The sequence below is a fragment of the Stappia sp. 28M-7 genome (assembly GCF_014252955.1).
Classification (GTDB): domain Bacteria; phylum Pseudomonadota; class Alphaproteobacteria; order Rhizobiales; family Stappiaceae; genus Stappia.
In genome coordinates, this window is sequence record NZ_JACMIA010000001.1 from 3,452,686 (window position 1) to 3,510,356 (window position 57,671).

A 57,671-nucleotide genomic window follows, 5' to 3' on the forward strand; every position below is an offset into this window, starting at 1 on the left:
GGTCGACCTTGTAGACCATGCCGTCGATGTCGTAGCCGAGCAGCGCCCGCTCCTCCTCGATACCGTGATAGGCGGCGAGGATCTCTTCTACGGTCTCGCAGCGGACCATGCGGGCGTTGATCGAAAAACCCCATTCGCCGAGCAGCTGCACCATCTCGTACTGGGTGGCGCGCGGCACCTCGCTCATCTCGCCCCAGGCATAGGCGAAGAAGCGCAGCGGCCGCGACTTCGTCACCTCCGGGTTGAGCTGTCGCAGGGAGCCTGCCGCCGCGTTGCGCGGATTGGCGAAGACCTTGCCGCCCTGCGTCTCCATCCGTGCGTTCAGCGCACGGAAGTCCTCGTGGCGCATGTAGACCTCGCCGCGCACCTCGACAATGTCGGGCGCACCGTCCGGCAGGCGCTGGGGAATGTCCTCGATGGTCAGCGCGTTCTGCGTCACATTCTCGCCGACCGTGCCATCGCCGCGCGTTGCGGCCGTCACGAGGCGCCCCTTCTCGTAGCGCAGCGACAGCGACAAGCCGTCGATCTTCGGCTCCGCCGTCACCGCAATCGCCCCCATCAGCGGATCGAGCTTCAGGAAGCGGCGGATGCGGCCGAAGAAGTCGCGCACGTCCTCGTCAGCGAACGCATTGTCCAGCGACAGCATCGGGATCGCATGGGTGACCTTGCCGAAGCCGTCCGCCGGCGCACTGCCGACGCGCAACGACGGGCTGTCGGAGCGCACGAGATCGGGAAACCGCGCCTCGATCGCATCGTTGCGCCGCTTCAGCGCATCGTAGTCCGCATCGGAAATGACCGGCGCGTCCTCGCCATGATAGCGCCGGTCGTGGCCCGCGATCTCCTCGGCCAGCCGCTCCAGCTCCAGCGCGGCCTCTTCCAGGGTCAGGTCTTCGACGGCGCGGGACGAAAGGTCAGTGTCGGACATGGGATCGCATCTTCTGGCATCGGATATCGCGGAGCGGGAACGGGTGTTCGGCTCCCGCCTGGCGAGGGAGTATGGCGCTGCGGACGAGCAAGGCAAAGGGCGGCGAGATGCTTTTCCAGCCCTGGTTCAGCTGCTCACGCGCGCGGGGCGTCGGAGAGCAGCCGGTCGGCCGCCGCGCGGGCCTCGTCGGTGATCGTGGCGCCGGCCAGCATCCGCGCGATCTCCTCGCGCCGATGGTCGACATCGATCCGCTTCACCCGCGTCGCAACACGGTCCGCGCCGGCATCTTCCTTCATAATGAGGAAATGCCCGCCCGCCTTTGCCGCAACCTGCGGCGCATGGGTGACGGTCAGCACCTGCACCTTGCCGGCAAGGCGCGCCAGACGGCTGCCGATGGCCTCGGCCACCGCCCCGCCTACGCCCGTGTCGATCTCGTCGAAGACCAGCGTCGGCGCCGAGCCCTTGTCGGCCAGCGACACTTTCAGTGCCAGCAGGAAGCGAGAAAGCTCGCCGCCCGAGGCGACCTTCATCATCGGACCCGGCTTGGTGCCCGGATTGGTCTGCACCCAGAATTCGATCGTGTCGATGCCCTCGCGGGACCGTACCTGCGGGTCGCTCTCCAGGTTCACGATGAAGCGCGCGCGCTCCAGCTTCAGGTCCGGCAGCTCGCGGGAGACCGCGTCTTCCAACGCCTTGGCCGCCGCCTGCCGGCGCTTGCTCAGGGCCGCCGCCTTGGCGTCATAGGCGCTGCGTGCCGCCTCGGCCGCCGAGGCCAGGCCGGCAAGCGCCTCCTCGCCGGCATCCAGCGCGGCAAGATCGGCCTCGAACCGTTCGCGCAGCGCCGGAAGGTCGTCCACCTGCACCTGGAACTTGCGCGCCGCCCCGCGTAAGGCAAACAACCGTTCCTCGGTCGCCTCCAGCGCGCGCGGGTCGAATTCCGTCTCGCGCACTGCCGCTTCCAGGCCCGCACGCGCGTCCTCCAGCCGGTCCAGCGCCTCGGCGAGGAAGCCGACGGGACCCGACAGCAGCTCCGGGGCCTGCTCGGCCTTGCGCTCCAGCCGCCGCCACAGCGAGGCGATCTCGGTAATGGGAGAGGCCGTGCCGTTGAGCAGGTCGAAGGATTCGCCGAGATCGCCGGCGATCTTCTCCACCTGCATCATCGACTGGCGCCGGTCGGCAAGCTCGGTTTCCTCGCCGATAACCGGCGCAAGTTTCGACAGTTCCTCGGCGGAGGCGCGCAGGTAATCGGCCTCGCGCCGAGCCGCCTCGATCCGCTCTTCCTGTTCGGCGAGCGCGCGCACCGCCTTGCGCATCGCCGCATGGGCGCTGGCAACCGCCGCGCAATCGGCCTCGCAGCCGCCGAAGGAATCGAGCAGCCGCCGGTGTTCGGCCGGATCGGTATAGGCCCGCGCCTCGTTCTGTCCGTGGATCTCGACCAGGAGCCCGCCGGCCTGCCGCAACAGGGAGACGCTCACCGGCGCATCGTTGATGAAGGCGCGGCTGCGGCCGTCCTCGGCCTGCACACGGCGCAGGATCACGTCGCCGTCGGCCTCCAGATCGTTCTCGCGCAGCAAGGCGCGCACGGGATGGGCCATCGGCACGTCGAAGGCGGCCGTCACCTGGCCTTGCGCCTGGCCGTGGCGCACGAGCCCGGCATCGCCGCGCCCGCCAAGGGCAAGGCTCAGGGCATCAAGCAGGATGGATTTGCCCGCGCCCGTCTCGCCGGTCAGCACCGACATGCCGGCGCCGAAGGCAAGATCGAGCCGGTCGATCAAGACGATATCTCGAATGGCAAGCGCAGCGAGCATGCGAGCGGATGACCGGGCCGGACTGGACATGTGCGGCGAAGCGCACGGGAAACCGCATCAGGTGTAGCTGGTGGCACCCGGTGGCCGCAACGCCAAACTGCTGGCGCAGCGATACGGGCAGGCCGTCAGGACGGTCGTTCCGTCGGCCTTCTGCGGGACGGCAGGCGTGCTGCCGTCGGCGGGATGCTAAAGCGAAACGCTGTTGAAAGCGCGGCTGATCCAGCTGCCCGAATCCTCGCTCGGGCTGTAACCGCCGGTCTTCAGCAGGCTGAAGGCATCCTTGTACCACTGGCTGTCCGGGAAGTTGTGGCCGAGCACGGCGGCCGCGGTCTGGGCCTCGTTGACCACGCCGAGCGCATAGTAGCTCTCGGTCAGGCGGAACAGCGCTTCCTCGATGTGGCGGGTGGTCTGGTAGTTGGTGACGACCACCTTGAAACGGTTGATCGCCGCGATCTGGTGGTTCCGCTTCAGGTAGTAGCGGCCCACTTCCATTTCCTTGCCGGCGAGCTGGTCCTGCGCGGCACGGACCTTGGTCGCCGCATCGGTGGCATATTCGGAATCGGGGAAGCGCTGGAGCAGTTCGCCATAGGCGGCGAGCGCCCGCTGCGTCATCTCCTGGTCGCGCGTCACGTCCGGGATCTGCTTGTGATAGGACTGGCCGATGATGTAAAGCGCGTAGGCGCTGTCCTCGCTGCCCGGATACAGCGTCGTGAAACGCTTGGCGGCGGTGATCGCCTCCGGGAACTTGCCCAGCGAATAGTTCAGATAGGCAAGGTTGATCAGCGACTTGCGCGAATACTCGGAATACGGATGAAGCTTGTCGACTTCCTGGAACTTCAGCCGGGCGTCGGACAGCCGTCCCTCGTTGCGCAACGACAGGCCCTCGTTGAAGAGCACTTCTGCCGGCGTGTCGTTGGTGGCGAAGTCGTCGTCGTCCTTGGTCGAGGAACAGGCAGCTAGCGTAACCGCAAGCAGGGCGAAGGACGCGATCCTGGCCTTGCGCAGACCGCCGGTGACGGTTTCCCTCGCCTTGGAACTGGACAATGCCACCATCACGTCAACTCACTCCTCGAACTCGGCGCCGGTTCGGCCCCGTCCGGACAATCCGGAGCGACCGGAAGGGGCGCCGCAAGGGCGTCCGTCATCCCGATCAGCGCGTGTTCTAACGGAAAACACCCGGCCACGTCACGCCATGTGAGGGACATTTGTCGCTTTTTTGTGGCCTGTCGTTTTGGGCAAGGCGGTTTTCCGCCATCCTCGGCCCGACCGGCGGCACGCCCTGCTCAGGACGCGCCCTGCGCCACGGCCAGCATCGGCATGTCCATCAGGGCCGGAGCCGGCCGCTCGAACGCGCCTTCGACGATCTCGAAGGCATCCTTGCCGGCGTTCTCGAACAGCTCGACCAGGATCGCGTGGTTCATGCGATGACCGCCCTTGTAGGAGCGGTAGAGGCCCAGGAACGGCAGGCCGGCAAGCGCCAGGTCGCCGACCGCATCCAGCATCTTGTGACGCACGAACTCGTCGCGCCAGCGGGTGCCTTCCGGGTTCATCACCTTGCCGTCGGAGATCGCGACGGAGTTCTCCAGCGAAGAGCCGAGGGCAAAGCCCATCGACCACAGCTTCTTCACGTCCTGCACGGAACCAAAGGTGCGGGCACGCGACAGCTCGCTGCGGAAGGTCTCCGGAGACAGGTCGAGCACCATCGACTGGCGGCCGATGGCCTCGGCGTCGAAGTCGATGGTCACATCGAAGCGGCAGCCCTCATGCGGGCGCAGCTCGCACCAGGCGCTGCCCTGGTCGACGCGGACGGTCTTCTTGACGCGGATATAGCGGCGCACGGCCTGCTGGCGGCGCAGGCCGACGGAATCGATGGCGGCGACGAAGGCATCCGAACTGCCGTCCATGATCGGCATTTCCGGGCCGTCCATCTCGATGATGGCGTTGTCGACGCCAAGACCCCGCAGCGCGGCCATCAGATGTTCGACGGTGGAGACGCCGCCGGCCTTCGGATCGCCGAGGACGGTGCAAAGGGCGGTGGCGGACACGGCGCGCCAATGCGCCGGAAACTCGACTTCGGAGCCGGTCTGCGGATTACGGTTGGTGAAGACGATGCCCGTGCCGGGATCGGCCGGCTGCAGCGTCACGTCCGCCCGATTGCCGGAATGCACGCCGATACCCTGCAGGGAGACGGCGCCGGCCAATGTCGTCTGCCGGTCGGAGGAGAGTTTCATCACCAGATCGTCCTGTCTGCGAGACCCTGAAAACGGATGCGATGGCGAGACCGAAAGGTCTTGAGGCTTGCGGGAAAATGCGCGCGAGTCGCGCCCCCGTTGAATCGCAGGGTGAACATACAGGGTCGGGGGGACGGATCAGAAATAAAGCTTTGTTACGATATGTAACGCTTCATTAAAAATGAGAGCTTTGAAAAATATAGCAAAATCCGCCCGCTCCCTCGAGGGCGGGCGATCCGGTGAGGAGCCGGATCGCCCGTTGAGGGAGTGTCGCGGATTATCCCGTCGTCAGTTCGCCTGACGACGCAGGAAGGCCGGAATTTCCAGCTGGTCTTCCTCGGACAGCGTGCGGGCCTGCGGGGCCTGACGACCGGTCAGGTCGAGCTGGCCGGCAGCCCCCTGCGCGGCCGGGCGGGCCGGTGCCGGAGCCGGACGCATCGCCGGCTGGGCCTGCTGCTGCACCGGGCGCGGCTGCGGAGCAGCGGCACGCGGCTGGGCGGCGGGCGCCGGACGCGGGGCCGGCTGCTGCGGACGCGGAGCGGGAGCCATCTCGGCTGCCGGCATCTCGTCCTCTTCCTCGCGGCGGCTCAGGCCGTTGGCGAGGCGACGCAGCAGGCTCATCGGACGGCGGTCTTCGCCGTGATGATGCTCCTCTTCCGCCGCACGGGCGTGGACATGAGCGCGCATCTCGCGCTGCGCCACGGGCGGGAAGTCCTCGATCGAGGGCATGCGCGCGGGCTGCGAGACGGTTTCTGCGACCGGCGGGATATAAGGCTCGACGACCGGCGCATCTGCGACGGGTTCGGCAAGATCCGCCTCGTCCAGATCCGCCAACGGGCTGTTGTTACCGATCATGCCCGGAGCCGGAGAAAAAGGGGCGATTTCCACCTCCGGATCGGTCGAGGCCTGGACCGGCTCGGGGATCTCGAGCTCCTGCTCGATCTTCTCCACCGTGGCCGGGCGCGCGGGCGCGGCCGGACGCGAAACCGGAGCGGCAGCGGCAGGGCGGGGACGCGCCACCGGGGCCGGCTCGGAGATCGTCTTCAAACGCTCGGTCAGCTCGGCCATGCGGGTTTCCGCCGGAGAGGCTTCCTCACGCAGCTCCTTGTCGATGCCCGTCGCCACGACCGACACGCGGATGATGCCGTCGAGGCTCTCATCGAAGGTAGCGCCCAGTATAATGTTGGCGTCGGCATCGACCTCCTCGCGAATGCGGGTGGCTGCCTCGTCCAGCTCGAACAGGGTCAGGTCGTTGCCGCCGGTGATCGAGATCAGCAGGCCGCGAGCGCCCTTCATCGAGGTCTCGTCGAGCAGCGGATTGGCGATCGCCGCCTCGGCAGCCTGCATCGCGCGCTTCTCGCCGGACGCCTCGCCCGTGCCCATCATCGCCTTGCCCATGCCGCGCATGATCGAGCGCACATCGGCGAAGTCGAGGTTGATGAGGCCTTCCTTGACCATGAGGTCGGTGATGCAGGCCACGCCCGAATAGAGCACCTGGTCGGCCATCGCGAAGGCGTCGGCGAAGGTGGTCTGTGCATTGGCGATGCGGAACAGGTTCTGGTTGGGGATGACGATCAGTGTATCGACCGCCTTCTGCAACTCGGTGATCCCAGCTTCGGCGATGCGCATGCGGCGCACGCCCTCGAACTGGAACGGTTTGGTGACCACACCGACGGTCAGTATACCCATCTCGCGCGCGGCCCGCGCGATCACCGGTGCAGCGCCCGTGCCGGTGCCACCGCCCATGCCGGCGGTGATGAACACCATGTGCGAGCCGGACAGGTGGTCGTTGATCTCGTCGATCACTTCCTCGGCGGCCGCCGCGCCCACGTCGGGCTGCGAACCGGCGCCCAGACCTTCGGTCACGGCGACGCCCATCTGGACGACACGCTCGGCGTGATTGCTGGCCAGCGCCTGGGCATCGGTATTGGCGACAACGAAGTCGCAGCCCTGCAGGCCGGCCTGGATCATGTTGTTCACGGCATTGCCACCGGCGCCACCGACGCCGAACACCGTGATTCTGGGCTTCAATTCCTGAAGATCAGGCATTTTCAAGTTGATGGTCATGGCTTCCTCGCGACCCTCGAGAGACCGTTGCCGGCGCTCTCACTCAAACCCTCAGTTCCCTCGTCATGCGCCGGGGGTTGTGCGACCCGACGCTTCCCGAGGCAGTTTCCCGCCTCAGAAACTATCCCGGATCCAGTTGCCGACCCTGGCCAGCGCACTCGATCCGAATGTCCATCTTGCGTTCGCGCCGCGCGGCTCGAACTGCTCGACCTGCGCCACCTGCGGATAGATCAGCAGTCCGACGGCGGCGGCGAAGGCCGGTCCCTTGGCGGCTTCCGGCAGGCCGGCGACGCCCAGCGGACGTCCGAGCCGGACCTGGCGGCCGAGAACCCGGCGTGCCACCTCGCTCAAGCCGGTGAGCTGGCTCGCTCCGCCGGTGAGCACGATGCGCTTGCCCACCCGCCCGGCAAAGCCGGAGGCGGTGAGCCTGTCGCGCACCAGTTCCATGATTTCCTCGACCCGCGGCACGATCACGCGCGTCAGCATCGAACGCGGGATCTGGTGCGGCAGGTCGCTGTCGGCATCGACCGGGGGAATGGAGATCAGGTCCCGTTCGTCCGCCTGGCTCGGCAGGGCCGAGCCCTGCAGCGTCTTGATCCGCTCCGCATCGGCAAGGCGCGTCGACAGCGCCCTGGCGATATCCATCGTCACGTGATGGCCGCCGACGGCAATCGCGTCGGTATGCACCATCTGGCCCTCGACGAAGACCGACAGCGTCGTGGTGCCGCCGCCCATGTCGACGCAGGCGACGCCGAGCTCCGCCTCGTCCTCCACCAGCGTGGACAGGCCGCTGGCATAGGGCGTTGCGACCATGGTCTCGACGGTCAGGTGACCGCGGTTGATGCAAAGCTCGAGATTGCGCACCGGCGCCACCTCGGCCGTCACCACCTGCATGTCGACGCCCAGACGGCGGCCGATCATGCCGCGCGGGTCTCGCATGCCGCGATTGCCGTCCAGCGTGTAGGCGATCGGCAGCGCATGCATCACCGCGCGCCCGTCGGCGACCGTGTGGGCGCTGCCGGCGGACAGCACGCGCTGGATATCGGCCTCGGTCACGGAATCTGACGCAAGCCCGACGCTGGCCGTGATGATCTCCGAGTTCAGCCGGCCGCAGGTGACGTTGGTAATCAGCGACTCCACCGTCAGCCCGGCCATGCGCTCGGCCGCGTCCACCGCCAGGCGGATCGCCTGCTCGGCCGCGTCCATGTCGACGACGACGCCGGACTTGAGGCCGCGCGAGCGCTGGTAGCCGTAGCCCAGCACCTCGATGGAGTGGGTGCGGCCGGGCAGCACGCAATCGTCGTTGCGCGGGCTCAGCTTGGCGATCAGGCAGCAGACCTTGGTCGAGCCGATGTCGAGCACCGAGACGACGACGGCCCGGCGGCCGGGCAGCGGCCGCATGCGCGGCAGATAGATCGGGGCGGACCGGCGGCTCATGCATTGCCTCCCGAGCGCTTGGCGCCCCGCGACTTGGTTTCGGCGTTGCGGCGCTCGATCGCCTCGTCGCTCATACGCACCACGACGCGGTCGGGCAGGCGGATGTCGACGACGGTGATATCGCGGGTCAGCAGCCCGTTGTCTGCGTCCATGCGGACCAGGTCGGAGAGCGCGCGGCCCACATCCGTTTCCGGCAGGCGCACGGTCAGACCGTTTTCCAGCAGCAGGTCCCAGCGCCGGTCGGAGACGAGGCGCGCGGCACGCACCCGTGCCCGCAGCTCCGGCACCTTCTCCAGCGCCGCCAGGATCTCGGCGCCGCGATACTGCGCGCCGTGACCGACCAGCATCAAGAGGTTGGCATAGCGCCCGTCGACATCGTCGCTGATCACCTGCCCCTTGGCATCGATCACCGACAGGCTGTTGCCGCGCTGCCAGAGCGCGAAGGCCTCGCGCTCGTCGATGCGCACCTGCAGCGTGCCCGGATACAGCTTCTGCACCGAAACCGTCTCGATCCACGGGATGCGGGCCAGCCGCTCGCGCGCCGCCGAGGCGTCGAACAGGGCGAGCGAGGTGCCCTGCTCGATCTCCAGCGCTTCCAGGATCTCGAACTCGGTCGTCTCGCGCTGGCCGGAGAGCTTAACGGCCGCGATCTCGAAACCGGCGGCCGAGGTAAGTGATTCGCTCACCGTGCGGGCATAACCGCCGACGGCCAGGGCATAGAAAATGGTCGCGGACAGGAAGACCAGCGCGCCGGCCGTGCCCGTCCACTCGGGAAGATCCTGCAGGATGCCGGCCGCGCGCCACAGGGGGCGGCGGTGCAAACGGGGCACGCCGCGACCGCGCGGCGCCAGCGCCGCTTCGATCGGCAGGACCATGTCCTCACCCCGTTTTGCCTTCATCGTCCGCAACTTGCGTCCTCCACCAACCAGCTGGTCAGCTCTTCGTAAGAGTGTCCCGCATGTGCCGCGATCTCGGGCACGAGCGAGGTTTCCGTCATTCCGGGCTGAGTGTTCACTTCAAGACAGATCAGTTCGCCGCCGCCGCCGGGCTGTTCGTCGAAGCGGAAGTCAGCCCGCGTCACGCCCTTGCAACCGAGTGCCTGATGCGCCCGTAGGCTAAGTTTCTGTACTTCTTGGTAAACAAATGGTGAAATTTCGGCCGGCAGGATGTGTTGTGATCCGCCAGGGGCATATTTCGCGTCAAAATCGTAGAAACCGTGTCCCAGCGGCATCACCTCGGTGACCCCCAGCGCCACGTTTCCCATGACCGCGCAGGTCAGCTCGCGCCCCGGCACATACCGTTCGATCATCACCATGTCGCCGTAGGGCCAGTCGTCGCGGAAGAGCTCCTGCGGCGGATGCGGAGCGTTTTCCTTGACGATCAGGACCCCGTAGGACGAGCCCTCGCGCACCGGTTTGGCGACGTAGGGCGGGCTCATCACATGTTCGCGAGCCGCCGTCATCCTGTGGACGACCTTGTGCTCGGCAACAGGAATGCCGACCGCCTTCATCACCGCCTTGGCCTTCTGCTTGTCCATGGCCAGCGCCGAGGCCGCGACACCCGAATGGGTGTAGGGAATGCCGAGGATCTCCAGCACGCCCTGGATGCAGCCGTCCTCGCCGAACGGCCCGTGCAGCGCGTTGAAGGCAACGTCCGGGCGCAGCTCGGCAAGCACCGCGGCGATGTCGCGCTGCACGTCGATCCGCGTCACCCGGTAGCCGGCGCGCTCCAGCGCGGCCGCGCAGCCCTCGCCCGACTTCAGGCTCACCGAGCGCTCGGCCGACCAGCCGCCCATCAGAACCGCGACATGCTTGCGTTCAGCCATCGCTCGCCGCCTCCGTGATCCGCTTTCCAAGGAAAGGCTCGACGCTCTCGCCGCCAGCCCACACGCCGAGCCGCTTGATCTCCCATTCCAGGGCGATACCGCTGGTCTCCAGCACCCGCGCACGCACCGTCTCGCCCAAAAGCTCCAGATCGTGACCGGTGGCCTCGCCGGTGTTGATCATGAAGTTGCAATGCACATCCGACATCCGCGCGCCGCCGATCTGGAACCCGCGGCAGCCGGCCGCGTCGACCAGCTTCCAGGCCGAGTGGCCCGGAGGGTTCTTGAAGGTCGAGCCGCCGGTCTTCTCGCGGATCGGCTGCGCCGCTTCCCGGTGGGCGCTGACCTCGGCCATTTCCTGGCGGATCGCCTCGCGCTCGCGCGGTTCGCCGCGAAACAGCGCCTGCGTAAAGATCGTGTCGCCGGGCTGCTCGCTGTGCCGATAGCGATAGGCCATGTCGTCGCGGCTCAGTCGCACGATCTCGCCCGCCCGCGTCACGCCGGTCAGCTCCACCATCACCTCGGCGGTCTCGCTGCCATGCGCGCCGGCATTCATCCTGAGCGCGCCGCCCACGGCGCCGGGAATGCCGGCGTAGAACGCAAAGCCGCCCTGGCCGGCGTCTGCCGCCGCCTCGGCAAGCCGCTTGTCCGGCACCGCGGCGCCCGCGCGGATCGCCCCGTCTTCCTCGACCTCGACCGCGCCGAAGCCCTTGGCCGCAAGCCGCACGACGACACCCTCGATGCCGCCATCGCGCACCAGAAGATTGGAACCGAGGCCCACCGGCAGCACCGGGATTTCCGGCGGCAGGGCTTTCAGGAACAGCGCCAGATCGTCCGTGTCGGCCGGCTGGAACATCAGCTGCGCCGGTCCGCCGACGCGGAACCAGGTCACGGCCGACAGCGGCTGGTTCGGCGTCAGCCGTCCGCGCAGCCCGATCCGGTCGAGACCGTGACGGGCAACGAGGTCGGGCCAGCTCATGCCCCGCCCCCTGACTTGCGGGCGGCAATCAGCTTCTCGGGAAGGGCCTGCGCCCATTGCGAGATGTTGCCGGCGCCAAGGCACACCACGTAGTCGCCGGGCTCGGCGATGCGCGCCACGGTCGCCGCCAGCTCTTCCTCGCCGCCGATCGCATGCACGCTGCGGTGGCCGCTGGCGCGGATGCCGTCGGCAAGGGCCGTATGGGTGATGCCCTCGCGCGGGGCCTCGCCGGCCGCATAAACCGGCGCGCAGACCACGTGGTCGGCATCGTTGAAGCAGGTGGAGAAATCGTCGAACAGGCTCTCCAGCCGGCTGTAGCGGTGCGGCTGCACCACCGCGACCACCTTGCCCGGGGCCACGGCCCGGGCCGCGGCCAGCACGGCCCGGATCTCCACCGGATGATGGCCGTAATCGTCGAACACCTCGATCCCGTCAGCGCTGCCGGTATGGGTGAAGCGCCGCTTCACGCCGCGGAATGCCGCCAACCCCTTGCGGATCTGGTCGCCGTCGAGACCAAGCTTCCAGGCGACCGCGATGGCCGCCGTCGCGTTGGAGACGTTATGCAGGCCAGGCATCGGCAGGGTGATGTTCTCGATCACCTGGGTGGTGCCGGCGATGCGGTCGCGGATCTCCACCTTGAAGACCGAATTCGCGCCCTCGGTCGTCAGGTCGAAGAAGCGCACGTCCGCCTGGCGGTTCTGGCCGTAGGTGATGACCTGGCGGTCCTCGATGCGTCCGACCATCGCCTGCACTTCCGGATGGTCCAAGCACATCACGGCAAAGCCGTAGAACGGCACGTTCTCGACGAATTGCAGGAAGGCGTCGCGCACCCCGTCGAAATTGCCGTAGTGGTCGAGGTGCTCGGGATCGATATTCGTCACGACAGCGATATCGGCCGGCAGCTTGACGAAGGTGCCGTCGGACTCGTCCGCCTCCACCACCATCCAGTCGCCCTGCCCCATGCGGGCATTGGTCCCGTAGGCATTGATGATGCCGCCGTTGATCACCGTCGGGTCCAGCCCGCCGGCATCCAGCACCGCCGCGATGATCGAGGTCGTCGTCGTCTTGCCATGCGTGCCGCCGACGGCGATCGCCTGCTTGAAGCGCATCAGCTCGGCCAGCATCTCGGCGCGCCGCACCACCGGCAGGAAGCGCTCGCGCGCGGCCACCAGTTCCGGGTTGTCGCGCTTGATTGCCGAGGAAACGACGACGACGCGCGCCTCGCCGAGATTGCCGGCATCGTGGCCGACCTTCACCTCGATGCCCTTGTCGCGCAGCCGCTTGACGTTGGCGCTGTCGGAGACGTCGGAGCCCTGCACGGTATAGCCGAGCGTGTGCAGCACTTCGGCGATGCCGCTCATGCCGATACCGCCGATGCCGATGAAATGAACCGGACCGAGGTCCTGGGGCATCTTCATGATGCGCTTCCCCCTTGATCGAGATGGGCCGCAAGGGCACTGAGCGGCGCTCTGCTTGCGACGTGTTCGACGAGATCGGCGAGACGGCCGACCGCGTCCGGATGTCCTGCGGCACGTGCCGCCTTTGCCGCTGCCGCCAGACGCTCGGGCGCGGCCATCAGCTCGCCCAGCAGCGACGCCAGCCGGTCGGCATCGAGATCCGCCTGCCGCACCGGCCAGGCACCGCCGGCCTTCGCCAGCACTTCCGCGTTGCGTCCCTGGTCGTTGTCCAGCGCATGCGGCAGCGGCACCAGCACCGAGGGCCGGCCGATCACCGACAGCTCGCTGACGCTCGAGGCGCCCGAGCGGCACAGCACCAGATGCGCACCGGCGATCCGCTCCGGCATGTCGGCGAAGAAGCTCGCAAGTTCTGCCCTGACGCCCAGCCGGCCGCAGGCCTCGCGCATGCGCTCCATGTCCTCCGGCCGGCACTGCTGGACCAGGTCCAGCCGCACCCGCTCCTCGTCCGTCATGCGCTCCAGCGCGCCGGGCATCGCATCGCTGAAGAAGCGCGCGCCCTGCGAGCCGCCGAACACCAGCAGGCGAAAGGCATCGCCCGGGCCTGCGGCCACATAGTCGCGCCCGCTCGCCGCGATCACCGCATCGCGCACCGGGTTGCCCGTGCGCACGGACTTTGCCGCGAACTGGCTGTCGTCGCCGTCGACCAGCGGAAAGCTCGTCGCAACCGCCGTTACCCGTCCGGCCAGCATCCGGTTGGCCCGGCCCATCACCGCATTGGCCTCGTGCAGCACGCTCGGCACCCGGCCGAGAAAGGCCGCGAACATCGGCGGAAAGGTCGGATAGCCGCCGAAGCCGACCACCGCGTCCGGGCGTAGGCGGGCGATGAGCCGCCGCGACTGCATCAGGCCCTTGCCCAGCTTCAAGGCGGTGCGTGCGAGCGCCACCGGCGACTTGCCGGACAGGGTCGCCGAGGAGATCACATGCACGGCGCGCGCCGGAAAATCCTTGCCGAAGTCGCTGACGCGCGCATCGGTCGCCAGCTCCACCACATGGCCGCGGCGGCCGAGCTCGGCCGCCAGCGCCTGTGCGGGAAACAGGTGGCCGCCGGTGCCCCCGGCGGTGAGCAGGATGGTGCGTGCCATGGACCTGCCGCTCACGACAGATGCGCGGGCGACAGGCGCGAGACCACCACGCTGTCGGAGCGCGAGGCCTGCGGCCGCCGGCGGGTCAGCGCCAGCACGAAGCCCATGGAGATCGCCATCGCCAGCAGCGACGAGCCGCCATAGGAGATGAACGGCAGCGTCATGCCCTTGGCCGGCATCAGGTTGAGGTTCACCGCCATGTTGATCGCCGCCTGGATGCCGAACAGCACGATCAGGCCGGCCGTCGCCAGACGCCCGAACGGGTCGCTGTCCTGCGCGGCATGGCGCAGGCCCCGCAGCACCACGAAGGCGAAGACCAGCAGCAGCAGCAGGCAGACGATGATGCCGAATTCCTCCGCCGCCACCGCGAAGATGAAGTCCGTATGGCTTTCCGGCAGGATCCGCTTGATCGTGCCCTCGCCCGGTCCCCGGCCGAACCAGGAGCCCGACACGAAGGCCTCGATGGCGCGGTCGATGTTGTAGGTGTCGCCCGCGCCCGGATCGAGGAAGCGGTCGACGCGGCTCTGCACGTGCGGCAGCATCATGTAGGCGGAGACGAGGCCGCCGAAGCCCAGCACGCCGAGCGGCACGATGGCGAGCCACGACAGGCCGTTTAGGAAGATCAGCGCTGCGAACACCAGCGCGATCAGCATGGTCTGGCCGAAGTCCGGCTGCGCCACCAGGAGCGCAGCCGACATCACGAAGAGCAGCGTCGACAGCAGCGTGCCCGGCACTTCCGGCCGCCGCCCGCCTTCCGCCATCAGGAAGGAGGCGAGCACGATCAGCGCCGGCTTGAGGAATTCGGACGGCTGGATAGAGAAGCCGGCCATGTTGATCCAGCGCCGCGCGCCCTTGGCCTCCATGCCCACGAACAGCGTCGCGACCATCATCACCATGGAGACGATGAACAGCGCCAGCGCCGCCCGGCGCACATAGCGCGGGCTCAGCGCCGAGATCGCCAGCATCAGGCCCAGAGCCGGCACCAGGAAGAAGGCCTGCCGCTTGATGAAGTGGTAGCTGTCGATGTTGAGCCGCTCGGCCACCGCCGGGCTTGCCGCGAAGGACAGCACGATGCCGCCGATCATCAGCACGATGAAGCCGGCCACCAGAAAGCGGTCGACGGTCCACAGCCACTCTGCGAAGGGGCTACGATCGGCACGACTGACCATTACGCGACCTCCTGTCCGCCCTGCTGCGGGACGATCCCGCGCACGGCCTCGGCAAATGCCCGTCCCCGGGCCTCGAAATTGGGAAACTGGTCGAAAGAGGCGCAGGCCGGCGACAGCAGCACCACCGGCTCGTCCGCCCGGTCCTGCGCCGCATCGCGCGCCGCCGCGGCGACGGCAGCCTCCAGCGTGCCGGACATCTGCGTCTCGACATGACCGGTCAGCGTCGCCGCGAAGTCGTCCGCCGCCTCGCCGATCAGATAGGCCTTGGCGATCCGGTCGAACCACGGACGCAGGCTCTCGATGCCGCCTGCCTTTGCGCGGCCGCCGGCGATCCAGTAGATGCGCGAATAGCTCGCCAGCGCCCGCTCGGCCGCATCGGCATTGGTCGCCTTGCTGTCGTTGACGAAGAGTACCCGCCCCGCGCGGCCGACCATCTCCATGCGATGGGCAAGGCCGGGAAAGCTGGCGAGGCCCGCGCGGATCTCATCGGCGGACAGCCCGAGGGCGAGGCACGCAGCCACCGCTGCGCAGGCGTTCTGCGCATTGTGCGAGCCGCGCAGCGACAGGATCGGCGCAAGGTCGGCGAACACGCTCTGCGCGCCGCCCTCGTCGAGCCAAAGCACGCTGCCTTCCGCGTGGATGCCGTCGGCAACCGGATGCCGGGCGCTGATCCGCCGCACGGACGTGCCGGCGCGCTCCGCCCTGTCGGCGACTGCCGCGCTGATCGCATCGTCGACGCCGACCACCGCAAGGCGGCTGCCGGCGATCAGCCGTTCCTTGACGGCGGCGTAATGCTCCAGCGTGCCGTGCCGGTCGAGATGGTCCGGCGTGATGTTGAGCAGGATTCCGACCGACGGGTCGATCGAGGGCGCAAGGTCGATCTGGTAGGACGAGCACTCGATCACGTGGATGCGCGAGAGTGCCGGTTCGGCCAGCTCCAGGATCGGCACGCCGATATTGCCGCCCATCTGGGCATCGCGGCCGGCGGATTTCAGGACATGGGAGATCAGCGCGGTCGTCGTCGACTTGCCGTTGGTGCCGGTGATCGCGACCAGCGGTGCGTCCGGGGCGATCCGCCGGCGCTCGCGCAGGAACAGCTCGACATCGCCGATCACCTCGACGCCGTGCTCACGGGCGAGCTCGACGCTCCAGTGCGGCTGCGGATGGGTCAGGGGTACGCCCGGCGCCAGCACCAGCGCGGCGAACTGCGACCAGTCCTCCTGGCGCAGGTCCGCCACCTGAAGCCCCGCCTTGCGCGCCGCCTTGCGCCCTGCCTCGCCGTCGTCGAAGCACACGGCCACGGCGCCGCCGCTGGCAAGCGCGCGCGCCGTCGCCAGCCCCGATCCGCCCAGACCGAAGACCGCAACGCGTTTGCCCGTGAATCCGCTGACCGCGATCATGACCTCACCTCAGCTTCAGCGTCGCGAGACCGACCAGGGCGAGAACCACGGCGATGATCCAGAAGCGGATCACCACCTGGCTTTCGGTCCAGCCCAGATGCTCGAAGTGATGGTGGATCGGCGCCATCTTGAAGACGCGCTTGCCGGTGAGCTTGAACGAGGCGACCTGCACGATCACCGAGATCGCCTCCAGCACGAACAGGCCGCCGATGATCGCCAGCACGATCTCGTGCTTGGTCGCGACCGCGATGGAGCCGATCATGCCTCCGAGCGCCAGCGAGCCGGTATCACCCATGAAGATCGCCGCCGGCGGGGCGTTGAACCACAGGAAGCCGAGGCCCGCGCCGATCACCGCGCCGCACAGCACGGCCAGCTCGCCGGTACCCGGCACGTGGTGGATCTGCAGGTAGTCGGCAAAGACCGCGTTGCCCGACAGATAGGCGATCAGGCCGAAGGAGGCCGAGGCGATCATCACCGGCACGATGGCGAGGCCGTCGAGGCCGTCGGTCAGGTTGACCGCATTGCCCGCACCCACCACCACGAAGGCGGCGAAGGGAATGAAGAAGATGCCGAGGTTGAACGCCAGGTCCTTGAAGAACGGAAAGCCGATCGAGGTGCCGTGCACGCCCCCCTCGAGCAGCGTCACGCACCAGGCGGCAAGACCGGCGATGAGGAATTCCAGGCCCAGCCGGCTGCGGCCGCTGAATCCCTTGTGCGAGGCCTTGGTGACCTTGAGATAGTCGTCGTAGAAGCCGATGGCGCCGAAGCCCACCGTCACGCCGAGCACGATCCAGGTGTAGGGATTGGCAAGGTTCGCCCAGAGCAGCGTGGCGACGATCATGCCCGACAGGATCATCAGGCCGCCCATCGTCGGCGTGCCCTTCTTCGTCAGCAGGTGGCTCTGCGGGCCGTCCGCGCGGATCGGCTGGCCGTGGCCCTGCCGCAGGCGCAGCGAGGAGATGATCATCGGGCCGAACAGGAAGATGAACAGCAGCGCGGTCATGATGGCGCCGCCGGTCCGGAACGTGATGTAGCGGAACACGTTCAGTGCCGAGAACTGGTCGGCAAACTCGACGAGGAAGTAAAGCATCGGCGTTCCTATTCGGCCCCGTCGTCTTCGACGGGGAAATCGCGTTTGAGGGCCTCGACCAGCGGCCCCATCCGGGTGCCGAGCGAGCCCTTGACCATGATGACGTCGCCCGGACGGATATCCTCGATGAGCAGCGGCTTCAGACCGGCCGCTTCCTCGGAATAGGCGCCGCGCTGGTGTTTCGGCAGCAGCTCCCACAGCGCGTGCATGCGCGGTCCTGCGCAGTAGACGAGATCCGCACCGGATTCGGCAACAGGCCGGTTGAGGGCCGCATGCAGCTGCAACTCGGCCTCGCCCAGCTCCAGCATGTCGCCGATCACCGCGATGCGGCGGCCGTTGCGCTCGATCGGGGTTTCCCGCAGGAGGTTGAGCGCGGCACGCATCGAGGCCGGGTTGGCGTTGTAGCTCTCGTCGATCAGCGTAGCGCGGCCGTTCGGTAGCTGCAGCACCGCCTGTTCGCCGCGTCCCTTCGGCGCGCGGAAGGCGGCCAGCGCCATGCCGGCACGGGCCAGGTCGCCGCCCAGTTCCGCCACCGCGCCCAGCACGGCAAGGCTGTTGGCGACCAGGTGCACGCCCGGCGCGCCGACCTTGTAGGTGATCTGCTGGTCGAAGACATGGCCGGAGATCGAGCTGCAGCCCGTCTGCGCGGACACCCGCTCGGCCTGCACGTCCGCCTGCCCCTGCCGCCCGAACGTGGCGATGCGGCGCACGCCAGCGGCCTTCGCCAGATAGGTCAGCAAGTCGAACTGGTTGTTGTCGCGGTTGAGCAGCGCCAGACCGCCCGGCTCCAGCCCCATGAAGATTTCCGCCTTCGCCTGGGCGATGCGCTCCACCGAGCCGAAGAACTCCAGATGCACGGCCTCGACCGTGGTGATCGCCACCACGTGCGGGCGCACCATCTGCACCAGCGGGGTGATCTCGCCGGCATGGTTCATGCCGATTTCGAAGACGCCGTATTCGGTGTCCGCCGGCATCCGCGCCAGCGTAAGCGGCACGCCCCAGTGATTGTTGAAGGAGGCGACCGGCGCATGGGTGCGCCCGGACGGCGACAGCGCCAGCTTCAGCATGTCCTTGGTGCTGGTCTTGCCGACCGAGCCGGTCACCGCAACGATGCGGGCCCGGCTGCGGGCCCGCGACGCGCGGCCCAGATCGCGCAGCGCCTCCAGCGGGTCCTCGACGACCAGATAGCGCCCCTTCGGCGGCAGCGAGCCGACGCGTTCGCGCGCGACGATGGCAAGCGCGGCTCCCGCCTCGCAGGCCTTGGCCGCAAAATCATGCCCGTCGAACCGCTCGCCCGCGATCGCCACGAAGGCCTCGCCGGCGGCAATGCTGCGGCTGTCGATGGAAACGCCGGTGATGTGGGGAATGTCCGCGCCGCGCAGTTCGCCGCCCGTCGCCTCGACCATCTCGTCCAGATACCACAGCGGCCGGTCGGGCTCGGCCTCGATCGGCTCTCCGGCGACCGGCGCCGGCTTCACCGCAGGCGCTGCCGGGGCGGTAAAGGAGGGCACCGCCGGCACGACGAAGGCCGGGTGCACGCCCGCTGCAACGGGCGCAGGCTCTGCCGTTTCCTGACGCTCGGAGACGGGTTCGACAGCTTCTTCCTGCGCATCGACGATTTCGGCTTCAGCGTCCGTGTCCGCCTCGTCCTCTTCGTCAGCGACGGCAAGCCACTCATTCTCCGCCGGCGGCTCGTCCGCCAGCGCATCCTCATCGCTCTGCGTCTCGAGAGCTTCGGCCTCTTCCGTCAGCGCGTCGGGACCGCCGAAAATATCGTCGTCACCCTCCAGGACCGTCTCGGCGGGCTCGTTCTCCTCGTCGGAATCATCATCGCCGACAAGGTCCTCGGCCAAGCTCTCTTCAAGCTCGCTCTCGTCGGCCTCGTCCTCGGCCGTCTCAGGGTCGTCCACCGGATCCGTTTGACCCAGAAGATCCTCCTCGGTGAGGACGATTCCCGGAAACGTTCCCCTGCCCGCCTCGTCATCGGCCAGCAGATCATCCTCGTCCGCAGCGACAAGGTCCGCCTGCGGCTCATCGGCCGCCAGGTCGTCTTCAGGCAGCTCGCCCTCAAGCAGTTCGTCCTCGGGCTGATCGTCTTCCGAGAGAAGCTCGTCGGCCAGATCCTCGTCGGCCAGATCCTCTTCGGCGAGGTCTTCGGCCAGCTCTTCCTCTGCAGCCTCCTCGTCGCCGGCGTCCGGTTCGTCGCCCTCCTCTTCGGCAACGTCCCCTTCGGCGGCACCCTCCTCCGCAACGTCTTCTTCGGCGCCAAGCTCCACATGCAGCTCGTCCGCCTCGTCGTGCAGTTCGGGCTCCTCCGCCTGGTCGGCGCCGCGGTCTTCTTCGTCGAACAACTCGTCCAGCAGGTCGTCCTCGGACAGCTCCAGCGGAAGACCGTCCTCCTCGTCCGTCTCGGGCAGCGTCTCGTCTTCGGCGTCCTGCGCCGGATCGAGGCTGCCGGCGAGCGCCTGTTCCAGCGCGTCGTCGAGGTCGAGCCCGAGGTCGATGCCCCCGTCCTCGGCGGCATCGAACAGCGCGCTTTCGGCCATCGCCGCAATCGCCTCGCGTGCGACCTCGTGATCGGAGAAGGGCAGCACCTGATCGCCGACGATCTGGCCCGGCTCATGGCCCTTGCCGGCGATGCACAGCACGTCGCCCGGCTGCAGCATGCCGATGGCGGCCTCGATGGCGTCGCGCCGATCGCCGATCTCCAGCGCATCCGGGGCGCCGTCCATCACCTCGGCGCGGATCTTCGCCGGATCCTCGCTGCGCGGATTGTCGTCCGTGACGATGACGATGTCGGCCTGCCGGGCCGCGGCCTGCCCCATCAGCGGGCGCTTGCCCGGATCGCGGTCGCCGCCGGCTCCGAACACCGTGATCAAGCGGCCCTTGGTGAAGGGGCGCAGCGCCGCCAACGCCGTGTCCAGCGCATCCGGCTTGTGTGCATAGTCGACGAAGACCAGCGCCCCGTCGTCGGTCTCGCCGACCAGTTCCAGCCGGCCCGGAGCGCCCTGCAGCTCCTCCAGCGCGGCCAGCGCCACGCTGGTGGGAACGCCGCTGCAGATCGCAAGACCGGCGGCGACCAGCGCATTGGACACCTGGAAGCGGCCGGCCAGCGGCAGGCGCACCTCGAAGAAGCCCTCGATGGTCTCGATCGACAGAACCTGCGTGAAACCGTCGTGGCTGATGTCGAGAAGCTTCAGGTCGTCGCCGCCCTCGCCGACGGTGAAGACGCTGCGGCCGAGCTCGCGCGCCAGAGCCAGAACGCGTCCGGCATAGGGCGCGGACGGCTCCAGCACCACCGGCTGGTCGCCCTCCAGCAGCGTATCGAACAGCCGCAGCTTGGCCGCAAGGTAGTCCTCGACGTCGGCATGGTAGTCGAGATGATCGCGGCCCAGATTGGTGAAGGCCGCGGCCGTCAGGCGCAGCCCGTCGAGCCGGCGCTGGTCGAGCCCGTGGCTGGAGGCCTCGAGCGCGGCATGGGTGATGCCGTCGTCGGCCAGCCGCGCCAGCGTCTGATGCAGCGACACCGGGTCCGGCGTGGTCAGGCTGCCATACTGGGCGCCGCGGCTGGTCACCGTGCCGATGGTGCCGAGGCTCGCGGCCTCGAAGCCGGCATGGGCGAAGATCTGGCGGACGAAGACGGCGACGGAGGTCTTGCCGCTGGTGCCGGTCACCGCCACCAGCGTCTCGGGCTGGCGCTCGTAGAAGCGGGCGGCCATCAGCGCCAGCGTGCGGCGCGGGTCGTCGCTGACGATGACGGGGCAGCCGCCCTCATCGGAGCCGAGCGCCGCCAGCGGCGTGTCGCTGCCCACCAGCAGGGCGCCGGCGCCGGCATCGCGTGCGGCCGCGATGAAACGGGTGCCGTCCGCCTTCGCGCCTTTCAGCGCGGCGAACACAAATCCCCTGGAAACCGTTCGGCTGTCTGCGGACAATCCGGCGATTTCGGTTTCGAACTCGGGCGCGGCGAGCACCTGTTCGCCGGTGAGGTCCTTCAGCAGCATATCCTGCGCCAATATCCGTTGTGCGTCGTCGTCAGGACCGTAAGGGGAGCTTTGGTGCGACCCCGCCCCCTTGGCGATCCGGTCAGTAGGAAATCGATACCGTCTCCGTCTTGTCTCCGAACTGCGGCAACACTCCGAGCATCGGGGCAACCCTGCGGATGATAGCCGAGGTGACCGGCGCCGTGTTCAGGCCTGCGGTCGCGCCGATGCCCTCGCGCTCGGACTTCGGCTCGTCGAGCACGACCAGGACCACGTAGCGCGGCTTGTCCATCGGGAAGGCAGAAAGGAAAGAATTGCGGCGCTTGTTGGATACGTAGCGGCCGTTCTCGATCTTTTCCGCCGTTCCGGTCTTGCCGCCGACCATGTAGCCCGGCACTTCCGCGCGCCGGCCGGAGCCCGACAGGACGTTGAGGCGGAACAGGTAGCGCATCATCTCGCTGGTCTGCGGCGACACGACCTGCGTTGCCAGCTTCGCCGCTTCCTCGCGCGAGCGCGGCACGAAGGTCGGGGGGATCAGGCGGCCGCCGTTCATCAGGGCCGCCGTCGCCACCGCCGTCTGCAGCGGCGTCACCGAGATGCCGTGGCCGAAGGAGATCGTGATCGCCGCCAGCTCGTTCCACTTGGGCGGCAGCAGCGGCGTTGCCACTTCCGGCAGGTCCGTCTTCAGCCGCGTCGTCAGGCCGAGCCGCTCCATGAAGGCCTTCTGCTCGTCGACGCCGACCGACAGCATCATCTTGGCCGTGCCGATATTGGACGAATAGATGAAGGTCTCGGCGACCGACAGAATGCGGCCCTTGCCGTGGAAGTCGCTGATCGTGCGCCCGCCGACCCGCAACGGCCGCGTCGCGTCGAAACTGTCGTTCATCGTCACCTTGCCGCTGTCCAGCGCCATGGCGACGGTGAAGCCCTTGAACACCGAGCCCATCTCGTAGACGCCGCCGGACGCGCGGTTCATGCGGTCCTTTTCCAGCGCCTGGGCCCGGTCGTTGGGATCGAAGTCGGGCAGCGAGGACATGGCGACCACCTCGCCGGTCTCCACGTCGAGAACGACGCCGATGCCGGCGATTGCCCGGTAGCGCTCCAGCGCCTTGACCAGTTCGTCGCGCACCACATGCTGGACGCGCAGGTCCACCGAAAGCTGCACCGGTTCCATCGTGCGGTCGCTGGCAAAGCCGAGCTCGCGCAGGTCGCCGAGCCAGGCCCGGTCGACCGCCAGCTCCATGCCGGAAATGCCCTGGTTGTCGACATTGACCGAACCGACGATATGGCCGGCGGTCGGGCCGCCCGGATAGAAGCGGCTGTTTTCTTCCAGGAAGCCGATGCCGGGAATGCCGAGATCGTGGATCTGCTGGCGCTGGCGCGGGGTCAGCTCGCGCTTCAGCCAGATGAAGCCGGCATTGCTGGCCAGCCGGCGGCGCACCGCATCGGTGCCCAGTTCCGGCAGCACGCTGGCGATGCCCTCCAGCGCCTCGTCGACGTCGATGATCTTGCGCGGCTCGGCGAACAGCGAGGCGGTCTTGATGTCGGTCGCCAGGATCTGGCCGTTGCGGTCCAAAAGGTCCGGGCGCGAGGCGGCGACGCTGTCCTGCGCCGAAATGTAGGAGGCCGACTTCGCCTCCTCGCTCATGCCCAGCATGATCAGCCGGCCGCCGATGGCCATGTAGACCAGCGCGAAGACCGCCATGGCCATGTGCACCCGGGCCCGCACGGCGCGGGTCGAGGGACCGCGCGGCACGTGCCGCTCGCCAACCGTGCGGCGCTGCAGGAAGGAAACGGGCTGATCCGTGACCGCCATTGTTGCCCCCTATCGGACCGTCGGCGACGCGCCGGCAAAGCCGCCGAGCGTCAGGTTGCTGTCGATCGGCTCGAGCTGCACCGGCTTGACCGGCACATCCTCGATCCGGGTGATCTGCTCCACCGAGAGCGGCTGCAGCTGAAGATGTTCGTTGTAGCGGTCGACCAGCCGCTGCAGGCGGCTCGGGTCGTTGAGCAGGCTCCACTCGGCGCGCAGCATCTGCAGCTGCGCCCGCTCGTCCTCGATCTGCCTCTGCAGCGCGGCGACATGCTCGGCCGAGCGTTCGGCGTCGTGCTTCATGTCGTAGACGGCGGCGGCGGCAGCCAGGACGCCGATGGCGAGGATGACGTTGGTGTAGCGGCTCATGGGTTCACTCCTCCCCGGCCGGCGCGGCGACCGACGGGGCACCGAGTTCGCGGGGGTCGACTTCGCGTGCCGGGGCATCGAGACGGCGGGCGGCGCGCAGCTTGGCGGAGCGCGCACGCGGGTTGGCCGCGACTTCGTCCTCGCCCGGATCCACCGCGCCGCGATGGAGGGGCTCGAAGGTCGCCGGCGGCACCTCGATATCCGGCATGTGACGGGAACCGCCGGCGCGGGTACGGCTGCGCTCGGCGACGAATTTCTTGACGATCCGGTCTTCCAGGCTGTGGAAGGTGACGACGACGAGCCGGCCGCCCGGCTTCAGCGCGCGCTCGGCCGCGGCCAGCGCATCGACCACCTCGTCGAGCTCGCGGTTCACATAGATGCGCAGCGCCTGGAAGGTACGCGTCGCCGGATGGATCTGCTTGCCCTTGAACGAGCGCCCGACCACCTTCTCGATCACGGCGGCAAGGTCGGAGGTGCGCTCGAAGGGGCGCTCCTTGCGCCGCTCGGCGATCGCTCGCGAGACGGCGGACGCGCGCCGCTCCTCGCCGAGAATGCCGATCAGCCGGGTCAGCTCGCGCTGCGGCATGGTGTTGACGACATCCGCCGCCGACAACCCGCGCACTTCCATGCGCATGTCCAGCGGCCCGTCGAAACGGAAGGAAAAGCCACGCTCGGCTTCGTCGAGCTGCATGGAGGAAACACCGAGATCCAGCACCACCGCATCGACCTGCGGATGGCCGGAGGCCGCCGCGTGGGCATCGAGCGCGGAAAACCGGCCCTCGACCAGCATCAAGCGGCCGCCGCTTGCGGCAACCAGCGCCTGGCCGCCGGCAATCGCATTGGGATCCCGGTCGATGGCGATCACCTGCGCGCCCGCATCGAGCAGCGCCGAGGTATAGCCGCCGGCACCGAACGTGCCATCGACGACAGTGGCGCCCGACACGTCGCCGAGCGCCTCCATCACCTCTTTCAGGAGAACCGGAACATGGCGAGGCGCGGCCTCGTCCTTGCGCTGCACCGTCATTGGCCGCCCCCTGCGCTCGTGCGGGGAGAGGACAGCACGGACATGGCGCGCTTCATCGCGTCCGCGCGGTGGGCGCGGAAGCGCTCGGGCTCCCAGATCTGGAACTTGTAACCCTGGCCGACAAAGGTGACCTGGTCCGTCACTCCCGCATGCTCGCGGATCATGTCGGAAAGCATCACCCGGCCGTCTCCATCGATCTTCAGGGTTTCGCTGGCGCCGTAGAGCGCAGTGGACAGGGCGTCGTGGTCGGCGGTCAGGGTGTCGAGCCCCTCCAGCCGCTTGGCGATCTCCGCCACGAGCTGGTGACCGCCCGCATCCACCGCCATCTGGTGCAGGGAAGGAAAGCAGTAGAGGCCTTCGAAGCCGTCGCGCGTCAGGGCCTGGCGGAAAGAAGCCGGAACGGAAACCCGCCCCTTGGCGTCGAGTCGATTTGTGTAGTGCGACACGAAGCCGGACATCGATTCTCTCGCCCCATCGCCGGATGCGTCGCACCCGGCCACCGCCTAACTCCCGATCCCTGGAAACGCCGGTGCGTAGCGCAACGCCGGCGGCCCGACCGCATGTCGGCCCGCAATGTCGAATTGTGAGCCGCTTGAGCCCCGTTGCAGCCTGTCGAAACGGGATGATCTGGGATAGCATGGGACCTTCTGGGCGTCAACGGAATCCAATGGTTTCTGCCCCCTCCCGGCCGGTGCGGCGAAACACCGGAGATCAGTTATCCACCGTTAAGCTTAATTTTCGGTTGCCGGTCGCTTGCATCCTGCAACGCAGTGGATTCGCGGTCTTGCGCGGCGGCTTCGAGGGTGAAGCGCAATGGTTCCAGCGACTTGCCCACAGGCGCGCGCGCGTGCACCGCACGCGTCGGTCCCGGCTCGCAGCTTCTGCTCGAGCGGGAAGACACCCGAAGAGGCAGGGGCGCGAGGAACGGCGGAAAGCCACTCCGACGCGAAGCCCACTCTTCGGCTGTCGTCCCGGTTTCGGCGCAGCCGAAGACCGGGAACCAGTAACCACGGAAGGTCGCGACTGAAGCCGTTGCGCCGCCGCCGGATGGCCAGAGGCTGCCGCTCTCGCGCACCCATCCGCTCCGGCGGATACTGGACGCCTGCCTGCGCAGGCGTGACAGCCGTGTAGGTGGCGATGCGCGCCCGTTTCATGCCTGCCGAGGGCGCCAATGGATCCCGGCTCTGCGCTACGCTTGGCCGGGATGACCTCCGAGAGAAGGCACGCCCCAGCATCCCCTCTGCCGTCACCCCGGCCGCAGGCGAAGCCGGAGAGCCGGGGCCTATTGGTTGCCAGAGCGGTTGCGGAAGTCCGCCAACCTCTCTCCTCGTCATCACGCACGCAGCGTAGCGCGACCCGGGAAGACGCCCGCAAAGGCAGGGGCAAAAAAACACCTGCCGAGGACGCCCTCGCGCCCCGGCTGGCGCCGGGCAGATCATCGAAACAGGGAGGGAAAAGGTGTCAGCCGGCCTGTAAGCCGGGTTTTGTATGGCGCGACATTGCTGCCGCACGTGACGGCCATTCATCTGGGACGCCCGTTGCCGGGCGCCTCGCGCAACCAACCCGGGCGGCTGGTCTGGAAAGGACCGGATTCCTTGCGGAATCCGCGCCGCCCCTATTCGGTTTTGCTCCCGGTGGGGTTTACCGTGCCGCTTCCGTTGCCGGTCGCGCGGTGGGCTCTTACCCCACCCTTTCACCCTTACCGCGGCCGCAGCCGCGGCGGTTTGCTTTCTGTGGCACTTTCCCTGGGGTCGCCCCCGCCGGGCGTTACCCGGCACCGTTTTTCCGTGGAGCCCGGACTTTCCTCCCCTGCGGCGTTTCCGCACTTGCAGGAGCGGCCGTCCAGCCGGCTGACGCGCGACTGGTATGCGCCGCGGGCCCTTCGGTCAAGCGCGACGCTTCTCGGCCCCTGCCAGAGCGCCCGCCACCGCCTCGGCGCATGCCTGCGCCTCCCCGCCCTGCGCGCCGGCAAAGCCGATGACGAGGCCGGACGGGTTGCAGGCGATGCCATAGGGCGAGAGGGCCGCAACGCCGAAGCCGAGGGCGTTGACCCTCGCAGCGATCGCGAGGTCGTCGACCGCCCCGGCAAAGCGCAGGGCAAGCTGCACGCCGCCGACCGGGTCCGGCACATCCGCCGCCGTACCTAACCTCTGCCGCAGGGCGGCGGCCAGCTCCCGCCCCCGCGCCTCGCAGGTCTCCTGCACCCGCCGCAGATGGGCCCGGTAGCGGCCCGAGGCAATGAAGTCGGCAAGCGCGGCCTGCGTCATCACGTTGGCGAGCATGCCCGAGACACGCTGCGCCACCGCCAGCGGGCCGGCCAGATGTTCCGGCACCACCATGTAGGCCACCCTGAGGCCCGGCAGCATGCTCTTGGAGAAGGTGCCGAGATAGATCACCTCTCCCTCCGCGCCGAGCCCCTGCATCGCCGCGAGAGGCCGCCCGGAAAACAGGAATTCGCTGTCGTAGTCGTCCTCCAGTACCACCCCGCCGCAGGCACGCGCCGCATCCAGCACCATCGCGCGGCGCGCCAGCGACATGCGTGTGCCATAGGGATACTGGTGCGAGGGGGTGACGTAGATCAGCCGCGGCGGTCGCCGGTCGGTGACGAGGCGCGGGTCCGCACCGTCCGCGTCGACGGGCATCGACACGATGTCGAGCCCGGCTGCGGTGAAGGCGGCGCGTGCGCCGAGATAGCCGGGATCCTCCAGCCATGCGGCCTCGCCGGGATCCGCCAGAGCGCTCGCCAGCAGGTTGAGGCTCGCCTGGGTCGACGGGGTGACGATGATGCGCTCCGGCGTTGCCCTGACGCCGCGCTCGGCGGCCAGATAGGCGGTAAGTTCCCCGCGCAGTTCGCCAAGCCCCTGCGTCTCGCCATAGCTCAGCACGTCGCCGCGCAGGCGGCGGGCCGCGCGGCGCAGCGTCCGCGCCCATTCGTCGGCCGGAAACCGGTCGATGCTCGGCGTGCCGGGCTCCAGCTTTCCCCCGCGCCGGCGCTGGGTCGCGGACCAGGGATTGTTGCTCATCGCCCGTCCGCGCGCCGACAGGGCGACCGCCCTTGCGGAGATCGCCGGCGCCTCGCCCTCGCCCCACAGGCCGACACGCGCGACCTTCGGCGCCGACCCGCCGCGCACGGTGACGATCCCCTCCGCCACCAGAAGCTCGTAGGCCGCGTTGACCGAGTTGCGGGAGATGCCGAGCGCTGCCGCCAATGCCCGGCTGGACGGCAGGCGCGCGCCCTCGGCCAGACGCCCGTCGCCGATGGCCTCGCGCACACCGCGATAGACCTGCTCGGGCAGCGGCAAGGCAGCGGAGCGATCGATGGACAGGAGGCCGTCGAGCATGACTGGATCCTTCAAAAAATCCGAAAGCGGACCTTCACTGGAACCAGTTTGATGGCACATTCCACGCCGAAGCGCAAAGGCGCCGCACAGCACAGGCGCCGCAAAGCGAGGAACCGCAATCGATGAGCGACCCCGAGATCGACCAGGCCGCCACGCCGGCCACCCGGCGCAGCCGCCGCGCCTCCCTGCCCCGCCATGCGAGGGTTCGGGTGGGCAAGCGCGAGGTCGCGGACCCGGCCGCCGCCTTCGAGGTGCTGGATCTCGCCCGCATCGCCCATGTCGGCTTCGTCGACGAGGGTCGGCCGATGGTCATCCCGATGCTGCACGCCCGCATCAAGCGCACGCTCTACATCCACGGCGCCAAGGCGACGCGCATCGTCAAGGGGATGCGGGACCGCGCGCCGGTGTGTCTCACCGTGACGCTGCTGGACGGCATCGTCGTCGCCCGCTCCGCCTTTCACCACTCGATGAACTACCGCTCGGTGGTGGTGCATGGCACGGCCCGACATGTCATCAACGACTGGGAGCGCAAGGCCGCGCTTGTCGCCCTCACCGACCGGCTGTTGCCGGGCCGCTGGGACGAGGTGCGGCCGATGACCGACAAGGAGCTCGCCGCCACCGGGGTGCTCGCCATCGAGGTCGAGCACATCACCATGAAGCGGCGCGAAGGGCCTCCGGTCGACGATGCGGACGACTATGCCCTCCCCGTATGGGCCGGCGTCGTCGAGCTGGCCGAGACGGTCACCGCCGTCACGCCGGACGAGCGTCTTGCCGCGGACGTGCCGCGTCCGCGCTCGCTGCGCGACCTGGAAAGCGCTGCCTCGCCGGGCCTCAGCCGCGAGCGAGGAGCTGCTTGACCTTGCCGCAATAGCGCCGGCTCACCGGGTTCATGCGCTTGGCGAAGTGACCGGCATTGTAGCGCAGGATCGTGCCGCACACGTCGCCGCCGGCGCGCTTGTGGGCGCCTGCCAGGTACTTCATGCCGTAGGTGATGTTGGTCTTGGGGTCGTAGAGCGCCTTGGCGCTGCCGCGGAAGCCGACGCCCCGCGCCGTCTGCGGCTTGATCTGCATCAGGCCGATTTCGCCGGCCCGTCCGCGAGCCCGCGGATTGTAGTTGCTTTCCACCCGCACAACCGCGTGGGCCAGTTCCACCGGCACGCCGTGCTTGCGTGCTTCCGCGGTGATCATGGCGTCGTATTTCTCGGCGCGTGCCCCGGCCTCGAGGATCTTCGGATCGACCGTCGTGGTGGAGACCGCAGCCGTCTGGCATGCCCCTGCGGAAAGAGCCAAGAGGAGCGCACCGATGAGACGCGGCGCCTTGAAGTTGATCATGTGCCCGACCTTCAAACTGTTTGTCGTTGTTGAGAGGCCGGCTGTATGGCGGTGCGGTAAGACGGAAATCCGGCACCGAAGATCACGAAATGTTACAAAAACGCCGATAAAATATGGCTAAAACGTGCAGAAATCCTCGTCATTGACGAAAGCAAGGCCATCATCCCGGCAAACATGGCCGGGAGATGGCGGTGATTTGCAGATGTTGCGATGCAGCAATCGGCTCGGGACGCAGCGTCAGCCGAGCTGTGGAACTTTTTGCAAAAGTCGGTGCAGCGTCGCGATGGTCGACATGTCGGCGATGCCGTCGACCCGCTCGCGGCGGTGGTGGCGCTGGAAGGCGGCGACCGCCGCCCGCGTGCGCTCGTCGAAGACCCCGGTGATCGGCATCTCGAACCCGTAGAGCGCCAGCATCGACTGCAGCGCCTCGACGGGCTGGCCGCCGTCGCCCAGCTGGAAGAAGCGCCCGCCCGATACCGGCTCCGGCGCGACATGCAGGCCGACGCCTGCCGCCGCCAGCCTGTCCCAGGGAAACAGCTCGCCCGGATCCTCCTTGCGCTCCGGCGCCACGTCCGAATGCCCCAGCACGTCGTGGGGCGCGATCCCGTGCCGGGCGCAGATATCCCGGGCCAGTTCGATCACGGACTGCACCTGCGCGTCCGGGAAAGGCCGGTAGCCGTTCTCGTGGCCCGGATTGACGATCTCGATGCCGATGGAGCGCGAGTTGATGTCCCGCTCGCCCTTCCAGTAGGAGCGCCCCGCATGCCAGGCCCGCCGGCTTTCCGGCACCAGCTGCAGGATCGACCCGTCCTCATCGACCACGTAATGGGCCGAGACCTCGGCGCGCGGGTCGCACAGCCGCTGCAGGGCCTCTTCGCCGCTGGTCATGCCGGTATAGTGCAGCAGCAGCAGGCTGACCGGACCAGCCCGATCGTTGTGGTTCGGCGAAGGCCTCAGCCGCGCCGGCAGTCCGGTATCCGTCTTCACGCCCATTGCATGTCTTTCCGTGATGCTCTCAGCGGTCCTGCAAGGCGAGCCTGACCCCGAGCGCGCAGTAGATGCCCCCGACCACCTTGCCCTGCCACTTCAGGACGACGGGGTTGCGTCGGAGGAAATTTCCGAGCCGGCCCGCGGCCAGCGCGAACACAACGGTGCTGAACAGCCCGATCAGCACGAACAGGATCCCCAGCACGAGAAGCTGCAGCGCCGCCGACCCGTTCTCCGGTTTCACGAATTGCGGCAGGAACGCCAGGAAGAACAGGGCCGTCTTCGGGTTCAGCACTTCGGCCAGCACCGCCTGGCGGAACGCCGCCGCCGCGCCGATGGCCCGCGTCCCGGCGGACAGGTCGGTGGAAGGCCGCTCGAACAGGGCGCGGATGCCGAGATAGATCAGGTAAGCCGCGCCCAGATACTTGATGATCGAGAACAACACGGCGGACGTTGCGATGATCGCCGAAAGACCGACCACCGCCATCACGGTGTGCACCAGGTCGCCGGCGGCGATGCCGGCTCCGGTCGAGATGCCGACCCGTGTCCCCGACGTCGTCGCCCGCGCCACCGTCAACAGCGTCGCCGGCCCCGGAATGAAGACGAACCCCAGGACGATCGCCACATAGGCCGCAAGCGTCGTCGCATCGATCATCGCCCTGTCTCCCTCATGGTGTCGTCGCCGGTCACAGCCCCCGCTCCGCCGCGATCTTGGCATAGGCGACGTTCAGCGCCGCCAACCGGTCGTTGGCGATGCGCACGAACTCTTCCGGCACGCCGCGTGCGATCAGCCGGTCGGGATGGGTTTCCGCCACCAGCTTGCGGTAGTGTCGCTTGATCTCCTCGTCCGGCACGCTGCCGGCAATCCCCAGCACCCGGTACGGGTCCTCCTCGCTGCGCACATGGCGGGCGAGGATCTGGTTGAAGGCCCGCTCGTCCAGCCCGAAGATCTCGGCAATGCGCTCCAGGTAGGCCAGCTCGTATTCGTGGACGATGCCGTCCGCCTTGGCGATGTGGAACAGGGCATCGAGAATGTCCACCCGGATTTCCGGGTCGTCCGGAAACAGCGCCGCCAGCCGCTGCGCATAGGTCTCGAAGCCGGCCACGTCCTGCTTGGCCAGGTTGAACAGCCGGGCGACGTTCCGCTCCTCTCCGGCGGGAATGTCGAACACGTCGAGAAAGGCGATCTCCTCGTCGCCCGTCACCACGCCGTCGGCCTTGGCCATCTTGGCCGACAGCGCGATCATGGCGACGGTGAAGGCGACCGCCCGGTCGCCCCGCCCTTCGCCCGCCGAAACGATGAATTGCACGATGCGGTCGACGATCTGGGCACCGCCCGCGCCGATTGCCGCCGCCACCGCACTGATCGCAGACCAGATGTTCATGTCGCCGTTGCCGCCTCAGACAGACCGCGTGATGCCGCCATCGACGCGCAGGTTCTGCCCCGTGATATAGCCGGCTCCGTCCGACAGCAGGAAGGCGACCGTGTCCGCCACTTCCTCCACCGTGCCATAGCGGCCCATGGGGATGCGCGCGCGGCGGTCCTCCTTCTCCGGCAGGCTGTCGATGAAGCCCGGCAGCACGTTGTTCATGCGGATGCCCTCGCCCGCATAGCGGTCGCAATAGAGCTTGGTGAAGGCGGCAAGCCCTGCGCGGAACACGCCCGAGGTCGGGAAAGCCGCCTCCGGCTCGAACGCCGCATAGGTGGAGATGTTGACGATGGCGCCGCGCCCCTGCGCCTGGAACTGCGGCGTCACCAGCCGGCACATCCGCACCACGTTGAGCAGGTAATAGTCCATGCCCAGGTGCCAGTCCTCGTCGCTGATCGCCAGCACCTCGCCCTTCGGCCCGTGGCCGGCGCTGTTGACGACGGCATCGATCCGCCCGAAGCGCGCCATCGCGGCTTCCACGAACCCGGCAAGATCCTTCGGCTCCAGGTTCGACCCGGTATGGCCGAGCCCGCCCAGTTCCTCGGCCAGCGCCGCGCCCTTGCCGCTGGACGACAGGATGGCGACGCGCGCGCCCTCGCCCGCCAGCTTGCGCGCGATGGCGGCGCCCATGCCGCTGCCTGCGGCGGTCAGAAGTACGACCCGATCCTTCATGCTGTCCCCGAACTGCTTCGCCCGAACTGATTTGGCATGACGCTCCCGACGAACGCCGACTCTCGTTTGCGTTCTAGCACAGACGGCCGGCCTCGCCACGCATCCGCCGGTCGCGGCGGGCGAGCCCGCTCCGGAACGCCAGCCGGCGGCGGAGCGGGCCCGGCGCCTCAGATCTTCGGCATCGGGCCGGTCATCGACGCTGCATCGACGATCCGGTCGAACGTGGCTGCATCGATATGACCCAGCGCCAGCGCCGCCTCGCGCAGCGTCGTCCCCTCGTGATGCGCGTGATGGGCGATCGCCGCCGCCTTGTCGTAGCCGATCTCCGGCGTCAGCGCGGTGACCAGCATGAGCGAGCGGTTGACCGTCTCGGCGAGCCGCGCCTCGTCCGCCTCCATGCCCGCAACGGCGAAGCGTGCGAAATGCTCCATCCCGTCGGCGAGCATGCGGCAGCTTTCCACCACGTTGGAACCGAGCATCGGCTTGTAGACGTTCATCTCCAGCAACCCGCCGGCCCCGGCAAAGCCGCTGGCGACATCGAGGCCGATCACCTGCACGCTGAGCATGGCCAGCGCCTCGCACTGGGTCGGGTTGACCTTGCCCGGCATGATCGAGGAGCCCGGCTCGTTTTCCGGCAGCCGCAGCTCGGCAAAGCCGGCGCGCGGGCCGCAGGACAGCAGGCGGATGTCGTTGGCGATCTTGTGCAGCGACACCGCCAGCACCTTCAGCATGGACGAGGCCGCCACCATCGCGTCATGCGCGCCCATCACCGTGAACTTGTTCGCCGCCGCCTCGAAGGGCAGGCCGCAGCGGCGCGCCAGTTCTGCCGCGACCTTGCCGTCGAAGCCCTCCGGCGCGTTCAGCCCGGTGCCGACGGCCGTGCCGCCGATGGCCAGCTTCATCAGCCCCTTGAGCGCGAAGGCCAGCCGCTCGTCATTGTCGTCCAGCATGCCGACATAGCCGGCGAACTCCTGGCCGAGCGTCATCGGCACCGCGTCCTGCATGTGCGTGCGGCCGATCTTCACCAGCCCCTGCCAGGCATGCGCCTTTTCGGCCAGCGCATCGCGCAGCACCTTCAGCGCCGGCCGCACCCGGTTGGCGATCATCAGCGCCGCCGCCACGTTCAGCGCGGTCGGCACCACGTCGTTGGAGGACTGCGAGCGGTTGACGTGATCGTTGGGATGGACAGGATCCTTGGAGCCGATCCGCCCGCCGCTAAGCTCGATGGCCCGGTTGGCGATCACCTCGTTGACGTTCATGTTCGCCTGCGTGCCCGAGCCGGTCATCCACACATGCAAGGGGAACTCGCCGTCGTGCCGGCCGCCGACCACTTCCTCGGCCGCCTCGACGATCAGGTCGGCACGCTTTTGGTCCAGCACGCCGATCTGCGCATTGGCCATCGCCGCCGCCCGCTTGATCTCGGCCAGCGCGTGAATGATCTCCAGCGGGAACGGGTCGCGTCCGATGGCGAAGTGATGGCGCGCGCGCTCGGTCTGGGCGCCCCAGTAGCGGTCCGCCGGCACCTCCACCGCCCCCATCGAGTCGGTTTCGGTACGCCTGTTGTCTGCGGTCATGGTCTGCTCCGTCTTACCTTGCGTCACACTCCACCGGCGGGCGGATTCCGGGCGCATGATTCAATGTCTGGAAACCTTGCGATGTCATGATCCGTCCCTGGACACTTTCACCGATGAGAACGGCGGCATCGCGCCGTGAGGGACGGGTCAGGTTGCGCAACCTAAAGACGTTGCTGGGCATCTTTGTGGGCTTTTTGATCGTTGCAGGTTTCGCCGGCACGATCCAGGCGGCAAATGTATTCTTTTCCAAGGCGATTTACACCCGCGATGCCCAGGAAACCGCACGCCGGCTCGACCGCGACCTGAACCATCATCTCCTGAAGAACGACCGGGTTTCCGACGAGGAAATCGCCACCTTCGCCGACGAAAGCCTGCGCCGCTCCATCGACGGTGTGGACGGCAACGCTTCGGCGGGCAGCGGCAGGACGCGCACCGCTGACGCGCCGCGGCCGCAGCGTCCGGCTGCCAATCCCGCCAAGGTCGACCGCACCGCCTCCCTGGACGAATTCATGGAGGAGCTCGACCAGAGCGACCTGGCCCGCACCGTCGCCGTCCTGCGCTTCGCGCCGGGAACGGTGCTGCTGTCAGAGGCCTCCGTGCTGCCGCGCACCGATCCGCAGATGCTCGAGCGCCTCACCCCGCGCCTCGATACGCTCCTGCGCCATCTTGCCGCCGGCGAGCCGCGCGCGGTGGACGTTCCCTCCACGCTGCTCGGCACGAAACCCGAACCCACCCTGCTCGCCGTGCCGATTCGCAACGGCGACACCATCGAGGGCGCCATCGTCCTGCTCTACGACCAGGCGACGACCGGCCTGTTCCTGAGCGAGGTGGTGCAGATCGCCATCGCCATTCTGATGGCGATGATCTTCGTCGCGACCGGCCTTGCCGCCCTGTTCGTGTGGATGCGCTTCCGCGACCGGCTGAAGGCCAGCAAAACGATCCAGTTTCTTGCCCATCACGACGCACTGACCGGCCTGCCCAACCGCACGGTGTTTTCCACCAAGCTGAACGAGGCGCTGCGGCTGGCCAGCGCCAAGGCCGGCAACATCTCGGTCATGCTGATCGACGTGGACAAGTTCAAGGCCATCAACGACACCCACGGCCACGCGGCAGGCGATCTCTTCCTGCAGGTGATCGCCGACCGGCTGAGCAATGTCTTTGCCAGCCATCTTGTCGCCCGCCTGTCCGGCGACGAGTTCGCCGTGCTGATCGCCCGCGATCTCGACCGCCGGGCCGTGACCCAGCTTGCATCCTCGATGATCGCCGCCACGCGCATTCCCACCCGCATCGACGGCAAGGACATCCCGATCTCGCTCTCCATCGGCGTTGCCCAGGCCTCGGAGGCCGCCTGGCGCGCGTCCCGCCTGCTGCATTGCGCCGACCTTGCCCTCTACCGGGCCAAGCACTCGGGCCGGTCCACCTATATCTGGTACACCCCGGACATGGATGCGGAGGCCCAGAAGCGCAAACTGCTGGAGAGCGACCTGCGCAAGGCCCTGGCCCAGGACGAGTTCCGCCTGCTCTACCAGCCGCAATTCTCCCTGCGCGATCTGAAGCTGACGGGCTACGAGGCCCTGCTGCGCTGGGAGCACCCCGAGCGCGGCACCATCTCGCCGACGGTCTTCATCCCCATCGCCGAGGATGCCGGCCTCATCGAGGAGATCGGCGCCTGGGTGCTGCTGCATGCCTGCACCGAGGCCGCGCGCTGGCGCGACACCTCGCTCACCGTCGCGGTCAACATCTCGCCTGCCCAGTTCCGTCCCGGCCGCACCGAGGAGCGCGTCTCCCATGCGCTCAACACCAGCGGCCTTGCTCCCGAGCGGCTGGAGGTGGAGATCACCGAGAGCCTGCTGATTTCCGAGACCAACGCCGTCGTGAAGACGCTGACGCAGATCCGCCAGATGGGCGTGTCCGTGGCGATGGACGATTTCGGCACCGGCTATTCGAGCCTCAGCTATCTCTCGCGCTTCCCCTTCGACACGATCAAGATCGACCGGTCCTTCGTTGCCACCGTCGGCAAGAATCCGACGACCGACGCCATCATCGCCTCCATCGTCGGGCTGGGGCGCTCGCTCGAGGTCACCATCACGGCGGAAGGCGTGGAGGACGAGACCCAGGTGGCCCTGCTGCGCGCCGCCGGCTGCGACAAGGTGCAGGGCTTCCTGTTCGGCAAGCCGATGGACCTCACCGACCAGTCCGCCAGCGACACCATCGCCCTCGCCCAGCAGACGCGGTGCGAGCAGCTGCTGCTGGCCGCCCGCGAGACGGACCTGCCGCAGCTTCCGTTCGAGACGGCTGCGGAAGCCGGTGCGGACGCGGACGCCCCTCGCCTCACGGATGCGGATATCGACGCCTTTGCCATGGACGCCGACGCGGATGCGGATGCGGGGGCAGGTTCTGGTGCGGTTGCCGATGACGATGCGGACACGGCCGACGCCGACGCCGAAACGTCAGACGAACGCGAAACGGCGAAGGACGAGGCCGGGGTCGCCGAGGGGCGGACCCGCGCCGTCGGCGCGGCCTGACCGCGAGCGCCTGAAGCGCTGGCCTACATCGCCGCTGCGGCCCGCGCGGCCTGGTCGTAATGGCCGGAGACCGAGCGCAGCGTCGCGGCCAGCCGTGACAGCTCCATCTCGTCCATGCCCAGCCCCTTGACCGGGCCGACCAGCAGCGCCTCGCGCAGCCGGCGATACTCCATGCAGATCGCCTCGCCGGCGCGGGTGATCGCCACCGTCTTTTCCTTGCCGCGCTTGCCCGTCTCCACCAGTCCGGCGGCGGCCAGCTTCTTCAGCGCATAGGTGACCGTGTGGGTGTCCTCGATGTTGAGCACCAGGCAGATATCGGCGAGCGACTTCGGCCGCCCGCGGTGATTGACCGAATGCAGCACCAACGTGTCGAGCGGGCTCATGCCCGGCGCCCCGGCCGCCGCCATGCAGCGGACCATCCAGCGGTGATAGGCGTTGACCATCATGGTCACCGCAAACTCGACCTCCGAAAGCGCCGGCATGGCGCCCGAGGCGAGATGGGCGGCAGACACGACCGGTCCGATACCCCCTTGCACAATGTCTCCGGACTGGGTGCTGTCTGTCATGAAATTCCTGCCTGAATTGTTCGGGCCAAGGCTACGGCAGGGAGCTGCGAAAGAGCAACCATCCTTCCGGCTAACGCTAGGGCAGCGGATGGCGCCGCGGCACCAGACCGGAGTGGAACCAGGTCACGAAGCTCTCGATGGAATAGACCGGCACGCCCGTCGCCGCCCGGATGTCGGCGGCATAGGGCACCATGTTGGTGCATTCCAGCACGATGGCGCCGACCTCCGGATTGCGCGCCAGCAGCGCCTGCGCCGCCTCCACGTTGTCGGCCCGGGCCGCCTCCACGTCGAGCGCCTCCTCGTTGTCGAGGATCGCGCGGGTGAACTCGCGCCCGCCCTCGGTTCCCATCACCGGCGTGTCGGCGGGGCAGCCGGCCGCCGCCAGATGCGCACCCGTCAGCGATCCGGCGGAGATCGTCAGGATGCCGGCGCGCTTGCCCGGCGGCAGCAAACGGTCGACCAGCGGCACCTGCATCAGGGAGGAGGCGGCAACCGGAACCTGGAGCGCGGCCTGCAGGTCGCGCTGGAACAGGGACAGAAATCCGCAATTGGTGGTGATGCCGTCGACCCCGTCGGCAACCAGCTCGCGCCCCGCGGCGATGAACGCATCGAGCAGCCCGCTCGCGCCCTGCCGCACCGCCCTGTCGGGCGTGGCATCGCGCACGATGCGGTAATGCACCGGGAACGGCCAGGTCAGCGCATTGCCCATGTCGCCGGGGATGCGGGGGAAGCGCGCCTCCAGCATCAGGATTCCCACCGCCGCGCCATAGAGCGCCTTGCCGCCATGCACCGTCATTTCGCATCCTCCCGCCGAGACAATGCTGCTCCGACTGTCGCAAACCCTGCGTCAACCGAGCCCGAACCGCCTCAATCCGAGGATTGGTGCACCTGAACGTCTGCAACACAAGGATCTTGCGCAGAATATTAAGAACATTTTGTCGATAAATTGTTGACAACAGAACCTGACCTCACGACACTTGGCATAATTGGCCGGGGAGAGGCACTGTGCAGCAGCACGACAGTGGGCGTTTGCGGATTGTGGTGATCGGCGCGGGGATCGTCGGCGTCAGCGCCGCGCTCCGCCTCCAGGAAGACGGTCATCAGGTCACCCTTCTCGACCGTGCGGGCCCCGGCGAGGGCACCTCCCATGGCAATGGCGGCGTGCTCGCCTCCTGCGCCGTGGTTCCCGTCACCGTTCCAGGCCTGCCGGCCAAGGCGCCGCGCATGCTGATGGACCCGGACAGCCCGCTGTTCCTGCGCTGGTCCTACCTGCCGCGCCTGCTGCCCTGGCTTGCGAAATACCTTTCCCATTGCAACACGAGCGAAACCGAGCGCATCGCCCGCGCGCTGCTGCCGATCGTCGGCAACAGCCTCGACGAGCACCGCGCCCTGGCGGGCCGCACGGCGGCGAACCGCTGGATCGCCCCGTCCGACTATCTCTATGTCTACCGCGACCGCGCCGCCTTCGAGGGCGATGCCTTCGGCTGGCGGCTGCGGCGCGAGGCGGGCTTTTCCTGGCAGGAGATGGAGGGCGCCTCGCTCGGGGGCTACGACCCGCTGCTGGGCGATGCCAACCACTTCGCCGTCCGCCTTCCCGATCACGGCATCATCCGCGACCCCGGCCTTTACGTGAAGGATCTCGCCGCCGAGTTCGAGGCGCGCGGCGGCACGCTCCTGCGCGGCGCGCTGCAGGGCTTCGTGACCGAGAACGGCCGCCTCGCCTCCCTTGCCACCGATGGCGGACCGCTCGCCTGCGACCGCGCCGTGCTGGCGACCGGCGTGTGGTCCGGGCCGCTTGCCGACCAGCTCGGCATCTCCGTGCCGCTGGAGAGCGAGCGCGGCTACCATCTGGAGCTGGAGGCGCCGAGCGCGATGCCGCGCGCGCCCTTCATGTTCGCCTCCGCGAAATTCGTCGCCACCCCGCTGGAGGGGCGCATCCGCCTTGCCGGCGTCGTCGAGTTCGGCGGCCTTGCCGCGGGACCGGCCAAGGCGCCGTTCGAGCTTCTGGAGCGCCAGCTGCGCCGGGCCATGCCCGCGCTGCGCTGGGGCTCGACCCGTCAATGGATGGGACACCGGCCGGCGCCGGCCGATTCCATCCCCGTGATCGGGCCGTCGCCGGCATGCGGCGATGTCCTGATGGCTTTCGGCCACCATCATATCGGCCTGACCGGCGGTCCCAGGACCGGTCGCCTCGTTGCCGACATGATCGCGGGCCGCAAGCCGAATATCGACCCCACCCCCTATTCGCCCGCGCGTTTCGCTGTCTAGAGTGTGACCCATGGGCACTGGGCCAAGGGAATACCGACCAGAGACCTGGACTGCCGCGAGATCCGGAACAATCGGATCCCGGCCGATGGAGGACCAAACATGACTGACCTGCTGAAGAGCACCACCGGCATCGTAACCGCCGCGCTTCTGGCTGCCTCTGCCGCTTCCCCGGCATTCGCCGCCGAGAAGTGGGACATGCCGCTCGCCTATCCGGCGACCAACTTCCATTCCGAGAACGCGGCCGCCTTTGCCGCCTGCGTCACCGAGGGCACCGGCGGCGAGATCGAGATCGTCACCCATCCGGGCGGCTCGCTGTTCGGCGGCGCTGACATCAAGCGCGCCGTGCAGACCGGCCAGGTGCCGATCGGCGAGCGCCTGCTTTCCGCGCATGCCAACGAGGACCCGATCTTCGGCGTCGACAGCATTCCCTTCCTCGCCACCTCCTTCGACGATTCCGTGAAGCTGTGGTCGGCCGCCGAAGGCGCGGTGGAAGAGGCGCTGGACGGCCAGAACCTCGTTCTTCTCTACAGCGTGCCGTGGCCGCCGCAGGGCCTGTACTTCAACAAGGAAGTCAATTCCGGCGCCGACATGAAGGGCATCAAGTTCCGCGCCTACAATGCCGCGACCGCCAAGCTCGCCGAGCTGACCGGCATGCTCCCGGTGCAGATCGAGGCCGCCGAGGTTTCCCAGGCCTTCGCCACCGGCGTTGCCGAATCGATGATCTCCTCCGGCGCCACCGGCTACGACAGCAAGCTGTGGGAGAACGTCTCGCACTTCTACGCGGTCGACGCGTGGCTGCCGCGCAACTCGGTGATGGTCAACAAGGACACCTGGGCGGGCCTGTCCGACGAGACCAAGAAGGTCTTCACTGACTGCGCCGCCAAGGCTGAGGCCGACGGCCTGCAGAAGGCCAAGGACTACACCAAGCTGACGCTGGACGGCCTTGCCTCCAACGGCATGAAGGTGCTCCAGCCCAGCGACCAGCTCAAGGCCGACCTTGGCGTTGTCGGCGAGGCGATGACCGAAGAGTGGCTGAAGGCTGCCGGCGACAAGGGCAAGGCCATCGTCGACGCCTTCAAGGCCAACTAAGCGGCGCGTTCCGCCGCCTCCGTCACCGACGGTCCGGGCGCGCTGCCGCTGGCAGGCGCGCCCGCCAGGACTGCCGCGACCTTGCGGTCGCGGCAGCACGCCGTCCCTGACAGCCGGGCTCCTGCCCGCGCAGGCCTGCCCGCCGGACCGCGCGCTTAGCGGCCCGGCCGGGGCAGTTGCGCCGTGGCCGGTCCGCAACAGACACGGAACACGACCATGATCGCACTCGGGCGCGGGCTCCGCCGCCTTCTCGACGGTTTGTATCTGGCCGGCGGCATGATCGCCGCGCTGGCGCTGGTCTCCATCCTCGCCATCATCGTGGCGCAGATGATCGCCAGATGGACCGGCCTGATCTTCCCCGGCGCTGCCAGCTATGCCGGCTACGCCATGGCCTCGGCCTCCTTCTTCGCCTTCGCCCACGCGCTCAACCGCGGCGCCCATATCCGGGTCAGCCTGCTGCTCAGCGCCCTCGGCCGCCATCGCCGCTGGCTCGAGGTCTGGTGCTTCGGCATCGGCTCCGCCCTCACCTGGTACCTGTCGTATTACGCGATCAAGGCCGTGTACTGGTCGCGCAAGCTCAACGACATCAGCCAGGGCCAGGACGCCACGCCCCTGTGGATCCCGCAGATGGCCATGGCCGCCGGCGCCGTCCTTCTCGCCATCGCCATGACGGATCACCTGGTCCGCGTTCTCGTTCTCGGCTCGTCGGGCATCGTCGCCGACACGGTCGAACAGAGCCACGGGGAGTAAGCCGCCATGGAAACCTTCGCTCCCATCATCCTCTTCCTCTTCGTGCTGTTCCTGCTGCTGGGCACCGGCGTGTGGGTGGGCCTTGCCCTGCTCGGCGTCGCCTTCGTTGGCATGGAGCTGTTCACCTCGCGCCCGGCGGGCGACGCGATGATCACGGTGATCTGGGCCGCCTCCTCGTCCTGGACGCTGACCGCGCTGCCGCTGTTCATCTGGATGGGCGAAATCCTCTATAGGACACGCCTGTCGGAGGACATGTTCCGCGGCCTTGCCCCGTGGATGGCCCGCCTGCCCGGCGGCCTGCTGCACACCAATGTCGTCGGCTGCACGGTCTTCGCCGCCGTTTCCGGCTCCTCCGCCGCCACCCTGACGACGGTCGGCAAGATGTCGGTGCCGGAGCTGCGCAAGCGCAACTATCCGGAAAACATGGTGATCGGCACGCTGGCCGGCGCCGCCACCCTCGGCCTGATGATCCCGCCCTCGCTGACGCTGATCGTCTACGGCGTCACCATCAACGAATCCATCACCAAGCTGTTCATGGCCGGCATCCTGCCGGGGCTGGTGCTGGCGGCGCTGTTCATGGGCTATATCGCGATCTACGCGAAGGTCTCGAAGACCTACAAGCCGCAGCCCGAGCCGCAGATGAGCTTCCGCGAAAAGCTCGCCAACTCCCGCTTCCTGCTGCCGGTGATCGCGCTGATCATCGTGGTGATCGGGTCGATGTATACCGGCCTTGCCACCGCCACCGAAGCCGCCGCCCTCGGCGTCATCGGCTCGCTGGCGCTGGCCGCCGGCCAGGGCTCGCTCACCTGGAAGACCTTCGGCGAGAGCCTGATGGGCGCCACCCGCACCTCCGCGATGGTCGCCCTCATCCTCGCCGGCGCCGCCTTCCTGTCGCTGTCCATGGGCTTCACCGGCCTGCCGCGCGCGCTCGCGGCCTGGATCGCCGACATGCAGCTCTCGCGCTTCGAGCTGCTGATGGCGCTGCTGGTCTTCTACATCATCATCGGCTGCTTCCTGGACGGCATCTCCTCGGTGGTGCTGACCATGGCGGTGGTCGAGCCGATGGTGCGGGCCGCCGGCATCGACGCGATCTGGTTCGGCATCTTCGTCGTCGTGGTGGTGGAGATGGCGCAGATCACGCCGCCCATCGGCTTCAACCTGTTCGTGCTGCAAGGCATGACGCGGCACGAGATGACCTATATCGCCCGCGCCGCCCTGCCGATGTTCGCGCTGATGGTGGTCATGGTGTTCATCCTGATCGCCTTCCCGGAGCTGGCGACCTGGCTGCCCGAGAACATGCGCACCCGGCCGTAAGGCCCGGATCGTCCCGCGATCTTCCCCGCCCGCACGATTTTGCGGGCGGGGTCTTGCAAAAACAACGTTGACATTTTCTCGATAAATTGTTGACGTAGCGACGAGCCAATAATCGGCCCCGTGCCCAGCGCATGCCGGCCGGACCGACCAGCGGAGAGACGCATCATGACGAGCGGCAAGTGGGATTTCTGGATCGATCGCGGCGGCACCTTCACCGACATCGTCGCCCGCGATCCCGACGGCGGCATCCGCGCCCACAAGGTCCTGTCGGAGAACCCGGAAGCCTATCGCGACGCCGCCATCCAGGGCATCCGCGAGCTGATGGGCGTCGCCTCCGGCGAGCGCATCCCGGCCGAGCGCATCGCTACCGTCAAGATGGGCACCACCGTCGCCACCAACGCGCTGCTGGAGCGCAAGGGCGACCGCACCCTGCTGGTCACCACCCGCGGTTTCCGCGATGCGCTGGAGATCGGCTACCAGGCGCGGCCCGACATCTTCGCCAAGGAGATCATCAAGCCGGAACTGCTCTATGAGCGCGTCGTCGAGGTCGCCGAGCGCGTACGCGCCGACGGCACCATCGAGGCCGAGCCGGATCTGGCCGAAGTCGAGCGCGACCTCAAGGCCGCCTATGACAGCGGCATCCGCTCCGCGGCCATCGTCTTCATGCACGCCTATGCCTTCCCCGATCACGAGAAGAAGGTCGCCGAGATCGCCCGCAAGGTCGGCTTCCCGCAGGTCTCCGTCAGCCACGAGGTCTCGCCGCTGATGAAGCTGGTCGGGCGCGGCGACACCACCGTGGTCGACGCCTATCTCTCGCCGATCCTGCGCCGCTATGTCGAGCAGGTGGCGAGCGAACTGCAGATCGACGGCACCGATTGCCGGCTGATGTTCATGCAGTCCTCCGGCGGCCTCACCGCCGCGGACCTCTTCCAGGGCAAGGACGCGATCCTGTCGGGTCCGGCCGGCGGCGTCGTCGGCGCCATCGAGACCTCGCGCATGGCCGGCTTCGATGCGGTCATCGGCTTCGACATGGGCGGCACGTCCACGGACGTCTCGCACTACAACGGCGAGTATGAGCGCGCCTTCGAGACCGAGGTGGCGGGCGTGCGCATGCGCGCCCCGATGATGATGATCCACACGGTCGCGGCCGGCGGCGGCTCGATCCTCCACTACAAGGACGGCCGCTTCCAGGTCGGCCCGGATTCGGCTGGCGCCAATCCCGGCCCCGCCTGCTACCGCCGCGGCGGCCCGCTCGCCGTCACCGACGCCAATGTCATGGTCGGCAAGCTGCGCCCCGACTTCTTCCCGAAGATCTTCGGACCGGGGCGCGACGAGCCGCTCGACCGCGACGCGGTGGTGGCGAAGTTCGAGGAAATGGCCGCCCGCATCGGCGACGGCCGCTCCGCCGCGGAAGTCGCCGACGGCTTCCTGAAGATCGCCGTCGAGAACATGGCCAACGCCATCAAGAAGATCTCGGTCCAGCGCGGCTACGACGTCACCGAGTATGCGCTGACCTGCTTCGGCGGTGCCGGCGGCCAGCACGCCTGCTCGGTTGCCGACAGCCTCGGCATGACCACGGTGATCGTCCACCCGCTGTCGGGCATCCTGTCCGCCTATGGCATGGGCCTTGCCGACATCCGCGCCACCCGTCAGCAGGCGGTCGTGCGCCGGCTCGAGCCGGCCATGCTGGACGACCTCGAGGCGCTCGTCGACCGGCTGTCGGCCGAGACCCGGGCCGAGGTCGCCGGCCAGGGCGTCGCGGATGCCGGGATCCGCAACCTGCCGCGCGCCCTGCTGCGTTACGAGGGCACGGACACCCCGATCCCGGTCGCCTATGTGCCCCGCGACATCGACACGATGGTCGGCGCCTTTGCCGATGCGCACCGCGCCCAGTTCGGCTTCGTTTACGAGAACAAGCCGATCGTCGTGGAAGCGCTCGAGGTGGAATCCGTCGGCGGCGGCTCCGGCATCGACGAGCCGGACCTGCCGCTCGTCTCCGGTTCGCCCGAGGCGACCGACAAGGGCAGCATCTTCGCCGAGGGCGAGTGGCGCGAGGCGGGCTTCTTCGCCCGCGCCGGCCTCAAGCCCGGCCACAAGCTCTCCGGCCCTGCGCTCATCGTCGAGCCGCACCAGACCATCGTCGTGGAGCCGGGCTGGCAGGCGGAAATCACCGCCAAGGACCATGTCGTCCTGCGCCGCGTCGAGAAGCTCGCCCGCGCCGAGGCCATCGGCACCAAGGCCGATCCGGTCATGCTCGAGGTCTTCAACAACCTCTTCATGTCGATCGCCGAGCAGATGGGCGTGACGCTGCAGAACACCGCCTACTCGGTGAACGTCAAGGAGCGCCTCGACTTCTCCTGCGCGGTCTTCGATGCCTCCGGCGCGCTGGTCGCCAATGCCCCGCACATGCCGGTGCATCTCGGCTCGATGGACCGTTCCGTCGAGACGGTGATCAAGCTCAACGCCGGCCAGATCCGCCCGGGCGACGTCTTCGCGCTGAACGCCCCCTATAACGGCGGCACCCACCTGCCGGACATCACCGTCGTCTCGCCGGTCTTCGACGACGAGGGCAAGGAGATCCTGTTCTGGGCGGCAAGCCGCGGCCACCATGCCGATGTCGGCGGCTCGGCGCCCGGCTCCATGACCCCGCGCGCCACCACGGTGGACGAGGAAGGCGTGCTGATCGACAACTTCAAGCTCGTCGATCAGGGCCGCTTCCGCGAGGAGGAGCTGGTCGAGGTCCTCACCGACCATCCCTGGCCGGTGCGCAACGTCACGCAGAACGTCGCCGACCTGAAGGCGCAGATCGCCGCCAACGAGAAGGGCGTGCAGGAGCTGCGCAAGATGGTCTCCCACTTCGGTCTCGAGGTGGTGCAGGCCTATATGGGCCACGTCCAGGACAATGCCGAGGAGAGCGTGCGCCGGGTCATCGAGGCGCTGACCGACAGCGAGTACGAGTACCCGACCGACCAGGGCTCGGTGATCCGCGTTCGGATCACCGTCGACAAGACGAAGCGCGAGGCGACCGTCGACTTCACCGGCACCAGCGAAGTGAAGCCGAACAACTTCAACGCGCCCGAGCCTGTCACCCGCGCGGCGGTGCTCTACTGCTTCCGCGTCATGGTCGAGGGGCACATCCCGATGAATGCGGGCTGCCTGCGGCCGATCCACATCGTCATCCCCGACGGCTGCATGCTGAAGCCGGCCTACCCGGCCGCCGTCGTCGCCGGCAACGTGGAGACCAGCCAGCACGTCACCAACGCCCTGTTCGGCGCACTGGGAGCCATGGCCAACAGCCAGGGGTCGATGAACAACCTGACCTTCGGCAACGCCACCTACCAGTATTACGAGACCCTGTGCTCGGGCTCGCCTGCCGGTCCCGGCTTCAACGGCACCGACGGCGTCCACGTGCACATGACCAACTCGCGCCTCACCGATCCGGAAGTGCTGGAATTCCGCTATCCGGTCCTGCTGGAGGACTTCCACATCCGCGAGGGGTCGGGCGGCACGGGCAAGTGGCATGCCGGCAACGGCACCAAGCGCACTATCCGCTTCCTGGAGGAGATGGAACTGGCGATCCTGTCGTCCCACCGCACCATCACGCCGAAGGGCGGCGAAGGCGGCGGCGACGGCCAGCTCGGCAAGACCCTGGTGCGCCGTCTCGACGGCACCACGCAGGAACTTGCCGGCTGCGACCAGACGGTCCTGAAGGCGGGCGAGGCGGTCACCGTCATCACCCCGACCGCCGGCGGCTGGGGCAAGGCGTAACGCCTGCGGGCCCCTGCCCCGTCCCGTGAGCACCACCCGAACGGCCGCGCCCATGGCGCGGCCGTTTTGGCATCCGGCGCCGGCACGCATGTCCGGACCGCAACCCAATTCCAGCAATTTTTATTTAAGATTGAAGAATTCGGATCAGAAGCCGTCAAACATTAAAATCCGCGATCTTTGAAAATACCTGATTTTGCCCTCCAAAAATCAGGAAAACTTAAGAGCTTACGCAGTGTAATGGAGGCGCGGTCCTTGTTGTAGCCCGCTCTTTCATATGTCGGGGAATTCTGCAATGCGCGATGTTCGTGCCGGCTCCTCCCGCCTGCGCTCCGTGGCTGCCAAGATCCTGGGGCTGGTCGGTTTTTTAAGTTTGATGATGCTCTCCATTGCCGCCGTCGGCCTCTTGCAGATGCGCCAGATCGGCACGGAGCTTGAAGAGATTGCCGACGAGACGATCCCTCTGACGACCAATGTCAGCAAGGTGACGATCCATCAGCTCGAGCAGGCTCTCCTGCTTGAACGTCTCTTCCGCGCCGCCAACCTTGAGGCCGCGCCCGAGTCCGGCACGACCGAAGACCTGTCGCGGCGCGTCATGGCGCTGGCCGCGCAAGTCGACGATGAGATCAGGCAGGCCGAGGCGATCGCCGCCAAGGGGCAGTCCCTCGCCGCCACCCCGGAACATGCAGCCAAGTACGAGAGCGTCCTGACGACCCTGAAGCGCATCGAGGCCGAGCACGTGGCCTACGGCCAGAAGATCGAGCGCATCGTCGAGCTTTTGAAGACGAAGGACATCCCGGCGGCCACCGCCCTTGCGGCTCAACTCGAGATCGAGCAGGAGCGGCTTGACCATGAGCTGGTGGAGCTGGCTCAGGACCTCGACCGTTTCACCCTGGAAGCCAGCGACTCCGCCAAGAAGCACGAGCAGCAGGGCCTGGTGATCATGAGCACCACGACGCTGGTCGCGATCCTGGCGGGCGTGGCGATTGCGAGCGTGTTCGCCGTCTTCGGCATCAGCAGGCCGCTCCGCAGCGTCGTCACCGCCCTCAACCGGCTCGCCATGGACGACACCTCGGTCACCGTTTCCGTCCGCTCGCGCGACGAGGTCGGGGAACTCGCCCGCGCCTTCGAGGCCTTCCGGGAGAAGACCATCGAGATCAAGCGCCTGCAGGAACAGGCCCGCGAGGAAGAGGAGCGCATCGAGATCGAGAAGCGCGAGGCGACCCTTCGCCTGGCGGACAGCCTGGAATCGACCCTCAAGACGGTGTCGGACGGCATTGCCGACGCCGTGCGCGAACTCCAGCAGGCAGCCGACATGATGGCCCGCAATGCCGAGGTGACCTCGGACAATGCCGGCACGGTCGCGGCAGCGGCCGAACAGTCGGCAACCGGCGTCCAGTCGGTCGCCAGCGCGGCAGAGGAACTGAGCGCCTCCATCGGCGAGATCAGCCGCCAGGTCACGGCCGCGCTGTCCGCCGCGGGTCAGTCCACCACCAATGCGCAGCGCTCCAGCAGCACCGTCAACGGCCTTGCCGAGGCGGCGCGGCGCATCGACGATGTGGTCAGGCTGATCAACGACATCGCCGACCAGACCAACCTCCTGGCGCTGAATGCCACCATCGAGGCGGCACGCGCTGGCGAGGCCGGAAAGGGCTTTGCGGTCGTCGCCGGCGAGGTCAAGGCGCTGGCCAACCAGACCGGCCGCGCCACCGAGGATATCAGCACCCAGGTGCAGGACATGCAGAACGGCGCCGCCCGCACCTCGGAAGCCATCGGGTCCGTCGTGGAGTCCATCAACAGCATCAACGGCCAGATCTCGGCCATTGCCACGGCCATCGAGGAGCAGAGCGCGGTGACGGCGGAGATTGCCCGCAATGTCAACGAAGTGGCGGCCGGCAGCACCGAGATCACGCGGACCATCGGCTCGGTCCGCGAGCGGGCGGTGGATTCCAGCGCAGGAGCGCGCCAGGTCCTGACCAGCGTCGAGACGCTGGCCTATCAGTCCGGCACGCTGCAGAAGGAACTCGACGCCTTCCTGCGCAACATTCGCGCCGCCTGATCCAGCGGTTTCCTCCCCCGCGCACGCCGGGCGATACCGGCTCGCAGCGGGAGAAACGGCCGGCACGGTACACAAAGAGGCGGCGCCGCATGGGGCCGCCTTTTTTCTTGCGCAAACAAGGAGAAAGAAGTGCCGTTTGCGCTGGCAATGCGCCCGCCGGGCTCCCATATGACGAGCGTTGATCTCGACCTGAGCCTAGTGGAGGAAATCCCTGATGCAAGCTGCCGCCAGCCGGAAGCGCAAGACGACAGCCGTTATTGCCCTTGGAATTGCCGCGCTTTTTGCCGCTGTCGACTTTGCCGAAGCCCGCCGGGCCGGCAGCAGCGGCTTCGGCAGCCGCGGTGCACGCACCTTTTCCGCCCCCGCCCCGACCAACACCGCGCCGGGCACGGCCTCGCCGGTTCAGCGCACGATGACGCCGCAGCCCGCTCAGGGTCAGCAGGCGACGCCGGGCGCCGGCGCCCGCCAGCAGCAGGCGGCCCAGCCCTCGCGCGGGCTGTTCGGCGGCATGGGCGGCGCCCTTCTCGGCGGCTTGCTGATGGGCGGCCTGCTCGGCATGCTCTTTGGCGGCGGCATGGGCGGCTTTGCCGGCTTCCTCGGCCTGATCCTGCAGGTGGCCCTGATCGGCTTCCTCATCATGCTGGCCATGCGCTTCTTCGGCCGGCGCCAGCAGCCGGCGGCAGCCGCGACCGGCGGCGCAGCGCCGAATTTCGGCGGCACCGGCCCTGACACGTCCCGCACCCCGTTCAGCTTCGGCGGCGCCGGCGGCACCGGAACCGACGCCGGCACCGGCGCGGCCGCTCCGTTCCAGGCCCCTGTCATGGAAACCCCGCTCGAGCTGGAAGAGGCCGATTTCGACCGCTTCGAGCAGATGCTGGCCGAAGTGCAGGAAGCCTATGGCCGCGAGGACTACGCCGCGCTCCGCCGTCTGGCGACGCCCGAGGCCATGTCCTTCCTCGCCGAGGAACTGGGCGAGCTCGCCTCCGCCGGCAAGCGCAATGCCGTGTCCGACGTGAAGCTGCTGCAGGGCGACCTGTCCGAGGCCTGGAGCGAAGGCAGCGACGACTATGCGACGGTCGCCATGCGCTTTTCCGCCCTCGATGCCGTCCTCGACCGCAATTCCGGCCGGGTGCTGTCGGGCAGCCTGGAGGAGCCGCAGGAAAGCACCGAGCTGTGGACCTTCCGCCGTCAGAAGGGCGGCGAATGGACGCTCGCGGCCATCCAGGGCACCGAATAGGCGCCTGTCGCGGTCCCTTCCCAAACCCGAGAAACCGCCCCGTCTGGGGCGGTTTTTTCTTGGCGCCGCTCCCCACCATCCGCCGGCGGTTCGGGGCATGCCAGGGGAAAAATTATCCGCCTATCCAGGAAAATGGCGCAGCTGTATCGTCCTGCGCCGGCGATTGGGCCGCGCTTGATCCTGGGATTGGACCATGACTGCAAAAACTATCCTTGCGGCTGTAGCCGCACTGCTCGTTGCAACCGGAACCGTCGCCGCAAACGAGTGGAAGTTCGATCTGGAAAACCGCTCCACTGCCAACGTGACCTCGTTCCGCACCCAGGAAAACGGCGAGTGGAGCGACAACTGGCTGGACGAGATCATCGTGCCGGGCGACACGTTCGAGATGGACTTCGGCACCGATGAGGGGAACTGCACCGTGCGCACCCGCATCGACTTCACCGACGGCACCTATGTCGATGCCGACATCGATTATTGCGACATGAAGACGATCACCGTCCGCAACAAGGACGTGGTCTGGAAGTAACCTGTCTACTCGCGAGAGCTTGTGAAAACGGGCCGTCCCATGGGCGGCCCGTTTTTAACTGTGTCACCCGCACCAGGGCGGGCAGCGCCCGTGCCGGCTCTACCTGCCGGTGGCGGCGAACATCCAGTTGAGGATCAGCCGCCAGTCGGTCATGCGGATCGGCGTGCCGTGCGTGCCGGTCTCGAACAGCGCGAACCGCGCCGGATAGTCGGACTTGCGCGCCTTCAGCCGCTCGTAGAACGCGGCCTGCTTCTTCCAGTCGTAGACCTCGTCCCAGCTGCCATGGCCGAAATAGATCGGCAGCCGCCCGCCCCGGAACGTCGCGCTCGACAGGAACGCATCGTCCCAGGTCGAGCCCATCAGCAGCATGCCGCCCATCATCGCCGCAGCGCCGCCGTCGCGCGCCAGCTCCCAGCACAGGAAGCCGCCCATCGAGCCGCAGGCGACATAGGCCCGCGCCTGCGGTGCCTGGCGGATGTAGTGCTGCATCAACGCCTTGACGTCGCCCGCCCCGCGCTCGTCGAAATTCTTGACGTCGAGCGTGATGTAGAGGCCGGCATTGCGCACCATCAGGTTCTTGATGCGGTTGAAGTTGCCGCCGAAGCTGACGTCGTTCATGCCCTGGAAGCGGTTGCCGCCCTGCCCGTGCACATAGATGACGATGCTGCGCGCGCCGCGCGGCTCGCCGACGCGCATGTAGCTGATCGTGCGCCCGTTCGCCTTCAGCGTCAGGTCTTCCTGCGACCCGCTCGGCTTCATCGACACGTATTCGCCGTAGACCTCGCGCTCCCACACCTTGTCGCGGCGGTGGATGTCGCGGCGCTTGTCGTAATCGACGATGACGAACGGATCGTCCGCCTTGCCGGCCAGAAGGCCGGGATAGGAGAACAGCCGGTCCTTGAACGGCTCCAGCCGATAGGCCGCCGCCGGGCTCGCGCCCGATGCAAGTGCCAGGAGAAAGAGAACCGCGACGACGAGCGGCGGGACGGGCATGGTGCGGGTCGCAGTCACGATGTCGGCTGTCTCCTCAGATGCTTGCCGGCACTCCGGCGCAGATTCCTAGCCCGGGTGTTCGGTCCGGGCGATCATTCACCAGCCCTTGCCTGTTTCGCAAGGGCAACCAGGCGCGCGCGCAGCTCGCCCGCGCTTTGCAGCGGCGGAACGAAGTCGAGCCGCGCCACCTTGTCGCCGTCGACGAGATCTAGCCCCGCCGGATCGAGCGAGGACAGGCGCCAGTTGCCGCTGCCTGCCCGCGCCAGCTTTTCCCCATAGAGCGCGATGGCGTCGAGATGATCCTCGTTCATGTGCTCGACGGCCCCCGCCTCGGCTGCGCCAAGCTCGGCGACGACCGGCCCCGACAGCAGCAAGTCGCCCGCCGTCAGGTGATAGGCCTTGCCGAAGCCGCCGTTGAGGCTCGCACGCTCGGGAACGATGCGGAAGAACGCGAAATCGGGAAAGTCGACATAGAGCTTCGCCTTGGGATGGCGCAGCAGGTAGCGCCGGCGGATGGCGGCATGGGCCGGGTCGGCCGGGTCGATCCGCTCAGCCCGCGCGACGATGGACAGGCGCGGATGGGCCAGCGGATCGCCCTTGCCCGGTTCGCCCACCAGAAGCGAACAGCGCGGGTCGGCGGCGACCGCGCTCGTGTGCTGCGACAGGCGCGAGACCAGCATCACCGGCGTGCCGTCCATTTCGGTTGCAAGGCCGACGCGCGAGACGAAGGGCATCGCGTCTTGCGGATCGATGACGCCTAGCGCGCCGAAGCGCGCCATGCGCACCAGGCGCTGCGACAGCAGCCTTGCTTCGTCGTCGGTGGGGCGGATCACCTGCGGTCGATCGTTTTCAGCCACGGAACGCCTTTCCATGTTCGGGAGTTATCCTTGCGTGGCTACCGCTGCATCGCGTGGCTCTCGCCCTTTTGCCTGCGCAACCGGCGGAAAGCAATGGCTCGCCCTTGCCCGTTCCCGTGCCTGCCCCATGATTCGGAAGGGTGGCACGCCGACAGGCAGAGCCTTGCTCTCGCCACAAAAGAGGCAATGGTAAAGCTGGGTTAATCTTTTCGAAAGGAGGCCTGTCATGGCCGCATCCGCCGCATATCGCACAGGGCGACTGACTTCCTGGGCCGTCCGGGGAGCGCTCCTCGCCGTGCTCACTTTCACCGCACAGGCGGCCGCGCCGAACAGCGCATCGGCCGAACAGGCCAGCCGTTCGCCGGTCGGCAACATCATTCTCGCCCAGGGCTACGACGAGAGGCAGAACCGTGACGGCTACCGCCCCTACGCCCGCATCAAGCCAGTGCCGGGCAACATGCCGTATTACGGCAATGGTCGCGAGTCCCGGCCCAATCGCGGCTATCGCCCGCGTCCCGGCTGGCGCGAGGACCGTCGCTGGCGTGACGACCGCCGCTGGCGCGACCGTCGCGGCTATCGCCACCGCAACAACGGCGCTGCCATTGGCGGCGCGGCGATCTTCGGCCTCGCCACCGGCGCGATCCTCGGTTCGGCGCTGAGCGGCGGCGGCCGGGAATACATCGATCCGCCGGTCCGCAGCGGCGGTTACGCGCCGTGGACGCCCGAGTGGTATCGCTACTGCTCGCGCAAGTACCGCAGCTTCAATCCGGAGACCGGCTATTTCCTGGCCTATTCCGGCAAGTACCGGTTCTGCCGCTGACCTGATCCCCCGGATCTGAAGTTCGCGCAGGCTCTGCACGAGCTTCAGATCCGGAAGGGTGATCAGCAAACAGATGTTTCCAGTGTGGTTTTCGCATTTGAAATGCGCGCCGAAGGTGCTGGTGAAACGGCGCTCTTTGTCAAACCTTCACACGGCGGCGGATGGGGCTAGGGAACCTGAACGCCAGATGAACGGGCATCTCAGACCTCGTTCAATTGCGGGATGGCATTGTCGCCTCATCGGAACATCGAAGCCACTGGAAGGAACGATCCCATGGCCCTGAAGCAAATCTCTGCCCGCGCCCTTGCTGTCGCGCTTGCCGGCGCCCTGCTCGTGCCGACGCTCGCCCCTTCTGCCGAGGCCCGCGACGGCCGCCACGGCTGGGGCAACGGTGGCTACAAGCACCACCGTGTCCACCGCCCGCATCGCCCGAATTACGGCTACCGTCATCACCGCGGCAATCGCGGCAACGATGCCGGCGCGGCGGTCGCCGCTGGCGTGATCGGCCTTGCCGCCGGTGCGATCCTGGGCTCGGCGCTCAGCGCTCCGGACCGGGTCTACGAGCCGGAATACATCTACCGGGATCCGGCGCCGGTGCGCGGCGATGTCTATATCGACCCGGCGCGCCGCGGCAATCCGGCCTACACCCCGGCCGCCCCGGTCGTGGTGAGCGGCTCGCTCGAGCCCTACACCCCGGAGTGGTACCGCTACTGCTCTTCCAAGTACCGGAGCTTCAACCCGAACACCGGCACCTACACCACCTACTCGGGCCAGCAGCGCTTCTGCCAGTAATGGCAAAGGGTTGAAATCAGCCCCCTCCCCGAACGGCCCGGCTCCTCCCGCCGGGCCGTTTCGCGTTCAGGTCACAGGACGCCGCACACGGCACCCGCAGCGTGCAATCGCCTGAAAAAACTTGCAGTCTCGGCGCGGCTGGTGATGATCGTCCCCCGCTGAGGAGGAACCCATGCTGTCTGCCCTGGAACTCGCCCGTGCGCTCGATGCCGGGACGCTGGATATCGACGCGCTGTACGACGACATCGCCGCGCGCATCGCCGAGCAGGAAGGCACGATCCGTGCTTTCGTCTGCCACGACGTCGAGGCGGCACGGCAAGCGGCCCGCTCCGCGCGCGGCCCGCTCATGGGCCTGCCGCTTGCGGTGAAGGACAATATCGACACGGCCGACTTTCCCTCGCGCTACGGCTCGCCGATCCACGAGAACCATCGCCCGGCGGTGGATGCGGTGACCGTCGCCCTCGCCCGCCGGGCGGGCGCTGCCGTCGTCGGCAAGACCGTCACCACCGAATTCGCCTTCTTCCACCCCGGCCCGACGCGCAATCCGCACAATCTCGAGCACACGCCGGGCGGCTCGTCCTCCGGCTCTGCCGCGGGCATCGCCGCCGGTTTCTTTCCGCTGGCCATCGGCACCCAGACCGGCGGCTCGGTCGTGCGCCCCGCCTCCTTCTGCGGCGTCGTCGGATTCAAGCCGTCGTTCGACCATCTGCCGACGGTCGGCATGAAATACTTCTCCTGGACGCTGGACACGCTCGGCCTGTTCGGCAAGGGCGTCGCCGATGTCGCCTTTGCCGGCAGCGCCCTGTCCGCGCGCGACTGGCGGGTCGATGCGCTGGTGCCCATGCCGCCCCGCATCGGCGTCGTTGATCCGCAGCCCTGGGCCCAGGCCGACGACGAGATGCAGGGCGCGCTGGAAACCGCCGTTGCGCGGGCCTCGCGCGCCGGTGCCTCGGTGTCGCGCGTGTCGCTGCCGCCGGTCTTCCGCGAGGCCTTCGCCGCGCACCAGACCATCCAGGATTTCGAGGCAACGCGCGCGCTTGCCGCCGAGGTCGACACCGCGCCCGAGCTGATCAGTCCGGTGTTGATGCGCACGCTGGAGGATGGCGCGGCCATCGAGCCGGCCGCCTATGACGCTGCGCTCGAGATCGCGCGGCAGGCGCGTCACGCCTTCGCCGAGGTGATGTCGCAGGTGGATGTGTTGATGATGCCGTCCGCACCGGGTGCGGCGCCGGCCGGTCTCGCCTCCACCGGCTCCTCGGTCTTCAACCGGGTGTGGACGCTGATGGGCGGGCCCGCGGTCAACGTGCCGGGGCTGGCAACGCCCGGCGGCTTGCCGCTCGGCATCCAGCTGATCGGCCTTTACGGGCGCGACCGGGCCACGCTGCTCGCCGCCCGCTGGCTGGAGGAATGTCTGGCGAAAGGCGGCTGAGGCCGCTCTTTCGGAGAGCGCCCATGGGCATCAGCCCTGGGCGATCTCCACGGGCAGCTTCATCTTGCGCGCCATGGCGATGAACTCGGTGCGCGCCGCTTCCAGCGTCAGCGATCCGTATCTGCGGGAGGATTCGCTGGCGCTCGCCGACGACAGGCGCATCTTCTTGCCGCGCATGCGCACCAGCTTCACATAGGCCTCGTTCGACACGCCCGCGATCCGCGACAGCACGAAGAGCGGGTGTTCGTCCTCGCGGTAGACCAGCGGCACCACCACGTTTTCCGGCCAGCCGACCCTGCCGGCCAGCACCTTGCCCAGATCGAAGGCCCGGTCCTTGTCGGCAAAGACGACGACCGCCTGGTCGATCGGGATCGTGCCGGCGATCGCGCCCTCGATCAGGAGGTCGATCTTCGACTTGGCGCCGCCGATCTCGCGCAGCCGGATCTCGACCTCGCGCGCCTCCTGCTCGGCCACCACCTTGGCCAGCACCGGATTGGCATTCTCCTCGCGCACCTGCTGGATCAGTTCCTTCGACAGGAACGGCACCAGTTTCGACGCCACCTGCTCCGGCAGGTCCTGCCGTCGGGTCAGCGCCGCCTGCAATTCCTCGTCCTTGCGCGAACGCGCCAGCAGCAGGTCGAAGGAGTCCGCCGTGATCCGCGCCGTCTCGTTGCCCAGCAGCGCGCACAGAACCGGGCTATCGCCCTTCTGCGCCAACACCCGGCTGAGCACCGGCTTGATTCCCTGGCGCTCGCACATCACGTCCAGGTGCCGCACCGGGATCCCCTCCTGGGCGACCTCGGCCAGGTCCTCGTCGGTCAACAGGCCCCCGTCCGTCATCACCGGCCGGGCCACTTCGAGCTCGCTGTCCTTCGCCAGCGCCTTCAGCAGGTCCCGCGGAGCCTCGGTCTCGGCGCACATGCGCGCGGCCATCGTCTTGCGCACCGACACGTCGAGACGATCGAGCACCCTCAGCACCACGTCACCCAAAACCGGGCTTACCCGGCTTCTTTCCTGACGACCGGCTTTCATGAACAGCTCGGTCAGCGCCGTGATCATGTCGCCGATGTTCTCCGGCGAACCGCTGCGGGCCAGCTCGTTCAGTTCCGCAGTCTTCATGCCCAATCCTTCCACACCTTCTGGAATCGAGCATATGCGGATCCTGTTTCTCCCAAGTTAATTCTAGTCAAACTACGTAGATCCGAGCAAACCTCTGACTCTTCTTGCTTTTTCATCAACAGCCCGGGGAATGTGTCCCAACGTAAGACACATGCTGCGGCGCAGCATAATCTGTTCGCCCTCGCCCGCGAGGCTGCGCTGCACTGGATTTCCCCCCGCCAAACGACGATTGGCAGCCGCGCCAAAATCGCCGGTGGCGCTCGCCATTCCTGACGAGGGTCGGACCGGGCATCGTGGCTGCGACGCAACGCAGCATCTTTTTCGCTTTGCCGGCTGGCCCCGGTAACTTATCCTTCACGTATCGAGAGACTGCGGGAGGCCACGATATGACACTTGTCCGCAATATTAATCTCTTGGCCGTGTGTGCGGCATTCGCCTTCGTCGGCGCCATCGTCGTCGGCGTCTTCTGAGGCGAAAAGGACCAGGCAGGGGCATGCAGGTCGAGGCCCGAGCCACCTCCTTCGGACGGAGGAAGCAAGGCACCTCGCAACTTCCGGATTTGTAAGCCGCGTCTCGATTTCTGGCGAATTCGGAACGGAATTTTGCAAAAATCGTCGCAAAATTCGCGCAGGCCCGAATGACGATCTCAAGAAACCGGATGCCGGGGATAACCGGCATCTCCCGATCTCGGCCACGGCCGATGATCCGCGAGTTTCGGCGCCCGGGCCCTGCCCGGGCGTTTGCATGTCGGCGTCGTGCCGACGCGCGGGGCTTGCCCGCAACCGGCGTTTTTCCCCAGAACCTGCGCAATATCCGTCTTCCTGCGGAAAGATTCTGTAAGTTTGCCCCGTTAGGTTGAGGCCAAGGGTGTGGCGCGGCCGGGCCTCGCACCAGGCGCGAGAGGCCGGCCGGCATCGGGGGGACAGATTTCATGGGCAAGCTCTTGCAGCACCGCGCAGGCGGCCGGACGGCCGGAATTCTTGCGAGCGCCGTTGCAATCGCCGCAAGCGCGGCCCCCGCCGCCGCCCAGAACGCGACGGCGATGGAGATGGCAGCCGATAAGCCCTTGGTACGCCTTGGACTTGAGCTGCGGGCAGCCCTTGGCAACACGCTCGATGCGGCAGCCGCAATGCCCTCCATGATTTCCGCCGCCATTGCCGGGCAGGCCGGGGACAAGCCCGACTGGCTTGCGGCGACGCTTCTCGTTCTCGCCGCCGCGCTGATCGCCGGCAGCCTGGCCCTGCTTGCCGGCGAGCGCTGGCTTTTCGCCCGGCTGCTGCCGCCCCGTCCGCCGGAGCCGACCCGTGCGGCTCGCATTTCCCGCCTGATCGCCCGCGCGTTCGCCATGGTGTTGGCGTTGGCGCTGTTCTATGGCGCGGCTCTTGCCGTCGCCTTCCTGCTGGCCTCCCACCATGCGGCGGGCCGCGTTACCCTGCTCATCGGCCTGCAAAGCGTTGGAATCCTTCTGCTTCTGCGCATCGTTCTGACCGCGGTCCTGTCGCCCTGGAACGGGCCGATCCGCATGCTCGCCCTTGATGACGCCAGCGCCGCG

Annotated in this window: 45 protein-coding genes, 1 other RNA gene and 1 pseudogene (2 of these 47 only partly in view); 14 read left to right on the forward strand and 33 right to left on the reverse strand. The window is 67.9% G+C overall.

From position 1 onward, the window contains the following. The 22 genes and pseudogenes from ligA to pdxR all read right to left on the reverse strand — a co-directional run. Positions 1–925 carry the start of an NAD-dependent DNA ligase LigA gene (gene ligA / locus H7H34_RS15480; protein WP_185925704.1) on the reverse strand. The gene continues 1,244 nt to the left of window position 1, outside the view, so 925 of the gene's 2,169 nt are visible here — the first part of the coding sequence; the start codon lies at positions 923–925; the stop codon falls past the left edge of the window. 134 nt (positions 926–1,059) lie between these two features. After that, the gene (gene recN, locus H7H34_RS15485) at positions 1,060–2,733 is read right to left on the reverse strand and encodes a DNA repair protein RecN (protein WP_185925705.1); all 1,674 of its coding nucleotides are present in this window, start codon (positions 2,731–2,733) and stop codon (positions 1,060–1,062) included. 186 nt (positions 2,734–2,919) lie between these two features. Beyond that, complete coding sequence (locus H7H34_RS15490; RefSeq protein ID WP_120267152.1) at positions 2,920–3,786, reverse strand: outer membrane protein assembly factor BamD; 867 nt, start codon at positions 3,784–3,786, stop codon at positions 2,920–2,922. 230 nt (positions 3,787–4,016) lie between these two features. Then, positions 4,017–4,964, reverse strand: a complete 948-nt coding sequence (gene lpxC, locus H7H34_RS15495) for a UDP-3-O-acyl-N-acetylglucosamine deacetylase (RefSeq protein ID WP_185925706.1) — start codon at positions 4,962–4,964, stop codon at positions 4,017–4,019. 288 nt (positions 4,965–5,252) lie between these two features. Continuing rightward, a complete protein-coding gene (ftsZ, locus tag H7H34_RS15500; protein ID WP_120267150.1) occupies positions 5,253–7,031 on the reverse strand; it encodes a cell division protein FtsZ in 1,779 nt (592 codons plus the stop codon). Positions 7,032–7,145: 114 nt separating this feature from the next. Next, positions 7,146–8,432, reverse strand: a complete 1,287-nt coding sequence (ftsA, locus tag H7H34_RS15505; protein ID WP_208996658.1) for a cell division protein FtsA — start codon at positions 8,430–8,432, stop codon at positions 7,146–7,148. A gap of 32 nt (positions 8,433–8,464) precedes the next feature. Next, entirely contained in the window at positions 8,465–9,343 is an 879-nt protein-coding gene (locus H7H34_RS15510; RefSeq protein ID WP_120267148.1) for a cell division protein FtsQ/DivIB, read from the reverse strand. A gap of 20 nt (positions 9,344–9,363) precedes the next feature. Then, entirely contained in the window at positions 9,364–10,293 is a 930-nt protein-coding gene (locus tag H7H34_RS15515) for a D-alanine--D-alanine ligase (protein WP_185925707.1), read from the reverse strand. Further along, the gene (gene murB / locus H7H34_RS15520; RefSeq protein WP_185925708.1) at positions 10,286–11,269 is read right to left on the reverse strand and encodes a UDP-N-acetylmuramate dehydrogenase; all 984 of its coding nucleotides are present in this window, start codon (positions 11,267–11,269) and stop codon (positions 10,286–10,288) included. Before murB ends, H7H34_RS15515 begins: the two co-directional genes overlap by 8 nt. Continuing rightward, the gene (murC, locus tag H7H34_RS15525; RefSeq protein WP_185925709.1) at positions 11,266–12,687 is read right to left on the reverse strand and encodes a UDP-N-acetylmuramate--L-alanine ligase; all 1,422 of its coding nucleotides are present in this window, start codon (positions 12,685–12,687) and stop codon (positions 11,266–11,268) included. Before murC ends, murB begins: the two co-directional genes overlap by 4 nt. Then, positions 12,684–13,829, reverse strand: a complete 1,146-nt coding sequence (gene murG / locus H7H34_RS15530) for an undecaprenyldiphospho-muramoylpentapeptide beta-N-acetylglucosaminyltransferase (RefSeq protein WP_185925710.1) — start codon at positions 13,827–13,829, stop codon at positions 12,684–12,686. The genes murC and murG overlap by 4 nt, the downstream gene beginning before the upstream one ends. An 11-nt stretch (positions 13,830–13,840) precedes the next feature. Then, the gene (gene ftsW, locus H7H34_RS15535) at positions 13,841–14,998 is read right to left on the reverse strand and encodes a putative lipid II flippase FtsW (protein WP_067217309.1); all 1,158 of its coding nucleotides are present in this window, start codon (positions 14,996–14,998) and stop codon (positions 13,841–13,843) included. After that, complete coding sequence (murD, locus tag H7H34_RS15540) at positions 14,998–16,398, reverse strand: UDP-N-acetylmuramoyl-L-alanine--D-glutamate ligase (protein ID WP_185925711.1); 1,401 nt, start codon at positions 16,396–16,398, stop codon at positions 14,998–15,000. Before murD ends, ftsW begins: the two co-directional genes overlap by 1 nt. A gap of 4 nt (positions 16,399–16,402) precedes the next feature. Beyond that, positions 16,403–17,488: a phospho-N-acetylmuramoyl-pentapeptide-transferase gene (gene mraY, locus H7H34_RS15545; RefSeq protein WP_120267141.1), complete on the reverse strand. Its 1,086-nt coding sequence runs from the start codon at positions 17,486–17,488 to the stop codon at positions 16,403–16,405. 8 nt (positions 17,489–17,496) lie between these two features. Further along, entirely contained in the window at positions 17,497–20,034 is a 2,538-nt protein-coding gene (locus H7H34_RS23630) for a UDP-N-acetylmuramoylalanyl-D-glutamyl-2,6-diaminopimelate--D-alanyl-D-alanine ligase (protein ID WP_185926557.1), read from the reverse strand. Then, a pseudogene (locus H7H34_RS23485) lies at positions 20,017–21,489 on the reverse strand (UDP-N-acetylmuramoyl-L-alanyl-D-glutamate--2,6-diaminopimelate ligase); the annotation flags it as partial. The pseudogene H7H34_RS23485 and the gene H7H34_RS23630, both read right to left, overlap by 18 nt. 82 nt (positions 21,490–21,571) lie before the next feature. After that, a complete protein-coding gene (locus H7H34_RS15560) occupies positions 21,572–23,284 on the reverse strand; it encodes a peptidoglycan D,D-transpeptidase FtsI family protein (protein WP_120267140.1) in 1,713 nt (570 codons plus the stop codon). Between the two features lie 9 nt (positions 23,285–23,293). After that, entirely contained in the window at positions 23,294–23,650 is a 357-nt protein-coding gene (gene ftsL, locus H7H34_RS15565) for a cell division protein FtsL (RefSeq protein ID WP_120267139.1), read from the reverse strand. Between the two features lie 4 nt (positions 23,651–23,654). Further along, positions 23,655–24,674 (reverse strand): 16S rRNA (cytosine(1402)-N(4))-methyltransferase RsmH, encoded by a 1,020-nt coding sequence (gene rsmH / locus H7H34_RS15570; protein ID WP_185925712.1) that lies wholly within the window; start codon positions 24,672–24,674, stop codon positions 23,655–23,657. After that, positions 24,671–25,132 carry a division/cell wall cluster transcriptional repressor MraZ gene (gene mraZ, locus H7H34_RS15575; protein WP_120267137.1) on the reverse strand — a complete coding sequence of 154 codons (462 nt, stop codon included), beginning with the start codon at positions 25,130–25,132 and terminating at the stop codon, positions 24,671–24,673. Before mraZ ends, rsmH begins: the two co-directional genes overlap by 4 nt. A 999-nt stretch (positions 25,133–26,131) precedes the next feature. Further along, positions 26,132–26,528, reverse strand: an RNA gene (gene rnpB / locus H7H34_RS15580) — RNase P RNA component class A. A gap of 32 nt (positions 26,529–26,560) precedes the next feature. Next, positions 26,561–28,015, reverse strand: coding sequence for a MocR-like pyridoxine biosynthesis transcription factor PdxR (gene pdxR, locus H7H34_RS15585; RefSeq protein WP_209006237.1), 1,455 nt, complete (start codon positions 28,013–28,015; stop codon positions 26,561–26,563). 122 nt (positions 28,016–28,137) lie between these two features. Between pdxR and H7H34_RS15590 the strand changes: the two genes are divergently transcribed. Further along, complete coding sequence (locus H7H34_RS15590; protein WP_185925714.1) at positions 28,138–28,872, forward strand: pyridoxamine 5'-phosphate oxidase family protein; 735 nt, start codon at positions 28,138–28,140, stop codon at positions 28,870–28,872. On the opposite strand, the gene H7H34_RS15595 is transcribed toward H7H34_RS15590, so the two are convergent. The 6 genes from H7H34_RS15595 to H7H34_RS15620 all read right to left on the reverse strand — a co-directional run bounded on the left by H7H34_RS15595 (position 28,847) and on the right by H7H34_RS15620 (position 34,010). Then, positions 28,847–29,347, reverse strand: a complete 501-nt coding sequence (locus H7H34_RS15595) for a lytic transglycosylase domain-containing protein (protein ID WP_120268282.1) — start codon at positions 29,345–29,347, stop codon at positions 28,847–28,849. The genes H7H34_RS15590 and H7H34_RS15595 overlap by 26 nt on opposite strands. Before the next feature lie 237 nt (positions 29,348–29,584). Then, positions 29,585–30,340: an N-acetylmuramoyl-L-alanine amidase gene (locus H7H34_RS15600; protein WP_185925715.1), complete on the reverse strand. Its 756-nt coding sequence runs from the start codon at positions 30,338–30,340 to the stop codon at positions 29,585–29,587. Positions 30,341–30,362: 22 nt separating this feature from the next. Continuing rightward, positions 30,363–30,989 (reverse strand): LysE family translocator, encoded by a 627-nt coding sequence (locus H7H34_RS15605; RefSeq protein ID WP_185925716.1) that lies wholly within the window; start codon positions 30,987–30,989, stop codon positions 30,363–30,365. Positions 30,990–31,020: 31 nt separating this feature from the next. Further along, a complete protein-coding gene (locus H7H34_RS15610; RefSeq protein ID WP_120267132.1) occupies positions 31,021–31,719 on the reverse strand; it encodes a J domain-containing protein in 699 nt (232 codons plus the stop codon). A gap of 15 nt (positions 31,720–31,734) precedes the next feature. Further along, positions 31,735–32,436: an SDR family oxidoreductase gene (locus H7H34_RS15615; RefSeq protein ID WP_185925717.1), complete on the reverse strand. Its 702-nt coding sequence runs from the start codon at positions 32,434–32,436 to the stop codon at positions 31,735–31,737. Between the two features lie 167 nt (positions 32,437–32,603). After that, a complete protein-coding gene (locus tag H7H34_RS15620; RefSeq protein WP_185925718.1) occupies positions 32,604–34,010 on the reverse strand; it encodes a class II fumarate hydratase in 1,407 nt (468 codons plus the stop codon). A gap of 152 nt (positions 34,011–34,162) precedes the next feature. Between H7H34_RS15620 and H7H34_RS15625 the strand changes: the two genes are divergently transcribed. Further along, positions 34,163–36,535, forward strand: coding sequence for a putative bifunctional diguanylate cyclase/phosphodiesterase (locus H7H34_RS15625; RefSeq protein WP_209006238.1), 2,373 nt, complete (start codon positions 34,163–34,165; stop codon positions 36,533–36,535). A gap of 23 nt (positions 36,536–36,558) precedes the next feature. Here the strand turns inward: H7H34_RS15625 and H7H34_RS15630 are convergent, their stop codons facing one another. Next, entirely contained in the window at positions 36,559–37,101 is a 543-nt protein-coding gene (locus H7H34_RS15630; protein WP_208996594.1) for a winged helix DNA-binding protein, read from the reverse strand. A 76-nt stretch (positions 37,102–37,177) separates the two neighbouring features. Next, positions 37,178–37,897, reverse strand: coding sequence for an aspartate/glutamate racemase family protein (locus H7H34_RS15635; protein WP_120267129.1), 720 nt, complete (start codon positions 37,895–37,897; stop codon positions 37,178–37,180). Between the two features lie 209 nt (positions 37,898–38,106). Here H7H34_RS15635 and H7H34_RS15640 point away from each other — a divergent pair, with 209 nt between their 5' ends. The 8 genes from H7H34_RS15640 to H7H34_RS15675 all read left to right on the forward strand — a co-directional run bounded on the left by H7H34_RS15640 (position 38,107) and on the right by H7H34_RS15675 (position 50,109). Continuing rightward, complete coding sequence (locus H7H34_RS15640) at positions 38,107–39,369, forward strand: NAD(P)/FAD-dependent oxidoreductase (protein ID WP_371811402.1); 1,263 nt, start codon at positions 38,107–38,109, stop codon at positions 39,367–39,369. Between the two features lie 99 nt (positions 39,370–39,468). Next, positions 39,469–40,458: a TRAP transporter substrate-binding protein gene (locus H7H34_RS15645; RefSeq protein ID WP_185925719.1), complete on the forward strand. Its 990-nt coding sequence runs from the start codon at positions 39,469–39,471 to the stop codon at positions 40,456–40,458. A gap of 216 nt (positions 40,459–40,674) precedes the next feature. Continuing rightward, on the forward strand, positions 40,675–41,208 hold the full coding sequence (locus H7H34_RS15650; RefSeq protein ID WP_185925720.1) for a TRAP transporter small permease: 534 nt from the start codon (positions 40,675–40,677) through the stop codon (positions 41,206–41,208). Between the two features lie 6 nt (positions 41,209–41,214). Next, positions 41,215–42,522, forward strand: a complete 1,308-nt coding sequence (locus tag H7H34_RS15655; RefSeq protein WP_120267127.1) for a TRAP transporter large permease — start codon at positions 41,215–41,217, stop codon at positions 42,520–42,522. Between the two features lie 165 nt (positions 42,523–42,687). After that, the gene (locus H7H34_RS15660) at positions 42,688–46,290 is read left to right on the forward strand and encodes a hydantoinase B/oxoprolinase family protein (protein ID WP_185925721.1); all 3,603 of its coding nucleotides are present in this window, start codon (positions 42,688–42,690) and stop codon (positions 46,288–46,290) included. A 292-nt stretch (positions 46,291–46,582) separates the two neighbouring features. Further along, positions 46,583–48,346, forward strand: coding sequence for a methyl-accepting chemotaxis protein (locus tag H7H34_RS15665; RefSeq protein ID WP_209006239.1), 1,764 nt, complete (start codon positions 46,583–46,585; stop codon positions 48,344–48,346). A 214-nt stretch (positions 48,347–48,560) separates the two neighbouring features. After that, on the forward strand, positions 48,561–49,583 hold the full coding sequence (locus H7H34_RS15670; protein ID WP_185925722.1) for a TIM44-like domain-containing protein: 1,023 nt from the start codon (positions 48,561–48,563) through the stop codon (positions 49,581–49,583). Positions 49,584–49,776: 193 nt separating this feature from the next. Next, positions 49,777–50,109: a hypothetical protein gene (locus H7H34_RS15675; protein ID WP_120267124.1), complete on the forward strand. Its 333-nt coding sequence runs from the start codon at positions 49,777–49,779 to the stop codon at positions 50,107–50,109. A 99-nt stretch (positions 50,110–50,208) separates the two neighbouring features. On the opposite strand, the gene H7H34_RS15680 is transcribed toward H7H34_RS15675, so the two are convergent. Next, on the reverse strand, positions 50,209–51,120 hold the full coding sequence (locus H7H34_RS15680) for an alpha/beta hydrolase (RefSeq protein WP_371811403.1): 912 nt from the start codon (positions 51,118–51,120) through the stop codon (positions 50,209–50,211). A 74-nt stretch (positions 51,121–51,194) separates the two neighbouring features. Then, complete coding sequence (locus H7H34_RS15685; RefSeq protein WP_371811404.1) at positions 51,195–51,959, reverse strand: HugZ family pyridoxamine 5'-phosphate oxidase; 765 nt, start codon at positions 51,957–51,959, stop codon at positions 51,195–51,197. Between the two features lie 295 nt (positions 51,960–52,254). On the opposite strand from H7H34_RS15685, the gene H7H34_RS15690 reads away from it, so the two are divergent. The 3 genes from H7H34_RS15690 to H7H34_RS15700 all read left to right on the forward strand — a co-directional run bounded on the left by H7H34_RS15690 (position 52,255) and on the right by H7H34_RS15700 (position 55,000). Further along, positions 52,255–52,779, forward strand: coding sequence for a BA14K family protein (locus H7H34_RS15690; RefSeq protein WP_371811405.1), 525 nt, complete (start codon positions 52,255–52,257; stop codon positions 52,777–52,779). A gap of 273 nt (positions 52,780–53,052) precedes the next feature. Then, positions 53,053–53,571: a BA14K family protein gene (locus tag H7H34_RS15695; RefSeq protein WP_185925724.1), complete on the forward strand. Its 519-nt coding sequence runs from the start codon at positions 53,053–53,055 to the stop codon at positions 53,569–53,571. Between the two features lie 172 nt (positions 53,572–53,743). Further along, positions 53,744–55,000, forward strand: coding sequence for an amidase (locus H7H34_RS15700; protein ID WP_185925725.1), 1,257 nt, complete (start codon positions 53,744–53,746; stop codon positions 54,998–55,000). A 30-nt stretch (positions 55,001–55,030) separates the two neighbouring features. Here H7H34_RS15700 and H7H34_RS15705 read toward each other — a convergent pair whose 3' ends face one another. Then, a complete protein-coding gene (locus H7H34_RS15705) occupies positions 55,031–56,119 on the reverse strand; it encodes a DUF2336 domain-containing protein (RefSeq protein WP_120267119.1) in 1,089 nt (362 codons plus the stop codon). A 931-nt stretch (positions 56,120–57,050) separates the two neighbouring features. Between H7H34_RS15705 and H7H34_RS15710 the strand changes: the two genes are divergently transcribed. Continuing rightward, positions 57,051–57,671, forward strand: the 5' end (the start) of a protein-coding gene (locus H7H34_RS15710; RefSeq protein ID WP_185925726.1) for a mechanosensitive ion channel family protein. The gene runs 1,608 nt beyond the window's last position; 621 of the gene's 2,229 nt are visible here — the first part of the coding sequence; its start codon is at positions 57,051–57,053; its stop codon lies beyond the right edge, outside the window.

Excerpts from the sequence above, each read along its gene's own strand:
- recN (WP_185925705.1), bottom strand. The coding sequence starts at position 2,733 with ATGCTCGCTGCGCTTGCCATTCGAGATATCGTCTTGATCGACCGGCTC.
- H7H34_RS15490 (WP_120267152.1), bottom strand. The coding sequence starts at position 3,786 with ATGGTGGCATTGTCCAGTTCCAAGGCGAGGGAAACCGTCACCGGCGGT.
- lpxC (WP_185925706.1), bottom strand. The coding sequence starts at position 4,964 with ATGAAACTCTCCTCCGACCGGCAGACGACATTGGCCGGCGCCGTCTCC.
- ftsZ (WP_120267150.1), bottom strand. The coding sequence starts at position 7,031 with ATGACCATCAACTTGAAAATGCCTGATCTTCAGGAATTGAAGCCCAGA.
- ftsA (WP_208996658.1), bottom strand. The coding sequence starts at position 8,432 with ATGCGGCCGCTGCCCGGCCGCCGGGCCGTCGTCGTCTCGGTGCTCGAC.
- H7H34_RS15510 (WP_120267148.1), bottom strand. The coding sequence starts at position 9,343 with ATGGTCCTGCCGATCGAAGCGGCGCTGGCGCCGCGCGGTCGCGGCGTG.
- H7H34_RS15515 (WP_185925707.1), bottom strand. The coding sequence starts at position 10,293 with ATGGCTGAACGCAAGCATGTCGCGGTTCTGATGGGCGGCTGGTCGGCC.
- murB (WP_185925708.1), bottom strand. The coding sequence starts at position 11,269 with ATGAGCTGGCCCGACCTCGTTGCCCGTCACGGTCTCGACCGGATCGGG.
- murC (WP_185925709.1), bottom strand. The coding sequence starts at position 12,687 with ATGAAGATGCCCCAGGACCTCGGTCCGGTTCATTTCATCGGCATCGGC.
- murG (WP_185925710.1), bottom strand. The coding sequence starts at position 13,829 with ATGGCACGCACCATCCTGCTCACCGCCGGGGGCACCGGCGGCCACCTG.
- ftsW (WP_067217309.1), bottom strand. The coding sequence starts at position 14,998 with ATGGTCAGTCGTGCCGATCGTAGCCCCTTCGCAGAGTGGCTGTGGACC.
- murD (WP_185925711.1), bottom strand. The coding sequence starts at position 16,398 with ATGATCGCGGTCAGCGGATTCACGGGCAAACGCGTTGCGGTCTTCGGT.
- mraY (WP_120267141.1), bottom strand. The coding sequence starts at position 17,488 with ATGCTTTACTTCCTCGTCGAGTTTGCCGACCAGTTCTCGGCACTGAAC.
- H7H34_RS23630 (WP_185926557.1), bottom strand. The coding sequence starts at position 20,034 with ATGGCCGAAAGCGCGCTGTTCGATGCCGCCGAGGACGGGGGCATCGAC.
- H7H34_RS15560 (WP_120267140.1), bottom strand. The coding sequence starts at position 23,284 with ATGGCGGTCACGGATCAGCCCGTTTCCTTCCTGCAGCGCCGCACGGTT.
- ftsL (WP_120267139.1), bottom strand. The coding sequence starts at position 23,650 with ATGAGCCGCTACACCAACGTCATCCTCGCCATCGGCGTCCTGGCTGCC.
- rsmH (WP_185925712.1), bottom strand. The coding sequence starts at position 24,674 with ATGACGGTGCAGCGCAAGGACGAGGCCGCGCCTCGCCATGTTCCGGTT.
- mraZ (WP_120267137.1), bottom strand. The coding sequence starts at position 25,132 with ATGTCCGGCTTCGTGTCGCACTACACAAATCGACTCGACGCCAAGGGG.
- pdxR (WP_209006237.1), bottom strand. The coding sequence starts at position 28,015 with ATGCTCGACGGCCTCCTGTCCATCGATCGCTCCGCTGCCTTGCCGCTG.
- H7H34_RS15590 (WP_185925714.1), top strand. The coding sequence starts at position 28,138 with ATGAGCGACCCCGAGATCGACCAGGCCGCCACGCCGGCCACCCGGCGC.
- H7H34_RS15595 (WP_120268282.1), bottom strand. The coding sequence starts at position 29,347 with ATGATCAACTTCAAGGCGCCGCGTCTCATCGGTGCGCTCCTCTTGGCT.
- H7H34_RS15600 (WP_185925715.1), bottom strand. The coding sequence starts at position 30,340 with ATGGGCGTGAAGACGGATACCGGACTGCCGGCGCGGCTGAGGCCTTCG.
- H7H34_RS15605 (WP_185925716.1), bottom strand. The coding sequence starts at position 30,989 with ATGATCGATGCGACGACGCTTGCGGCCTATGTGGCGATCGTCCTGGGG.
- H7H34_RS15610 (WP_120267132.1), bottom strand. The coding sequence starts at position 31,719 with ATGAACATCTGGTCTGCGATCAGTGCGGTGGCGGCGGCAATCGGCGCG.
- H7H34_RS15615 (WP_185925717.1), bottom strand. The coding sequence starts at position 32,436 with ATGAAGGATCGGGTCGTACTTCTGACCGCCGCAGGCAGCGGCATGGGC.
- H7H34_RS15620 (WP_185925718.1), bottom strand. The coding sequence starts at position 34,010 with ATGACCGCAGACAACAGGCGTACCGAAACCGACTCGATGGGGGCGGTG.
- H7H34_RS15630 (WP_208996594.1), bottom strand. The coding sequence starts at position 37,101 with ATGACAGACAGCACCCAGTCCGGAGACATTGTGCAAGGGGGTATCGGA.
- H7H34_RS15635 (WP_120267129.1), bottom strand. The coding sequence starts at position 37,897 with ATGACGGTGCATGGCGGCAAGGCGCTCTATGGCGCGGCGGTGGGAATC.
- H7H34_RS15645 (WP_185925719.1), top strand. The coding sequence starts at position 39,469 with ATGACTGACCTGCTGAAGAGCACCACCGGCATCGTAACCGCCGCGCTT.
- H7H34_RS15650 (WP_185925720.1), top strand. The coding sequence starts at position 40,675 with ATGATCGCACTCGGGCGCGGGCTCCGCCGCCTTCTCGACGGTTTGTAT.
- H7H34_RS15655 (WP_120267127.1), top strand. The coding sequence starts at position 41,215 with ATGGAAACCTTCGCTCCCATCATCCTCTTCCTCTTCGTGCTGTTCCTG.
- H7H34_RS15660 (WP_185925721.1), top strand. The coding sequence starts at position 42,688 with ATGACGAGCGGCAAGTGGGATTTCTGGATCGATCGCGGCGGCACCTTC.
- H7H34_RS15665 (WP_209006239.1), top strand. The coding sequence starts at position 46,583 with ATGCGCGATGTTCGTGCCGGCTCCTCCCGCCTGCGCTCCGTGGCTGCC.
- H7H34_RS15670 (WP_185925722.1), top strand. The coding sequence starts at position 48,561 with ATGCAAGCTGCCGCCAGCCGGAAGCGCAAGACGACAGCCGTTATTGCC.
- H7H34_RS15675 (WP_120267124.1), top strand. The coding sequence starts at position 49,777 with ATGACTGCAAAAACTATCCTTGCGGCTGTAGCCGCACTGCTCGTTGCA.
- H7H34_RS15695 (WP_185925724.1), top strand. The coding sequence starts at position 53,053 with ATGGCCCTGAAGCAAATCTCTGCCCGCGCCCTTGCTGTCGCGCTTGCC.
- H7H34_RS15700 (WP_185925725.1), top strand. The coding sequence starts at position 53,744 with ATGCTGTCTGCCCTGGAACTCGCCCGTGCGCTCGATGCCGGGACGCTG.
- H7H34_RS15705 (WP_120267119.1), bottom strand. The coding sequence starts at position 56,119 with ATGAAGACTGCGGAACTGAACGAGCTGGCCCGCAGCGGTTCGCCGGAG.